Consider the following 56357-nt stretch of genomic DNA (forward strand, 5'->3'; position numbering starts at 1 on the left):
GCTCGCGCAGCAGCAGCACCCCGCCGTCGCTGCTCGCGTGCTCCGCGTCGAACCGGCCCACCACGGGCCGTCGTCCCAGCGGCGAAAACTCAAGCTGCGTCGCGCTACACTCTGTCTGCACAGGTCGGCCCTTTCTGTTGGCCCGTTTTGTCTTGCAACTCAACGGTTAACAGAAGTCAGCCGGCCTGTGCTCGTTTGAGTGGTGAGAAATCCAGGCTAGCGCCGCCAGCGCGAGCGAGATCGCCGCGCACGTCCACGGATCGAGCGCCCAGCGCGACGGCGCGTACGCGAGCGCGAGCGGGTGCAGCAGCGCGACCTCGAGCCCGAGCAGCAGGAAGTAGATCGGCGGCAGCGGGGCGAAGACCGCGAGCGCCAGCGGCACCACGCTCGGCAGAAGTCCGTACACGTCGACGTCGCTTGTCAGGTGCCAGGACGAGAAGAGGAGCGAGACGATCATCACCGACGAGCCGACCAGGAGCGGGATCTCGGGGCGGCGAAATCCCACGCGCGTCCGCGCCAGCAGGAAGGCCGCGAGCATTCCGATCTCGGTCAGCGCGCCGTGCGCCAGTCCCTCCGCAGGCCGGGAGGCGCCCCCGAGAATGGTCGCGACGATCACCGGGGGCGACAGGATCAGCACGAGCGCGCTGCTGCGCCGCGCAGCCTGGTGCAGGATCTCGGGCAGATCGGGCGAGGATTCCTGCACGACGGGCGAGAGGTTTCGCCAGAAGCGCTGGACCGTCTGTACGAGAGAACGGATGGGACGACCCTCCCGGCTGTCTATCGGCGGCCGGGCTGCCCGACTTCGCGATCCCCTTCTAGCTTCGCGGCGTGAACTTTCTCAGCTTGCGCTGCAGGCTCTGGCGGTGGAGTCCGAGCTGGCGCGCCGCGCGACTGATGTTGCCGTCGCAGGCCGCGAGCACCCACTCGACGTACTCGCGCTCGCGCCTCGCCAGCGTCTGCGAGTCCGCGCCCTTCTCCTCGCCGGTGGCGAGCCCCTTGCCGAGGAACGCCTGCAACAGATCCTCGACCTGCACCGGCTTGGTCAGATAGTCGAGTGCCCCGAGCTTCACCGCCTGCACCGCGGTCGCGATGCTCCCGTAGCCGGTGAGCACGACGATCCGGGTCTCCGGGCTGCGTTCGAGGATGATCGGAATCGCGTCGAGCCCGCTCTGCGCGCGGAGCCTGAGGTCCACGCTGGCGCAGGTGTACGCGAACGGCGGCAGCGCGCGCAGCGCGTCGAGATCGCCGACGCGATCCACGCTCCAGCCTCGCTCGCGGAACTCGAGCGAGAGCGTCTCCGCGAAGCGCTCGTCGTCGTCGACGATCAACAGGGAAGGCGACGTCGTCATGAAGCTCCTTGCAGGCGCAAATCACGCGCGACCGGCAGCACGAGGCGCGCGATCGCGCCGCCGCCCGGGGTGTCGTCGAGCTCGAGCCGACCGCCCACCGTCTCGGCCAGCGTGTAGGCGAAGTACAGCCCGAGCCCCACCCCGCTCGGCCGCGTGGTCACGAACGGCTCGCCGAGATGCGCGCGGACCAGCGCCGGCCAGCCCGGGCCGTGGTCGCGCACCTCGACCACGACACGGTCCTGTGTCATGGACACGTCGACCTCGAGCGGAGCTTCCGGCGAGCTCTCCTCGAGCGCGTTCTCGATCAGGTTCAGCACCGCCTGCGTGAACGCGACCGCCGGAAGCACCACGAGCGCCGGACCGCGTTCCCGCCGGAGGCGCAGCGGCACGGTCGGCTCCTCGGCGCGCAGGCCCGCGCAGACCTGCTCGACGAGATCCCCGACGTCGCCCGCCTCGAGTCGGAGGCCGTCGGGGCGAAGCTGCGAACCCGCCATCTGGCGCAGGATGTCGCCGCAGCGGAGCAGCGCCTCGCGAGCCTCGCCGAGCGACGGGTCCTCGCCGAGATCGAGCTTGCGGGCCAGCCGTTCGAGCCGCAGCATCGCCGTGTTCAGCGGCGTCGCGAACTCGTGCGAGAGTCCGGCCGCGAGTGCTCCCACCGCGCGGAGCCGATCGATGCGACCGCGCTCTTCGTCGCGCGCGCGGAGCTGGGCGCCGAGCGCGAGCAGCGTGTTCGAGAGCCAGGTGGTGAAGATCCAGAACACGCCGGCGACCAGGAACTGCGCGGGGAAGAGCACCGCCGGCGCGACCCGCGCGTTCTCGAGCCCGGGCGGCACGTGCCCGAACGCCTGCACGAGCGCGAGGCACCCGACCAGGCTCCAGAAGAACGCCAGCGAGACGCGCGCCTCGAGCAGGAGCGCGGCGAGCCCGGCATGGAAGAACAGCAGCGGGATCAGCGGATTCCACGCGCCGCCCGAGAGCGCGAGAAGCAGCGAGAGCGCCGCGATGTCCGCGAAGAGCTGCGCGCCGAGCTCGATCGGCGAGACGTTGCTGCCGCGGCGCAGACGACCCGCGGTCACCGCGTTCAGCAGCGCGAGCGCCACCACCACCGCGAGGAACGCGGGCACGCGCTCGGGCTCGAGGAGCTCGAAGCGCAGCGCGGGCAGGATCGACAGGAACTGCGCGCCGAGCGCGATCCAGCGCAGCCCGACCAGCCAGGCGAGCTTTGCGGCGTTGCCGTCGCCCAGCCGCGTGAGCGGCGGCTCGAGCAGGGCTAGCACCCTGTTCCTCATCGGGGACAGACTAGTGAACTAGGAGCAGGACAGTCCAAGGTCGGGGCATCGGTGGCCTCGGCGGCCGGGCCGGTCTCTCCTCGGGGGTCCCCTCGGGTGGGAACCCTCGACCCTCCTCGTCGAGGCCCGGCCCGGCCGCCGAGGCTGCGCACGCCGTGTTCTCAGCGCTGGCGTGGCTTGGTAGGCTGTGCGGATGCGGTCTTGGAAGTATGAGAAGGGGCTTCACGAACTCGGGAACGGCAGCTTCGCGTGGCTTCAGCCGGATGGGAGCTGGGGCTGGAGCAATGCGGGGCTGGTCTGCGACGGAGGGGAGTCGCTGCTGGTCGACACGCTCTTCGACCTGCGGCTGACGGCGGAGATGCTCGAGGCAATGCGCCGCGCAGCGCCGGCGGCGTCGCGAATCGGCACGCTCGTGAACACGCACGCGAACGGAGACCACTGCTACGGGAACTCGCTCGTCGCGGGCGCGCGGATCGTCGCCTCGCGCGCGAGCGCCGAGGAGATGGACGAGCTGCCGCCGGCGACGATGGCGGGCCTGATGAAGAGCGCCGCGGCTCTGGGTCCGGCCGGGGAGTTCCTCGCGCGCTGCTTCGGACCCTTCGAGTTCTCCGGCGTTCCCCACGCGCCGCCGACGCAGACCTTCAGCGGCGAGCTGCACCTGCAGGTCGGCGCCAAGCCGGTCGTGCTGCTCGAGGTCGGCCCGGCGCACACGCGCGGCGACACCCTCGTCTGGCTGCCGGCCGACGGCGTCGTCTTCACCGGCGACATCCTGTTCGTCGACGGCACGCCGATCATGTGGGCGGGCCCGGTGGGAAACTGGATCGCCGCGTGCGAGCGGATCGCCGCGCTCGGCGCGAGCGTGGTGGTCCCGGGGCACGGTCCGATCACCGACGCGGCCGGCGCTCTTCGCGTCCGCGACTACCTGGTCTACGTGCGCGACGAGACGCGGCGCCGCTTCGACGCCGGCCTCTCGCCCGCGGACGCCGCGCGCGACATCGCGCTCGGAAGCTACTCGGACTGGGGCGACTCCGAGCGGATCGCGGTCAACGTGCACACGCTCTACCGCGAGTGGAGCGACGGCGCGCTCGGCCGCGCGAACGCGATCGAGCTCTTCGGACTGATGGCGGAGCTCGACCGTCGGCGAGCGCGGAGGCGCGTCTAGGGAGCCGACCCGGGCGACTTCGCCGCTCCGCCCTTCTCGACGCTGATCAGCTCCACCTCGAAACGCAGCGCCGCGCCCGGCGCGATCATCTCGCCCGAACCCGGCGGCAGCCCCGTGTCCCCGTAGGCGAGATCGGCGGGGCACGTGATCACCGCCTTCCCGCCCGGCTTCATCAGCTGCAGCCCCTCGGTCCAGCACGGAATCATCCGCGCGAGCGGGAAGTCCGCGGGCTCGCCGCGCTCGACCGAGCTGTCGAAGACCGATCCGTCGCGTCGCTTCCCGGTGTAGTGCACGACGACGTCGTCCTGCTTCGTCGGGGCGGCGCCCGCCCCCGCCTTCGTCTCCTGGTAGACCAGCCCCGACGCGGTCTTCTGCGCGCCCTTCTGGCTCGCTGCCTCGGCCAGGAAGCGCGTCGACGCCTCTCGCTCTCCCGCCGCGCGAGCCGCTGAGCGCGAGCGCATGAGCTCGTTGATCTTGTCCTTGTAGGCGTCGGGATCGACGTCGGACTTCTCGTCCGCGAGCCCCGACGAGAGCCCCGCGATCAGGAGCTTCACCTCGTCGGGCGAGAGCGCGAACAATTTCAAATTCCTGGCCACCGCCCGCCCGAGCGCGTAGACGGTCTTCTGCTCCTCGGTCTCGGGCACCTGCGCCTCGGCCGCGAGGCTCGTGGCGAGAATGCAGAGGAAGGCGAGCTGGGCGGTCCGGGCTGCGATCCGCGACGGCATGCGGTCTCCAGATCCCGGCGCGATCTGACCGGGTGCGGGATCTTGGGCCGGGATTCCCGACCGCGCAAGCCGCGCGGATCGCGGGGCGCGGACGGCTAGCGAGCCACGACCACGAACGCGGGGGAGTCGGCCGAGACGGGGCTGCGGTCGAAGTCGCCGTGGATCTCGATCTCGCGAAAGCCCGCGCGCGCGAGCAGGTGCTCGAGCTCGTAGCGCCAGAACCAGCGCATGCGGAAGCTCGCGAGCTCGTTCCCGACCACCCGTCCGTCGCGCCAGCGCTCGTAGCGGAAGCGCACGTCGAGAAGCTGAAGCGCCGGATCCCGCGTCACCGCCGCGTGTCGGACGATTTCCTCGCCCTCGTGGCCGAAGCGCAGGTCGACGGTCTCCGGCTCCTCGAGCGCCGCCATCCGCGCGAGCCTCGGCGCGAACACGTCGAAAGCGAAGCGGCCGCCGGGCGCGAGGTGCCGCCGCACGCAGGCCAGGCAGGCGAGTTGGTCTGCGACCCCGTACAGGTGCTGGAACGCGCGGAAGGCGGAGAAGATCAGCCCGAAGCGCTCGCCGGCCAGGTCGAAGCTCTGCATCGGCGCGTGCACGAGCCGGAGGTTCGGGAAGGTCGACTTCTGCCGGGTGCGCGCGAGCATGTGCTGCGAGGCGTCGAGGCCGGTGCACGGAAAGCCGAGCGCGGCGATCTGGAGCAGAACGCGGCCCGTGCCGCAGCCGAGCTCGAGCACCGGGCCCGCACCCTCGCGGGCGAGCTCGCGGTAGAACTCGACGTCACGGCCGTCGAGCTGCGGCAGGGGCAGGCGCGCGTAAGCGGCGTCGTAGAAGCGCGCGGTCGCCTGACCGTACTCTTCGTCGAGCGCGAGCGATTCGTTCGAACTCCCGGGCCCGGCCATGCGAGAATCCTAACCGTCGTGCGAATCCTGCGCCCCGATCTCGCGACCGGATCCGGAGCGTGAGTCCGTTCCAGTGGTACGTGGCGGCCGTGGGCGGCTGGTTCCTGGCCTTCGGCCTGCAGAGCGTGGTGGTCTCGACGAAAATCGCGATGGAGCTCGACGGCAGCTCCACCGCGATGGCCGTGACCCAGATGGCGCAGCAGCTGCCGGGATTCGGGCTGGTGCTGCTCGGAGGAGCCGTCGCCGATCGGGTCGATCGCCGCGCGCTGCTGATCGGCCTGTACCTCGCTGCGGCGCTGCTCGCGGCCGCGCTCGGAGCCGGCGCTGCCGCCGAGAGACTCTCGCTGCCGGTGGTGATCGGCTACGTGCTCGCGATGGGCACGATCACGGCCTTCCTGATGCCCTCCCGCGACGCGATGGTCTCCGATCTCGTCGCCGGAAACCTGATGCGCGCGATCACGACGCTGACGATCAGCCAGTTCGTGATGCAGGCGGTGGGCTCCTCGTTCGGCGTCGCGGGACGTTTCGTCGGCCTGCTGCCGCTGATCGGCCTGCAGACGCTCGTGCTGCTCGCGAGCGTTCGCGCGCTCACCCGTCTGCCGCGGCCCGAGGTCGCCCGCGACGCCGCGCGCTCCGCCTCGGCGAGCTCGCCGACGGCGTGCGCGAGGTCGCGCGCTCGCGGATCCTCGCTCCGGTCGCGCTGCTTTCGGCGGCCCTGGGAACGCTCTTCATCGGGCCGTTCCAGGTCGTCTTCCCGCTACTGGTGCGTGACTACTACCACGGCGACGTGGCGGACCTGTCGCTCCTGTACACCACGTTCCCCGTCGGCACGATCGCCGGCTCCGCGCTGATCCTGCTTCGCGGCGGCGTGCGCCGGAAGGGAATGGCGCAGCTTCTCGCGCTGGCCTCGGGCGCGCTCTGTCTGGGCTCCCTCGGTCTGGGCCTGCCCTTCTGGGGCGCGCTGATCGCGACGACGATTTTCGGTGTCGGCGGCGCGTTCTTCATGAACGCGGGCCGCACCCTGTTCCAGGAGCACACCGAGGCCGAGAGCCGCGGCCGCGTGCTGTCGGTCTACACGCTCACGCTGATGGGCGCGTCCGGCATTCTCGGCGCTCCGCTCGCGGGCTGGCTGCAGGCGCAGCTCGGATCGCTTGCGACCTGCGCGGTCTGCGCGGGAGGGATGCTCGTGGTGGTCGCGATGATCGCCGTCGCCACCGACGTCAGGAAGCTGGTCTGAGCGAGCGCGTTTGTCCCGCGGCCGCGCAGAGTGGGAGAATTCGCGCATGAGCACCGACCATCCGCTCTCGAGCCGCGCGGCGATCACGGGTCTGGGCATGACCGAGCTCGGCCGCGTCTACGGGCGCAGCGCGACCGATCTCGCGGCCGACGCGGTGCTGCGCGCCCTCGCCGATGCGGGGCTCGCGAGGTCGGAGCTCGACGGCCTGCTGATCAACGCCGGCATCAGCCAGGGCGTCGACCTGTCGCTGGCGCAGGCGGTCGGACTTCGCGACCTCGCGCTGCAGACACAGATGAACGGCTACGGCTCGAGCGCCGGACAGATGATCGGCTACGCGACGCTCGCGGTCGCGGCGGGGCTCGCCCGGCACGTCGCCTGCGTCTTCGCCGACACACCGCTGGCGCCCGGCTCGCGTGCGGGACAGGCCTACGGGCGCGCGCGCGCAGGCCGGCGCGGAGTGGCGTCGATCGGCCCCGCGCTCGGCTTCGCCGGACCGATCCCGTACTACGCGCTCCACGCGCAGCGACACATGGATCTGTACGGCACGACGCAGGACCAGCTCGGCGCGGTCGCGGTCTCGTCGCGCGCCTGGGCGCGAAAGAACCCGCTCGCGACCATGCGCGAGCCGCTCGACCTCGCCGGCTACCACGCTTCACCTTGGATCGTCGAGCCGTTTCACATCCTCGACTGCTGCCTGGTCTCGAACGGCGCGATCTGCGTGATCGTGAGCGCCGCGGAGCAGGCTCGCGACCTGGCGCGGCCGCCGGTCTACGTGCGCGGCTTCGCGCAGGCGCACCAGCTCGAATGGGACGACACCGCTCCGAGCCTCGCGCAGCGCAGCAGCGCCGCGGCGTTCTCGATGGCGGGCTGCAAGGCGGGCGACATCCGGACGGCGCAGATCTACGACTGCTACACGTTCACGGTGATCGCCACGCTGGAGGACTACGGGTTCTGCAAGCGCGGTGAAGGGGGCGCGTTTGCGGCCAGCGGCGCGCTCGGACCCGGCGGCGCGCTGCCGACGAACACCGGCGGCGGGATGCTCTCCGCCTACTACATGTGGGGAATGACGCCGGTCTCCGAAGCGGTGATCCAGGCGCGCGGCGACGGCGGAGAGCGTCAGGTGGATCGCGCCGATCTCGTCGCGGTCTCCGGAAACGGCGGGATCTTCAACTACCACGCGACGCTGGTGCTCTCGCCCGCCGCGAGCTGAGGAGAGAAGAGATGGCCGAGAGCTCGAGCGCGGCGCCGGAGATCGAGGAGCGCTCCCTTCCCTTCTTCGAGGCCGCGGAGCGCGGCGTGCTCGCGCTCCAGCGCTGCCAGACGTGCGGCACTTTCCTTGCGCCGGTGCGAAGTCGCTGCAGCTCCTGCGGCGGAACGCGAATCGCGTGGGCGGAGGCGTCGGGGTCGGGCCGGGTCTGGAGCCACGGTCGGCTGCAGCGCTCCTTCCTTCCCGAGCACGAGGGCAAGCTCCCGCTCACCCTCGTGTGGGTCGAGCTCGACGAGCGGGTGAGATTCGCGTCTCGCCTGGCCGCCAGCGAACGCGCGCCCGTACGCACGGGCGACCGCGTCTCCGTGGTCTTCGAGCGGCTTGCCGACGGCACGCCGGTGCCGGTCTTCCGCCGCGCGGACTAGCCGGGCGCGAGATCGCGGGCCGAAGTCGCGGGCGGAGCGCAGCCGAACCAGGTGAACTGCACCCCGCCCCGCGCGATCGCGGCGGCAGCCGCGGCGCGCACGCGCGACTCGGGATCGCTGCGGTCGTCCCAATCCGTCGCCCGGAATGCGAGCTTCGCCTGGATCTCCGCGACCCGATGGCGATGCGGGCGGAGCGCCTCGTCGAGGGTCGCTCGGAGCTTCTCCTCGTGCTCGAGCTCGAGCGCGCACTCGAGCTCGTCGCTGCCGGGCTGCGGGACCTGCCGGCAGCCGGGCAGCGACTCGACGCGAATCCAGACCAGCCAGACCACCGCTCTCACTCGACGACGGCGACTCCGATCCGTCCGGTGCTGCGGTGGCTGTGCACGACCTTGTAGTCCTGCCAGAACCAGTTGCGCGCGAAGACCACCGTGATCGCGCCGGTGAGTCGCACGGCCGCTTCGTCGCCAACCGCGGTGAACTGGCACGGGGCCACCGCGATCACGACGTGCCGTCCCGCCTTCACCACATCGGCGGCGCCGATCTGCCAGCGGTAGCTGCCGCGCTCGACGAAGAGATCGTTCATGTTCGCTCGGACCTCGGCGAGCCCGCGCGTGATTCGCCCATCGCCGGCAATCACGAGGTTCTCGGAGCCGCTGGTCAGGGCGAAGAACGCATCGGCATCGCCCGCGTTCGCGGCGGTCGCGAGCTTCTGGATCTCGGCGGAGATCGTCTCGCGCAGCCCCTCGGACGCCCGCTCCTGCGCATGCGCGGGCGTGGACAGGAGCGCGATCGACAGGGCGGAAATCAGGAACGCGGCCTTCATGCGGAGCACTCCTCTCGCGGGGCTCAGGCCCGCTCGACGTACCTTCGCTCGCGGGTGTCGATGCGCAGCTTCTCTCCGCGCGCGATGAAGCTCGGGACCTGCACGACCGCGCCGGTCGAGAGCTTCGCGGGCTTGAGCTTGCCGCCGCTGGTCGCGGGGTCGGTCTCGACCACCTCGAGCTCGACGAAATTGGGGAGCGTGACGCCGATCGGCCGCGCGCCGTGGAGCAGGACCTCGACCGTGCAGTTCTCGGTCATGAGGTCGTGGTTCTCGACCTGCGTGCGCGGGATCTCGAGCTGCTCGAAGCTCTGCTGGTCCATGAACACCATGCGATCGCCGTCGTCGTACAGGTACTGCATCTCGCGCTTGGCGATCTCGGCCTCGGGGAGCACGTCGCCGGCCTTGATCGTCCGGTCGAGCACGCTGCCGCTGGTCAGGTTCTTGAAGCGCATCCGAACGAACGCGCCGCCCTTGCCCGGGTTCACGTGCTGATAGGAGATGACCACGTGGGGGTTCCCGTCGATCTCGACGTAGACGCCCGGCCGCATTCGAGTGGTGTCGATCAATCCCATCGGGCGCGGACCTTAGCCCGAAGGCACCGGAGCTGTAAACTGCGGCAGGTGAGACACATCCTTCTGCTCTGCCTGGGCCTCGCCGGCTGTGCCGCCTATCAGAACGTCTCGATCGAGAGCGATCCCCCGGGCGCGGAGATCTTTCTCGACGGAGTGCCGATCGGCACCACGCCACAGCTGCTGCGGGTGCCGCGCGACCGGGACCACAGCGTGTACCTGAAGAAGGAAGGCTACCGGCCGGAGCTCGTCGTGCTGGAGAAGCACGAGGCGAACGATGGGATCGATTTCCTGACGCCGGCCGACGTCGCGAAGCGCCTGGTGCCCGGGCCGAGCTCGGACCCGGACCTCGAGCGCCGGCTCCGGCTCGAGATCGAGGAGCCGAAATCGCCGTAGCGCCGACGGTGGGATTCGAGGCCTACGCGGAGCGGATCCATTTCTCGAGCCCGCGCGCGGCGTCCACGTCGCGCATCTGCCGCGGCGGGCTCTTCATCGCGAAGGCGGAGATCTCCTCGAGCGGGCCGCCGATCCCACGGTCGCGAGCGAGCTTCGCGCAGCGGATCGCGTCGATCGCCACCCCCGCGGAGTTCGGCGAGTCCTCGACCGAGAGGCGCAGCTCCAGATTCATCGGCACGTCGCCGAAGCCGCGGAACTCCATCCGGATGAAGCAGACCTTGTTGTCCCTCTGCCAGGCGACGTAGTCGGACGGGCCGATGTGGATCTGCTCGGGCGCGAGGCGGACGTCGAGCTGCGACTGGACCGATTCGGTCTTCGAGATCCGCTTGCTGATCAGCCGCTCCTGCTCGAGCATGTTGAGGAAGTCGGTATTGCCGCCGGTGTTCAGCTGGTAGGTCGCGTCGAGCGCGACGCCGCGATCGGCGAGCAGCCGCGCGAGCGTGCGGTGGACGATCGTCGCGCCGACCTGGCTCTTTATGTCGTCGCCCACGACGGGAAGCTTCGCCGCGCGGAAGCGTTCGGCGAGCGAGGGATCCGACGCGATGAAGACCGGCACGCAGTTCACGAGCGCCACGCCGGCCACGAGACACGCCTCGGCGTAGGCGCGCACGGCCCGCTCCGATCCGACCGGCAGGTAGCAGACGAGCACGTCGGCTCCGCTCTCGCGAAGCTTCGCGACCAGATCGACCGGCGCGGCCGACGCGACCCGGAACGCGCGCTCCGCCGGGTGGCGCGCCATGTGCTCGGCGACGCCGTCGAGCACCGGGCCCATCTGCACGACGACGTCGCTCGGCGGCAGCTTCTCGGCGAAGACGACCGTGCAGTTCGGAGGCGCGAAGGCCGCCTCCTCGAGCTTCCGGCCGACCTTGCGCTCGTCCACGTCGAAGGCGGCGACGACCTGCAGGTCCTCGATGCGATAGCCCCCGATCTCGGGATGGAGCAGCCCGGCGCTCTGCGACGGATCGTGATCCCGGTAGTACGCAAGACCCTGCAGCAGGGAGCTCGCGCAGTTTCCAACCCCGGCGATGGCCAGTCTGAGCTTGGGCATGCCGGTCGCAGGTTGACTCAGGTCGGCCGACGCGTCGAGAGCGGGCGACGCGGTCGCGCGCTTCCCATTTTGGGCAGCGCGCGGGCTTGGCGTCGGGCTCTCCGGCCACCGCGCGCGCCGCGCGGCCGGCACGAAACTTGATTCTGCTTCGCGGCAGGGACGCGAGCACGCGCCCGATTCCAAGGAGGGAAACCCGATGACCCGCATGCGACGCGGCGCCGCGCACTGCCGCAGCGCCGATTGCCCCGAGTACGAGAAGCTGGTCGCGCTCGTGCCCCTGACTCTCGAGCACAGCTGCGCGCGCTGCGGCCGACCCGCGGCGATCGAGGCGGAGTTCGGCACCGGCTTGGGGACCTCGCGGTACTACAACGAAGTGCGCGTCTACTTCGGGTTCGATGCGAAGACTCGCAGCTACACCGAGCTCGTGCGGCGCGAGGACGAGAGCCTGTTCGGCCAGCACAGCGCCTACGCCTTCTTCACCCCGCTCGTGCGCGACCTCGCGCAGGCGGAGCGGCTGGCGGAGATCCTTCTCGTGCGGCTGAACGGCGAGCGCAAGGCGCCGTCGCTGCGCGGGCATGCGACCAGCGAAGAGCTGCGGCGCGACGGCTGGCGGATCGCGGTCTAGGTCCGACCGGCGAGGGAGATCCAGGTCGCTCGAGCCAGGCCGACCGGACGGCCCGACGGGTCGAAGAGCGCCGCACCTGCGACGCCGCGACGGCCCTCGAGCGCGATCGGCCAGGCCAGAATCAGCGCGGGCTCGCGCGCGAGCAGGGATCCCTCGATCCGGACGCAGAGCCGGCCGAGCACGAGTGGCTCGAGCGCGCGCGCCCCTTCCGGCTCGAGCAGCGGAAACGACGACGGGCTGTCGAGCGCGGCCCAGAGGAACTCGTCCGCCACGCGGCCGTCGGCGCCGCAGAGCGACGGATCCGGCCGCCAGATCGCGGCGACGCGGTCGCTTCCGGGCACGACCCCGGGAAAGATCCGCAGCCCGTCGCCCGGCGCGCGCTCCGGCCCGCAGACGAAGTCGCGCGGGAACGGATGCGTGCGCATCGCCCGGCAGCCGCCCGCGCGGGCCTCGACCTGCGCCAGATCGGGAAGCGGCGGCAGCTCGAGCGAGAGGGAACTCCGCACCGCAGTGGCGAGCTCGCGGCCGTCGAGGCTCAAGGTGCGCGCGCCGTCCGAGGTCACGTCGACATCGAGCGGTGTTGCAAGCGGAGCCGCCGCGCGCAGCGTCACCTCGACCGCGCCCTCGAGTCCGCGCGCGAGCAGCCCCGAAAGATAGCCGCCGTTCGCCGTCCCTGGAGGGCCGCAGAAGCGCGGGGCGATTTCGATCTTCTCGCTCAACCTGCGGGCGATTCTCCGCGCATCGATGCGAGCGCGCAAACCCGGCCGTTGACGCGCGCGCTCGCGAGTCCATCATCAGACCCGCCGATCCTCGGAAGGGCGATGAGAACCACCTCGCAGAGCCAGAGAAGTCGCGACGGGATCGAGATCCACGTGCGCCGCTTCGTTCCGGACGGTCAGATCCGCGCGACGCTGCAGATCGTGCACGGAATGGGCGAGCACTCCGCGCGCTACGCGCGTCTTGCGGAGCGCCTCTGCGAAGCGGGCTTCGAGGTCTTCGCCGCCGACACGCGGGGCCACGGGCGTTCGCTCGCGGGCGCCACGCCGCTCGGGCACCTCGCGGACCACGACGGCTGGAGCAAGGCCGTCGACGACGTCGCCGAGCTCGCCGAGCGGATCGCCGCGGAGCGCCCCGACGTTCCCCACGCGATTCTCGGTCACAGCATGGGCTCGCTTCTCGTGCTCGATCTGCTCACGCAGGCCCGCGTCCGCCTCGCCGCGGCGATCCTCTCCGGGACCTCCGGCCCGCCCGGGCGCGGAATCGCGCTCGCGCTCGCGGTCGCGCGCTTCGAGCGGCTCCGCCTGGGCGCGAGCGGCCACAGCCGCTTGCTTCAGCGCATGCTCTTCGGCCGCTTCAACACCCCGTTCGAGCCCGCCGAGACGGAGTTCGACTGGCTGTCGCGGGACCGCGAGGAGGTCGCGCGCTACGTCGCCGACCCGCTCTGCGGATTCGTTCTCAGCGTCGGCGGGCTTTGCGATCTGGCGAGCGCGCTGCGCCGGATCTTCGCGCGAGAGTCGCTCTTGCGAATCCCCCGCGACCTGCCCGTTCAGATGATTTCGGGCGAGCGCGACCCGGTGCACGACTCGCTGCGCGGGTTCCATGCGCTCGCGCAGGCGCTGCGGGCGACCGGGCACGAGCGGCTCTCCGAGCGCGTGTTTCCCGGCGCGCGCCACGAGCTCTTGAACGAGACGAATCGCGACGAGGTGACTGCCGAGATTCTCGCCTGGCTGGTCGAGAATCTCGAAATTCCTCGACGCTGACTCGCAAGAGTGACGCGAATCCGTTGCGACGCCTCGGCGTCTGGATTAGCTTGGCGCCTTCCCTCCAAGAGAAGCAGCCAAAGGCCCTGGAATGGGCGCCTTCGGGCCTGATGCATCCCGGAGGATGCTTTCTCGGCACGGCAGCGAGTCATCGCTGCCGTGTCCCGTTTAAGGCGCACACGGCTGGCGGTGCGGAAGTCCGGTCTCTTGGCCGTGGTAGAATTCCATCATGGGATCGGCGCTGCTACTGCTGTCCTCGCTGTTTCTCGCGCCGGACGCGGCGGCGGTTCGACTGCATCGATCGGAAGCCGCGTGCATCTGCACCGAGTCTTCGAGCCGTGAGCCCTGTGGAGTCGAGCGCACGACCTGCCACTGTCTCGACGCGCCCGCCTGGACGCGGGTTCGCTACTGGGCCCCGGAATCGGAGCGCTGCGAGGAGCTGGTCTTCTTCCTGAACGACGCTGGGGTGAGCTCCGGCGCGGCGAATTGACGCTCGGGCGGAGCCCGCTCTTCCACCTCTGGGAACTCCGCTTCACACCGAACGTGCAGCGCGAGCGCAGTCCCTGCGCAATCGCCCGCGCAAAGCCGCGGTCGGCGGTTTCGCGCGCGGTCGGGATCCGGTCTTGCAGGGCATGGGTCGGATGAGATCCCTGTCCTTTCCCGCCCTCGTGCTTCTCGCGAGCGCCCTCTGCGCCTGCGGCATCGGCTATTCAAGCTCCAGTCGCGAGCAGCGTCCGGAAACCCTGACCGGGATGGGCGCGACCGTGATGTACCCGGGCGAGTCGGGTCCCGCGATGCCCGGCAGCGCGATCGGCCCGATCGGCTCGAGCGGACAGACCACCGGGTCGACCGCGCCGGGGACCACCTCCGGCTCCTACAGCGGCAGCGGGGAGCCGCCACGCGCGGGCGCAGCAGCGCCAGGGCAAGCTCCGGCCCCCGGCGCGACCGCGTCCGGCTCCGCTCCGCAGCCCGCCTCGAACATGACGATGGTGAGCGGCGGCAAGGAGGAGGTCTCCGAGAGCTTCGAGGACAAGCGCTTCCTGCCGATCGGCCCGATCTTCGGCTACCCGTTTTGGTTCCTCGGCAAGTCGCTCGGCGACAAGGCGGACGACGAGGCGAAGGAGCAGTTCGACAAGGCGACCCAGGGGACCGATCCCGCGACCGGGCGCGCCAATACACCGGACGATGTCGAGCGCAATCGTCTCGCGGAAGAGAACCAGGCGCTCCGCGATCAGCTGCAGCAGCGAGCCGGCGCGCCGGCGCCCGCCGCTCCGCCGCAAGCCGCCCCGGGAACGCGCGTCGCTCAGGGAGCGCGAATCTCCGACGAGCTCGCCGCGCTCGAGCGCAGCCTGGGCCGGCGGTCGGGCAATTCCGCGCCCGGCGCGAGCGCTGCGCCGCAGGCCTCGCGACCGATCCCGCCCGGCGCGCCCGGGCTCGGCGCGCCAGAGGCGACCGATCGCAACGGCGATGGGCGCCCCGATCTGTGGACCTACACCCGCAACGGCCGGCCCTCGCTCGAAGCGCTCGACGAGGATCACGACGGCCGCGTGGATCGGAATCTCCACTACGACGAGAGCGGCCGGCTCGTCTCGAGCGACGACGACCTGAACGGCGACGGCGTGATGGAGACGTCGAGCCTGTTCGAGGACGGCCGCATGGCGCGTCGCCGCAGCGATTCGAACGGCGACGGACAGGCCGACACCTGGACCTTCTACCGGGGCGACGAGATCCTGCGCACCGAGATCGACCGCGACGGCGACGGCTTCCGCGACGAGGTCGCGATCTACGCCAAGGGGCAGATCGAGCGCGAAGAGGTCGACAGGAACGGCGACGGCCGGCCCGACGCGGTCTCGCTCTACGTGAACGGCCAGATCTCGGAGAAGCGCGAGGACATCGACTTCGACGGAAAGCCGGACGTCGTCTCGCGCTACAAGAACGGCAAGCTCGCCAGCCGCGAGGCGGACTCGAGCGAGGTCTTCGAGCTTTGGAACAAGGACGGGGCGAATTGAATCCGACCGCGAGCGCGCTGCGCGCCGCGCTCTCCTTCGGCATCGGCTTCGCGGCGGTCATCTGGCTCGCCACCGCGCCGCTCGAGGCGCTCGCGGGTCCCGAGGCCGAGCTGCTCGAGCTGGTGAACCAGGTGCGCGCGGAGCGCAAGCTGATCGCGCTCGCGCCCTCTCAGGAGCTCGCGCGCGTCGCCCGCGGTCACGCGGAGGACATGGCGCGCCGCGGCTATCTCGCGCACGTGAATCCAGAGGGCGAGAACCCGCTCCAGCGCGCGCAGGCGGCCGGCGTCTCGGGCTTCCGCCTGTTCGCGGAGAACATCGGCGCGACCAGCGTCGGCGGCGACCGCATGCGGATCATCGTCGACGAGTGGATGCGCTCGCACGACCACCGCGAAAACCTGCTGAACCCGGCATTCAACGCGAGCGGCGTGGCCGTCGTCGAAGCCTCGACGGGCCAGACGATCGTCGTCGAACTGTACGCGAGCTACCCGCGCTAGCTTCGCGCCCCGGCCCTATTCCGCTTCCTCGGGCCTGCCGTTCACGCTGATCGTGAGCGAGGAGGTCCGCCCGGCTTCGTTCGCGTCGATCCGCACGCCGCACGGGTTGTTCCGGAACGCGGCCACAGGGTGTCGATCTGGCCCTGGGTATCGACCGCGCTCTGGAAGAGATTCGTCGCGCTGCACTTGAGGTCGATCTTCGCGCTGTTGCCGGCGACGTTCATCATGCCGGAGATGGAGCACTTCTCGGGGAAGACTTCGCCGCCCGAGCAGCCGTCGTAGGAGCGCCCGTTCGCCGACACGATCACCACGCAGAACCCGGAGTAGCTCTTCTGGCTGATTCGGACCGTGCGGTCGCTGGCCGATCCCGAGTCGGGCAGGTCCGCGAAGTACTGGATCTCGACGGCGTCGCCGTCCGTCCCGATGCCCCTCGCGTAGCCGGCCAGGCCGAAGTGGGTTCCCTCGACGTCGAACAAGGCGCGGGCCTCCCGACCCTCCTGGTTGGCGTTGGCGCACTCGATGTCGTCCACCGCGAACTCGCCGTCGATGCGGCCGTTGAAGCCTCCGGCCGCCGCCGTCCCCGCGCCGAGCGCCGCGGCCGCGAACAGCGAGAGCGCCGCGAGAGTCCTGATCTTGTGCATCTTCGATCTCCTGAACGAGCACGTCCGCGTGGAGCACCCGCGTGAGCCCACCGGCGCTGCGCCAGCGACGAAAAAAATACTGCGGGGGCGCGCCGGACCTGTCAATCAGGGCCGCGCGGCGTCGGCTCGGCCTCGAACAGAAACAGCGGCGGGCTCTCGTAGCGGCTCACGGCGAGCGGCGTCGCGATCGGGATCTCGCGGACACGGCGAGCGTCCCGCTGCAGGCGGTGCGCGACCTCGCGCGACCAGAGCTGCTGATAGGCGCTCTCGCTCCAGCCGAGCGGCGAGTCTGGCGCCACCGGCGCCGCGCGCGGCGGCGGATTTCCGTCGAGAAGCGGCAGCGACCCGACGAGCCAGACCCTCGCACCGCTCGCAAGCGTCTGCGAGACGCGATCCGCGATCGGCCGCACGGCGTCGGGGCGCAGCATCTGCGCCTTCACCAGGTCGTAGCGCGTGAGACTTCGATCCGAGACGTCCGGCACGGACAGCCACGGAGTCGCGCCCGAGTCGTAGTGGTCGAAAGCGATTCCGAGATACCAGGGCGCGACCAGGATCAGGTCGTCCGCTCGCGCCTGCTCCTCGAGCGTCCGCGCGATCAGGTCGACGTTCGTCATGCGCAGGTTCGATTGCTGCCAGATTCCGGCTGCCGCCAGCGCGAAGCCTGCGACGACGATGCCGAGCCGGAGCGCGCGCACGCCGATCCGATCGCGAAGCTCCAGTGCAAGGCCGCCCTCGATCCCCACGGCCGCGAGCCCGAGGAACGACAGGTAGTACCAGGGCTGGGTCGGGTAGCTCACGACCACCAGGAAGGCCGCGTAGGCCGCCGTTCCCAGCAGAAGCGCGACCGCGAAGAAGGCCGCGCGCGCGCGCTGGTCGACGGGTGGCTCGTCGCTGTCTGCGGGCCGGACCAGGCGGAGCGCGCAGAGCGCGAGCGCCGAGACCGCGAGGCCGATCCAGAGCGCCGAGAGCCAGGGGCCTCCGACCTCGACGGTCGCTCGAATCCTCTGGATCAGCCAGGCGAGGTCGATCGGCACGCGAAACACGACGTTCCACTCACGCGCTCGAAGCAGCGCCCCCGCGTACGGGAGCAGTGTGAGCGCCGTGACCGCGCCAATCGCGAGCGGTACTGCCGCCTGGCGCGGCTGACGCCGGATCGCCCACGCGGCTGCGCAGGCGCTGCAGAGCGCGAGCACCACCACGGCGTCGTGGTACAGGCACTGCACCGCGAGGATCGAGACGAGCGAAGCGGCCGCGATTCGCGCGCGATCGACGCGCTGCGCCAGTCGCCAGAATGCCGCGACGAGCAGGATCGCGAGCACCAGGCCCAACCCGTAGGCGCGGAGCGTGTCGCCGAAGCGGATCACGGTGGGATTCGCCGCCACCAGCAGAAGCCCGAGCAGCGGCAGCGTGCGCGCAATTCGCCAGGCCGCGAAGAGCAGGCTTGCGATCACGCCCAGCCCGACGATGAACGCGAGCGCGCGAAGCGACTCCGCGTCGGCGCCGAAGCCGAGCCCGATCCAGCCGCGAACCACGAGCAGCCACAGCAGCGGCAGCGACTCCCACTCGACGAGCGACCAGAGCTCGCCGAGCGACGGCTGCGCCGCCACGTGCAGAGTGGTGATCTCGTCGCGCCAGAGCTCGGGCGCGTAGATCAGATTGCGAAAAAGGATCCAGACCAGAAATGCCGCGAGCGCAGCCGAGCAGGCCCACTCGCAGCAGACGAGGATCCGAAGTCGCCCGCTCCGAAGCCCGCCACCGGCCGGGTGCGCGGGAAGCGGACGGCCTGGCGGGGGCGGAACGGCCACGGGGCCAGACGCTATGGTGCGGAGTCGCTCGCTTCAAGGGGTCGGAGCGCGGAGCGTTACACTCCCGAGTCGCCTTCGGAGTCTCATCAGGATGCCCGGACGAATCTCGATCATCTCGCCCTGCCGGAACGAGCGGGACTACATCCGCGGCTTCGTCGAGTCGCTTCTGGCGCAGGAGGTGCCGCCGGGCTGGGAGCTCGAGGTGCTGATCGCGGACGGAATGAGCGACGACGGAACGCGCGCGATTCTCGACGAGTTCGCCGGAGGGAACCCGGGCCTTCGGGTGGTCTCGAATCCGGGCCGCATCGTCTCTTGCGGCCTGAATGCGGCCATCCGCGAGGCGAGCGGAGACGTGATCGTCCGCATGGACGCGCACACCACGTACGCCTCCGACTACGTCCGGTCGTGCCTCGAGACCCTGGAGCGGACCGGCGCGGACAACGTGGGCGGGCCCTGGCGCGCCTCGGGCGAGAGCCGGCTGCAGAGCGCGATCGCCCTCGTCTCGCATTCTCCTTTCGCGACCGGCGGGGCGCGCTCTCACCGGCTCGAGCACGAGGGCGAGGTCGACACGGTGTACCTCGGCTGCTGGCGCAAGGAGGTCTTCGAGCGCGTGGGCCTGTTCGACGAAGAGCTGGTCCGGAACCAGGACGACGAGCTGAACCTGCGCATCACGCGCTCGGGCGGGCGGATCTGGCAGTCCCCGACCATCCGCTCCTGCTACTACCCGCGCAGCTCGCTCGCGAGCCTGTTCGCGCAGTACAAACAGTACGGCTACTGGAAGGTGCGAGTGATCCAGAAGCACAAGCTGCCGGCGTCGATTCGCCACCTCGTTCCCGGCGGATTCGTCCTCACGCTGCTCGGCCTGGCCGTGCTGGGCCTCTTCTGGTCGCCTGCGCTCGTGTTGCTGGCGCTCGCGATCGGGGCCTATGCGGTCGCCGACCTGGCGGCGAGCGTACACACTTGCTGGATGGCGGGGTCTTTCAGGTATCTGGCGGTCCTGCCGATCGTCTTTGCGGCGTACCATTTCGGCTACGGGTACGGCTTTCTCCGCGGGGTGATCGACTTCCTGCTCTTGCGGCGAGGCAGCGCCGCCTCGTTCTCGGCGATCACGCGCGGCTCGAGCCGAGGCGCGACTTGAGCAAGACTCGGCAGCCCAGCAACGGAGCCTCTAGCGAGCTCTCGGCCGTCGCCGAGCGCTACGACCGTCGCAAGTCTCGCGAGATCGCCGATCGATACGATCCGCTGGACGCCTCGGTCTGGTTGGCGCGCCAGGAGCGTGAGCGGGCCTTGATCGGCTGGATCCACGCGAGCGGCCTGGCGCCGGTCCGCGAACGGACGCTGCTCGAGATCGGCTGCGGAACGGGCGGGAATCTGCTCGCGCTGCTTCAGCTCGGCTTTCGGCCGGACCATCTCGTCGGCAACGAGCTGCTCGAGGAGCGCGTCGCCCTCGCGCGTGAGCGGCTGCCGGCCGCGACGCGCGTTCTGGTCGGAGACGCCGCGAGTCTCGAGCTCGGCGCCGAGCGATTCGACGTCGTCTTCCAGTCCACGGTGTTCAGCTCGATCCTCGACGACGAATTTCAAGCCCGCCTGGCGCGTCGCATGTGGACGTTGGCCAAGCCCGGGGGTCAGGTGCTCTGGTACGACTTCACCTGGGACAACCCGCGCAACCCCGACGTCCGCGGTGTCTCCATCGCTCGGATCCGCGAGCTCTTTCCGGATGGGGAGCTCGCGGTCCGGCGCGTCACGCTGGCGCCGCCGATCTCGCGACTCCTCGCGCGCGGCCACCCGAGCCTGTACACGCTCGCCAATCTTCTGCCGTTCCTCCGAACCCACGTCCTGGCGTGGATCCGCAAACCGAATCACTGAGAGGCATCGATGAGCATCTGGAAGGTGCAGCTTTTCGAGACGAACTTCGGCGAGGAGGAGTGTGCCGCAGCCGAGGCCGTGGTCCGGTCGGGCTGGGTCACGATGGGCGAGCGGGTCGCCGAGTTCGAACGGAATTTCGGCAAGCTCCTCGGAGCCGAGGGAACCTGCGTGGCGACCGCGAACTGCACGGCCTCGCTGCACATGGCGATGCTCGCGCTCGGCGTCGACCGCGGCGACGAAGTCGTGATTCCCGCGCTCACCTTCGTCGCGGATGCGAACGTGGTGCGCATGGTGGGAGCGCAGCCGGTGCTGGCCGACTGCGCGTCGCTCGACGATTGGAACGTCTGCGCCGAGTCGATCGAGCGGCGTCTGTCGCCGCGCACCAAGGCCGTGATGGTGCTCCACTTCGCGGGCTTCCCGTGCGACATGGACCCGATCGTCGCGCTGTGCCGGAAGCGCGGCCTCGCGCTCGTCGAGGACGTCGCGCATGCACCGGGCGCCTCGGTCGGGGGGCGCGCCTGCGGCACCTTCGGTGACGTCTCCTGCTTCTCGTTCTTCAGCAACAAGAACCTCTCCGTCGGTGAAGGCGGAATGGTCGTCGCGCGCGATCGCGCGCTCTACGAGCGGCTTCGCGGCCTGCGCTCGCACGGAATGACCACCCTCACGCTCGATCGCCACCAGGGGCGCGCGGTCACCTATGACGTGCTCGCGCCGGGCCTGAACTACCGGATGGACGAGATCCGCGCCGCGATCGGGCTGGTCCAGCTCGCCAAGCTCGAGAGCGGCAACGAGCGCCGCGGCGACCTCACGGCGCGCTATCGCGCGCGGCTCGCCGGGTCGCCGGTCCGGATGCCCTTTGCGGCACAGCCTTCGGGCGCGGTGTCCGCCTACCACATCCTGCCCGTGCTCCTGCCCGAGGGCTGCGACCGCCTCGCCGTGATCGAGGCGCTGAAGACGCGCGGCGTGCAGGCGAGCATCCACTACCCGCCGTTCTGGAGCTTCAGCGGGTATCGGGGCTCGTTCCGCGCCGAGGACACTCCCGTGGCGGCTCGGATCAGCGAGCGCGAGCTCACGCTTCCTCTGTATCCGACCATGAGCGACGAGCAGGTCGACTACGTGACCGACGCGCTCCTCGAAGCGCTGGCCTAGCCGACGATGTCGTCCGTTCTAAAGCTGATCGGGCGCGATCACTCTCTCTTCGCCGAGGAGCTGCGCCGGCACTCCGGGTCGCTCGACGCGGCGGTCGCCGAGCGCTCGTTCCTGGTGATCGGCGGCGCGGGGTCGATCGGCCAGGCCGTCGTGAAGGAGATCTTCGCTCGCGATCCCGCCTCGCTCCACGTCGTGGACGTGAGCGAGAACAACCTGGTGGAGCTGGTTCGCGACCTGCGCAGCTCGCTCGGATACACCCGCGGCGACTTCCGCACCTTCCCGCTCGATGTCGGCGGCGTCGAGTTCCGCGCGCTGATCGAAGCGCCGGCGCGCTACGACTACGTGCTGAACCTCTCGGCGCTGAAGCACGTTCGCAGCGAGAAGGATCCTTACTCGCTGATGCGCATGATCGAGGTCAACGTCCTGAACACGGTGCGAACGCTCGAGGACGCGCACAGGATGGGCGCCCGGAAGTACTTCTGCGTCTCGACCGACAAGGCGACCAATCCGGTGAACATGATGGGCGCCTCCAAGCGGATCATGGAGCTGTTCCTGCTGAACGCGAGCCTGCGGGTGCCCGTGTCCACCGCTCGCTTCGCGAACGTCGCGTTCTCGGACGGAAGCCTGCTGCACGGGTTCGCGCAGCGGATCGCCAAGGGCCAGCCGCTCTCCGCGCCGCGCGACGTGCGCAGGTACTTCATCACGCAGGAGGAGTCGGGAGTCCTCTGTGTGATGTCGTGCCTGCTCGGAGAGAACCGCGACATCTTCTTCCCCAAGCTCGATCCCGCGGAGAGCCTGCTCACGTTCTCCGAGATCGCCGTGCGCTATCTGGCGAGCCTGGGCTACGAGGCGGATCCCTGCGCGAGCGAGGACGAGGCGCGCGCGAAATCGCGCGACCGAACCGGGCGGAAGTGGCCCTGCTACTTCTTCGACAGCGACACCACCGGCGAGAAGGCCTTCGAGGAGTTTTTCGTGTCTGGCCAGGATCTCGATCTCGAGCGCTTTCCGAACATCGGCGTGATCCGGAATGCCGCGTACCGGGACCGAACCCGACTCGACGACTTCCTGGCGGAGATCGAGGCGATGCGCGCTCGTTGCGCGTGGACCAAAGAGGCGCTCGTCGCGCTCTTCGAGCGACTTGCACCGGAGTTCGCGCACCACGAGACCGGAAAATACCTCGACGATCGGATGTAGAGATGTCGACCCGGGCGCTCGACGCATTGCTCTCCGGGGTCGCCCTGCTCTGCCTGCTGCCCGTGCTGGTGGGGATCGCGCTGGTGCTGCGCTGCTCCGGCGAGGGTGAGATCTTCTACCGACAGGAGCGTGTGGGGCGCGGCGGGAAGCCGTTCGGCCTGCTGAAGTTCGCCACCATGCTGAAGGACAGCCCGAACCTGGGCTCCGGCCTGCTCACGCTGAAGGACGACCCGCGCGTCCTCCCGTTCGGGCGTTTCCTGCGCCGGACCAAGCTCAACGAGCTGCCACAGCTCCTGAACGTGCTTCTCGGCGACATGAGCCTGATCGGGCCGCGTCCGCAGGCCCTGGGACACTTCGAGGTCTTTCCCGCGCACGTGAAGGCGGAACTCGTCAAGGTGCGCCCCGGTCTCTCCGGCATCGGCTCGATCGTGTTCCGCGACGAGGAGAGCCTGCTCTCGGTGCCCGGGCGAGACCCCGAGCGCTACTACCGCGAGGTGATCGCGCCGTACAAGGGCGAGCTCGAGCTCTGGTTCATCCGCAGGCGCGGGCTCGCGCTGTACCTGATCCTGGTCGCGCTGACGATCTGGGCCGTGGTGTGGCCTGGCGGCGTGCCCTACCGGTCGATCTTTCCCGATCTGCCGGAGCCCGCGCCGGAGTAGAAGCGCGCGTCGAGATCGAACTCCTCGCAGAGCTCCGTCATGCCGATCAGACCCGGCTCCTGACCGTTGCCGCGCTCGCTCCGCGTCTGGAAGTAGGGGTTCCAGTCGTGCGCGCAGAGCGTCTTCTCGCTCGGGCTGATGGTGATGACGGTGTATACGCCGCCCTGTCCGTCCGAGGGCGTGACACCTTCCGGGCGGCTCGGCGCGCCGCCGTTGTGGCGGTTCAGCTCCTGCCAGTTGGAGAAGAGCTTCCAGATCCGCTCGCCCGTCGCGGGGTTGATCTCGGAGGCTTTCACGGAGCTCCGCACGGGGTTCGTCCAGTGGCCGCCCGCGACGATGAAGACCTCGTCGTTCTCGCTCTTTCTCACACAGCCGTCGCGCAGCGTGCCGAGTCCCGGATCGCCGGAGTCGTCGATCTCGCCGCTCGGGAGCACCGCGCCGTGCGCGGTGAGGATCGTCGGGAAGCCGCCGCCGCAGCCGATCGCCGCGTTGCAGAACGCGACGTCGGTCATCGCGGGGCCGGGCCATGCTTCGTTGGCGACGGCGTCCTGAACCCCCACCGCGCAGAAGGTACGCCCGGCGATCTCCGTCTTGATCGCATGGGACTGCCCCGTGAGCAGCGCGCCGTCGCTCTTGCCGGCGGCGCTTCCAGGAGACTGGCCGCTCGAGGACTTCGCGTAGTAGAAGGGAAGTGACTCGAACTCGAGCGCCTCCATCAGCTTGGTGTAACAGGCCTCGGGATCGTGATTCCCGCGCAGCGGCAGGAACGGAATTCCCGAGTCGCGGATGATCGTCCAGAAGCCGAGCACCGCCTCGTACTGGTGGTAGTTGTCGCTCGGGCTCGCGTGGTCGAGCACCTCGGGCGTGCAGGCCTTCGCGGGCGGGTAGCTGATGTCCATCATGTCGCCGAGGCCCAGGATCAGGTCGCAGGGGGGGTGATCGAGCGAGTGGTCGAGCTTGGACCGCACCCGATCGCGGCCGTGGATCTCCGAGTAGTCGATCTTCTGCCACTGCCCGGTCATGCTGTACGCGACGTTGGCGAGCAGGATCTCGCCGGTCCGGTGCCACGACCCGATGCAGTACGGCGACTTCTCGCAGTGCGCGCCGATGCAGGCGCCGCGGATCGGATCCACCTGACAGGTCGTCTTCGGCGACACGACGGCGTTGTCCTCCTGGTTGGCGAGGTTCTGCGTGTCGGGAACCAGGCAGATGTGGATGTCGCGCGCCGCCGCCGTCGCCGCGCCGAACAGGGCCAGGAGCACGCCCGCTGCAACGCGCACCGCGCGTCTCACCTCAGCTCTCCTTCGTCGCGACCACCCCGGACGCGTGGAGCGCGCGAAGATCGGAGTCGGACAGGCCGAGATCCTCGCGCAGCACCTCGTCGGTGTGCCGGCCGAGCACGGGCGCCGCGCGAAGCTCGACCTCGCTCTGCGAGAGGCGGAACGGCGAGCCCAGGATCGGCACCTCGCCGAGCACCTCGTGCTTCACCCGCTTCACGAAGCCGCGCGCCGCGAGCTGCGGATCCTGGAACAGATCGCGGGTGTCGAGCACCGCGCTGCACGGCACGCCTGCCTCGGCCAGGATCCGCATCGCCTCGTGCTTGGTGTGCTCCCGCGTCCAGCTCGCGATCTCCTCGTAGAGCGCCGCGCCGTTCTCGTGCCGCAGCAGCCAGCCCTTGAAGCGGGGATCGCTGGCGAGATCGGGACGGTCGAGCGCGCTGCAGAGCTGGTCCCACATCCGCGGCGTCGCGACGACCAGGTACACGTAGTCGTTCGGCCCGCCGGGCTTGCACGGGTACAGGTTCAGCATCGGCCCCTCGCCGTTGCCCGTGCGGGGGACCGCGCGAGAGCCCCACTCCGATCCGTTCGCGATTCGCGTGCGCATGTAGAAGGTCATCGCCTCCTGCATCGCGATCTCGATCTGCTGCCCCTCGCCGGTGCGCAATCGCTGCACGTAGGCCGCGGTGATCGCGAGCGCCGCCTGCACGCCCGTGCCCGAGTCGGCCAGCGTCGGGCCCGGACACATCGGCGGCCCGTCGGGCTCGCCGGTCACCGAGAACGCGCCCGACGCCGCCTGCGCGACCATGTCGAAGCACTTGTAGCTCGCGTACGGCCCGCCGCCGCCGAAGCCCTTGATGCGCGCGTGGATGATCGCGGGGTGCACCGCGCGCATCGCCTCGTACTCGAGCCCCAGCTTCTCGAGCACGCCGGGCCCGAAGTTCTCGACGAAGACGTCGTAGCGCGGAAGCATGCGCAGGAGCAGCTCGCGTCCCTCGGGCTTCTCGAGGGCGACAGCGACGCTGCGCTTGTTCGCGTTCCAGCTGAGAAAGTACGCCGAGTGATCGCCTCCGACGAGCAAGCCCCGTCCGGGATCGCCGGACCCCGGGCGCTCGATCTTCACCACGTCCGCGTCGAGCCAGGCCAGCGCCTGCGTGCACGCGGTGCCGGCCTCGTACTGCGTCATGTCGAGCACGCGCATTCCGTCCAGCGCTGGCATCGAGACCTCCTTCGCGGCAGCGGTGGCGCCGAGACGCCATCGTAGCCCTCGCGAGGGGCGCGCGGGAGCCGAGCCTCAGCGCGAGGGCGCGGCGCCGCCGGTCGCAGGCGCGAGCACGGTCTCGACGCTGCGATCGTTCCAGAACAGCTCGATCGCCGCGTGCGGCTCGAAGCTCGCGGGAACGACCAGGTAGCCGACGGCGAGCTCGCCGGCGGGAAGTGCGCCGGACTCGCCGAGCAGGAAGCCGATCTCGCTCGGCCGCGTCGGATCGGGTCGGTAGGTGCGGCCGCCCTGCACGACGAAGAAATTCGGCTGGAACTCGGTGTCCGACTCGGCGAGCGTCGCGAAGACGAACACGTGGCTCGCCGACGGGTCGAGTCCGAGGCTCGCGAGCGCCCATGACTCGAACGAGGCCGAGTAGGCGAGCTGGATGCGCATTCGCGCGTCGCCGCGCGCGTCGGAGATCTCGAGCTGCGCGGGGGAATCCGCCTGGCGCAGCCCGATCAGGCGCACCAGGTCGCGGAGCTCGTCGTCGGCCAGCCGAAGCTCCGCAGCCGCCGGTGGTGGAGGGGTCGGCGGCGCAGGCCGAGCGACCGCGCCGATCGCTGGCGCGGGCTGCGATGGCGCTGCTTGCGCGCTCTCTGCGCCCGGCGTCGTGCCCAGCCGCGCCGCGCGGATCTTCTCGGCCGCCTCGACGAGGTTGTACGGATTGTTCGGGTTGCGCGTCTCTTGATCGACGTACCACGTGTACGGCCGCGGCAGCAGGTGCGGGCGCAGCGGCGGGAGGTCCGCCGCGTCGACGAAGCGCGGGTTCGCACAGGGCACGGAGCTGCGGCTCTGGACCACGAACACGCTGCCGTCCGGACAGACACCGGACAGTGTCGAGTCCGCGGCCGCGGGTTGCGGGCAGAGCGCGAGCAGGCAGACGGCGAGCCGCGATCGGAGGGGCGTTCTCACGCTGCGATTGTACTCGAACTGGACCTGACAAGTCCCTGATTTTATTCAGGAAATCAGAGTCTTTCGAGGTCCTGCGCAGCGCCGCGGAGTTGCCTCGGGAAATGCGCCGCGCCTGCGCTCAATGGAACCGTATTTCATTCTCGTCGGGCGCCGCTTCGACCGGCTCCGCAAGCGGCTCGAGCGCGCTCGCGTCGACCTCGCCCTCGAGCGCGGGCGCTCGGATCAGCGACTCGACCTCGCGCAGCGGCGGCAGGTCGGAGAGCGCGCGCAGGCCGAAGGTCTGCAGGAACGCGCTCGTGGTTCCGAGCAGCGCGGGGCGCCCGGGTGCATCGCGCCGCCCGACGATCCGGACGAAGTCGCGCTCGAGCAGCGTCTTCATGACCGCGCCACAATCGACGCCGCGCAGATCCTCGATCTCGGCGCGCGAGAGCGGCTGTCGGTACGCGACCAACGCCAGCGTCTCGAGCGCCGCGCGCGACAGTCTCACCTTCCGCTCGGGCTTGGCCGCGAGAATCACCTCGGCGTACTCGGGCCGGGTCCGGAACTGCCAGCCGCCGGCGACCTCGGCGATCTCGTAGGGCCGACCGCTCTCGGCGAGCCGCGCGTTGATCTGCGCCACCGCCGGGCTGATCGAGCCCGGCGCCAGATCCGCGAAGGCGCGCCGGATCGATGCCGCCGTCGCAGGCCCCTCGGACGCGAAGATCAGCGCCTCGAGCGCAGCAAGATCGATCTCTTCACCAGGCATCGCCACCCTCATCCGTCTCCGGCTCGTCCGTCGCGGCGGTCTCGGGGACCTCCTCGAGGTCGACGCGCGTGCTGAACTCCGCCTCGGCCTCGGCGGCCGCGGCCTCGATCTCCGCCTCGTCGGGCGCGTCCCCCACTGCCAGACGCACACGGATCGGCCCGTCGGGTCGCCCGTCGCCCGTGGCGTTCTGGAAGATCAGCAGCGCCTGGATCTTGGCGAGCTCGAGGATCGAGAGAAAGGCCAGCACGATCCGCTCGCGGCTGGCCTCGAGTCCGCTCGGGAACAGCTCCTCGAAGCGAAGCGTCGCGCCCGCGGAGACCCGCAGCCGGTCCATCACCTCGATCATCGACTGCTGCAGCGTGATGCGCTCGCGCGAGACGATGTGGTGCTGCGCCGCGGGCGACACACGGCCGAGCACGCCTTGCATGGCCTCGATCAGCGCGAACAGGCTGACCGCGAGCACGCCCTCTTTCTCGGGCAGCGTCGAGGCGTCCGGCTCGGCCGCGAAGACGTCGCGGTTCAGGAGCTGCCTTCGCGCCAGCGCATCGGCGGCGTCCTTGAAGACGGCGTACTCGGCGAGCCGCCGGGCGAGCTCGGCTCGCGGATCCTCGCCCTCGTCCTCGCCGAGGATGTCGGGGTCGGGCGGAAGCAGCATCCGCGACTTGATGTGCGCGAGCGTCGCGGCCATCAGCAGGTAGTCCGCAGCGACGTCGATGTCGAGCGAGCGCATCAGCTCGAGGTAGGCCAGGTACTGCTCGGAGATCGCCGCGATCGGGATGTCGGCGATGTCGACTTCGTTCGCGCGGATCAGGTGCAGGAGCAGATCGAGCGGGCCCTCGAAGGCGTGCAGCTTGATCGCGCACGAGTGGCGACCGAGGCTGGTCTCTTCGCGGCTCGGGCTCGAGTCCATCGCTTCGATCGTCGCACCCCCTACGACGAGGGCGAGACTATCCCATCCGGTCCGGCCGAGCCAGGATCGCCCCGTGGATGCCGGGCGTTCACCAGCTCGTGAAGCCGGGTCCGACTCACATGCGTGTAGATCTCCGTGGTGCCGATGTCGGAGTGGCCGAGCATCTCCTGGACGATGCGCAGATCCGCCCCGCCCTCGAGCAGGTGGGTCGCGAAGGAGTGACGCAGGACGTGGGGGGTGAGCTTGTGCGCGATTCCCGCCTGCAGTCCGTAGGCACGCATCCGGTACCAGATCGCCTGTCGGGTCATCGCGGCGCCGCGCGCGGTGACGAAGACGAAGGCGACCTCGGCGTCGCGAACCCAGCGCGGGCGCACCTGCGCCAGGTAGCGTTCGAGCGCTTCCACGGCGGGCTCCCCCACGAGCGCCACACGCTCGCGCCGTCCCTTGCCGAGCACGGTCAGGCTGCGCGAGGCGAGCTGGAGATTGGCCAGACGCAGCCCGGTCGCCTCGGAGACGCGCAGACCCGCGGCGTAGAGCAGCTCGAGGATCGCGCGATCTCGGATTCCGACGGGGCTCTCGTCGGGCGCCGACAGCAGCGCGACCACCTCGTCGGTGGAGAGCACGTGCGGGATCTTTCGCCGCTGCTTGGGGCGCTCCAGATCGGCCAGCGGATCGCACTCGAGCAGGCGCTCCGCACGCAGCCAGGCGAGCAGGCGCGCGATTGCCGAGAGTGCGCGGGCGCGCGTGGATCCCGCGAGTCCCCGCGTGGCGAGGCGGTCGACGTGCCGGCGAAGCGACGCGGCGTCGAGCGCGCCGACATCGAGATCGCCCAGCGTCTCAGAGAGCGCGGCCAGGTCGCGCTCGTAGGCCTCGATCGTCGCCGCCGACAGCCCGCGCTCGACCGCGAGGTGCGCGAGAAACGCGTCGATCCCCGCGTCGAGCCTCACGTCGCCTCCGCGCCGATCGCGGCCAGGATCTCCGCCTCCACCGCGCGCCGGCGCTCCGGGTCGGTGAGCTTCAGACCGTCCGCGCCGGTGACGTAGAACGCGTCGGTCGCGCGGTTCGCGCGCGTGGAGGCCCGCACGGCCACGATCGAGAGCTCGTGGTGGGAGAGCGCCTGAGCGATGTCGTGCAGAAGCCCGGGCCGGTCGAGCGCCTCGACGTCGATGATCGTGTAGAAATCCGACTCGTCGTTCTCCACGCGCGCGCTCGGCGGCTGCTCGCGAACCACGCGCGGGAGCGGCGTTCGAGGCGGCTGGGGCGCGGGGATCGGGCCGGTTCCGTCGAGCACGGCGACGAGACGGCGCTCGATCCGCTCGCGCGCGAGATCCTGCTCTCTCGGCCCGCCCGCGATCGGGTCGACGTGGAACATGTCGAGCGCGATCCCCTCGCGCGTGGTGTAGGCCGACGCGGCCAGGATGTTGTGCCCGCAGCTCGAGAGCACTCCAGCCATCGTCGCGAACAGCCCGGGGCGGTCGCGCGCGAGCACGACGATCCCCCACGACGGGGCGCTGGGCGCGGCGGCGCGGAACGCCTCGACGCGTGCGGTCGCGCCCGATTCGAGGAAGCGCAGCGCCGCGTGCAGGTGCGCGGCGATCTCCTCGGCCTCGTTCTCGAGCAGGTAGCGGCGCGGCATCTGCTCCAGCAGAAGCTCCGCCTCCGACTTCGCCACGCCGCGCTGAGTCAGCATCTCCACCGCCCGTGCGGAGGTCGCGGCGGCCTGGCTCGAAGCGCGGTCGAGGAAGAACTGCGGCGCGGCCTCGGCCGCCTCGCCGGCTTCGAGCCACTCCGCGGCGTTGCGGTACAGCTGCTCGAGCAGCCCCGCCTTCCAGTTCGTCCACGCGACGGGCGAGACGCTGCGGATGTCCGCGACCGTGATCAGATAGAGCAGACGCAGGTACAGCCGTGAGCCACAGAGCTTCGCCAGGCGCAGGATCAGCCGGGGATCGTGCACGTCGCGCTGCTCGGCCATCCCGCTCATCGTCAGGTGGTGCAGGACCAGGAACTCCACGATCCCAGCGGCCTCCGCGCCGAGGCCGAGGCGCTCCGCGATCGCCGGAACCAGCGCCGCGCCCTTGCCCGAGTGCCCGCCGCCACGTCCCTTGCCGATGTCGTGCAGGATGCACGCCAGGTAGAGCCACACAGGATTGCGTACCTCGCGCATCAGCTCGGTCGCGAGCGGCAGCTGCGTGCGGTAGCGCCCGCGCAGGATCCGGCGGAGCTGCTCGACGAGGAAGAGCGAGTGAATGTCGACGGTGTAGGTGTGGTACATGTCCTGCTGCCACATCCCGACCACGTGCGCGAACTCCGGAAGGTAGGCACCGAGCAGTCCCACCTCGTCCATCATCTGCAGCGTGCGGTAGACGCGCGTCGGCGCGGAGAGGATCTGCAGGAACAGCGCGCTCGCCTCGGGGTCGACGCGGAAGGCGTCGTCGACCAGAGAGAGCTTCTGGCGCAGCAGCCGCTGCGCCCGCGTCGAGAGCTCGACGTCGTGGTGCTGCGCGACCGCGAACGCGGCGAGCAGGCGCACCGGACGCTCGTCGATCAGCGAGGCGGCCGGGATCTCGAGCCGTCCGGAGCTGATCGCGAAACCCTCGGCGACCGCGTCGGGAATGTAGCGTCCGGACGGCTGCCGAGCCGCGCGAAGCTGTCGCGCGTGCGCGATCACCCGGCGCGAGATCAGCTGGATCGAGCGCGCGTGCATGTAGTAGGTGCGCATCAGGCGCTCGACGCCCCGCACCGCCTTGCTCTCGCGGAAGCCCATGTACTCGGCCAGCCGCTCCTGCGCCTCGAAGTGCAGACGGTCGTCCTTGCGACCCTTGCGGTGCAGCTGATTGCGCACCCGCCACATGAAGTCGAGCGCTTCTTGCAGCTGCTGCTGCTCGTGCTCGTCGATGAATCCCTGCACGCGCAGCTGCTCCGCACGGCGAACCTCCCAGATCGTCGCGCGCGCGATCCACAGCGCGGTGTGGTAGTCGCGCAGGCCTCCGACGCTCTCCTTCAGGTTCGGCTGCAGCAGGTAGAGCGACTCGCCCCCGCTCTCGTGCCGACGCGCCTGCTCGGCGAGCTTGGCCTCGACGAACGCCTCCCCGTGCTCGCGCATGTGAGCACGGATCTCGCGGTCGAGCTCGGCGAACAGGGCCGGGTCGCCGATCAAGAAGCGGCCGTCGAGATAGGAGGTCAGCGTCGACAAGTCCTCGCGGCCCACCCGCAGCGAGTCGCCGATCGTGCGCGTGGCGGCGCCGACCGTGAGCTTCGCGTCCCAGAGCCGGGTCGCGATCGTCTCGGTGATCGTCTCGACGTACGGGTTCTCCTTGCCGCGGAACAGGAAGACCAGATCGATGTCGGAGCCGAGCGAGAGCTCGCGGCGCCCGTAGCCGCCGACTGCCACGACCGCGAGCCGGAAGTTGAGCCGCGGAAACGCCTCGAAGTAGCGATCCTCGGCGAGTCGGAACAGCTTGCGGATCAGCCGATCCACCAGCTCCGCGTGCTCCTCGTTCACGCTTCGCGAAGGCGCGCCCGCGTCGTGCTGCTCGAGAAGGTGCGCGCGCACCGCATCGAGATAGGCGCGAACCGACGGGTTCAGGTGCTGCGACGAGGATCCGGTCACGTGCGCGGGCTGCGTGCCGAGGAAGTCGTCGCAGAGCGGCTGCACGGCTAGCGCCTGGCGACGAGACGCCGCGCGTGCTGGTCCCTGTACGTGCTCACGCCCTCGGCAATGCCCTGCGCAGCCTTGCGCGCGAAGACGTCGCTGCTCAGTCGCTTCGCCTCGGCCGGATTCGAGACGAAGCCGACCTCGACCAGAATGGCCGGCATGTCGGCTTGGAACAGCACCAGGAAGGGCCCGCGCTTCACGCCGAGATCGACCGTCCCGGGGTAGCTCTTGCGCAGCCGCGAGACGAGCGAGCGCTGCACGAGCTCCGCGTAGCGGGCGGCGTAGCGCTCGTTGTTCCCGAGCTTCAGCGAGGCCAGGATCCGGTGCAGCTCCGAGAGCCCGGCCACGGTCGTGCCGTTCTCGCGCGCGGCGACGCGCGCGGTCTGGCGGTCGTAGCGCGTGTCGAGCAGATAGGTCTCGACCCCCGCGAGCTTGCTGTTGCGCGCGGCGTTCGCATGCACCGAGATGAACAGATCGGCGTTCTCGCGGTTGGCGATGTCGGTGCGCGCCTCGAGCGGCAGGAAGACGTCCGAGCTGCGGGTCATCACGACCTCGAAGCCGCGCCGCTCGAGCTCCCGCCGGAGCTCACGCGAGATCGAGAGCACCAGCGCGGCCTCGCGGAGCTTGCGAGCTCCGATCGCGCCGGGATCCTTGCCGCCATGACCGGCGTCGATCGCGATCCTCCGCACGACGCGCTGGTCCCAGTCCTCGGAGTCGAGGGTCTCTGCGGCGGCCGGCGCGCCCTTGGGGATCTCCACGACGATCCGGAACGGCGACTCGAGCGCGAAGATCGTCGGGCGCGGCGAGGTCTCTGCGAGCTCGAAGACGACGCGCGAGCGCTGCAGGGTGTTCTGCGCCCCACGCACCAGTCGCAGGTTCGAGCTCGCCTCTGGCGCCTGCGCCGCTCCGACCGGCGGCTCGATCCAGGTCCCGTCGACGTCGACGTAGAGCCGGCGCGGACCCGAGAGCTCGTTGACCGAGTACGGCGACTTCCGCGACAGCTCGATCTCGACACGCGTCCGTGTCGGCGAAGTCTCGACCGAGATCGCGCGCACGTCGCCGAGCCCGTCGGGGCGCACGCCGGCGCCGAGGCCCGAGATCGCCAGCAGAGCGAGAAGCAGCGAACGCAGGCGCCGGATCAAGAGGGATCTCCGGCCAGGCGCTTCAGCCGGTCGATCGCGACGAGCGCCTCGATCGGCGTCATCTGGTCCGGCTCGAGCGCGCGCAGCGCGGCGTGGAGCGGATCGGGCTCAGGCGCGAACAGGCCGAGCTGGGCGGGCTCACCGGCTGCGCCGGGCGCGCGCGCCAGGCGCGGAACACCGCGTTCATCGAATTCCCCCCCTTCGAGGTTGCGCAAGACTTCCCGCGCACGTCGGATGACCTTGGGGGGGAGTCCGGCCGTACGCGCCACATCGATTCCGTAGCTGCGACTGGCGGCTCCGGGCTCCATTCGCCGCAGGAAGAGGATCTCTCCGTCCTGCTCGGCACAGGTGAAGTGGTAGTTCCTCACCGCCGACTTCGTCCGGGCCAGATCCGCCAGCTCGTGGTAGTGAGTCGCGAACAAGACCCGCGCGCGCAACCCCGGTGCGTCGTGCAGGTGCTCCGCAACCGCCCAGGCGATCGAAAGTCCATCGAAAGTCGAGGTTCCGCGGCCGATCTCGTCCAGCAGAACCAGGCTCCGGCCGGTCCCCTCGCGCAGGATCGCCGCCGTCTCGCGCATCTCGACCATGAAGGTGCTCTCGCCGGTCGCGAGCGAGTCGGAGGCCCCCACCCGGGTGAAGATCCGGTCGGCGATCCCGATCCGCGCGCGTCGCGCGGGAACGAACGAGCCCATCTGCGCGAGCAAGGCGATCAGCGCCACCTGCCGCAGCAACGTCGACTTCCCGGCCATGTTCGGCCCGGTGAGGATGAGGAAGCGCACGTCCTCGCCGTCCAGCCGGACGTCGTTCGCGACGAAGTCGCGCGTGCCGAGCTCCACCACGGGGTGTCGTCCGGCCTCGATCTCGATCGCGAGCGTCGAGTCGAGCTCGGGTCGCACCCAGCCGCGCTCGCGCGCGACGGTCGCCAGCGACTGTGCGACGTCGAGCTCGCCGATCGCGAACGCCGAGCGGCGCACGCGCTCTGCCTGCGTGCGCAGTCGCGCCTTCAGCGAGTCGACCACGCGCAGCTCCGCCGCTGCAGCGCGCTCGCGCGCGCGGAGCGTCACGTTCTCCCAGCGCTCGAGCTCGTCGGTGGTGTAGCGCTCGCCCGAAACCGTCGTCTGTTTGCGCCGGTATTCGGGCGGCACGAGCCCGAGGCGCGCCTTGGTCACCTCGATCGACCAACCGAAGATGCGGTTGTAGCGGACCTTCAGCGTGGGAATGCCGGTGCGCGCGCGCTCGCGCGCCTCGAGCTCGGCGAAGAACGCCTCGCCTTCGATCGACTCGCGGCGGATCTGGTCGAGCTCGGCGTCGACGCCGTCTCGGACGTAGCCGACGTGCGGCTCGCCACGGGGTGCCGGCGGCGGCTCGTCGACGAGAACGCGCTCGAGCTCGACGCGCACGTCGTCGAGCGGATCCGAGATCGGCGCGGCACCGGCCACGCGAGCCACCCCGCAGAGGCAGGCGCGAAGCTGGGCCAGCTCGCGCGGACCGCCGGTCGGAAGCGTCGCGCGGGAGAGCGCGCGCTCCAGGTCGCCCACGCTGCGCAGAGCCTCGCGAAGTGTCTCGCGGGCGGAGTCCGGCTCGAGCCAGGCCGCGACCCGCTCCTGCCGCGCCCCGATCGCGACCGGGTCGAGAAGCGGTTCGCCGAGCCAGGTCGCGAGGCGGCGCCGGCCGAGCGGAGAGCGCGTCTCGTCGAGCGCGGCGAAGAGCGTGCCTTCGCGCCCTCCGTCGTGGCTGTTCTCGAACAGCTCCAGGTGGCGGCGCGTCGCGCGATCGAGCGTCAGGAACTCGGCGACTCTGTAGCGGCGCAGCTCGCCCAGCTGCGCGAGAGAGGCGGGCTGCAGCCGCGCGACGGTGGCGAAGAGGGCCGCGGCCGCGCGAGCCGCCGCGCAGGTCTCGTTCGCATCGAGGCCGTGCGGGAGCCGACCGATCCGATCCGCGACCGCGCGCGGCTCGAAGTCGGCATCCGCGACGCGGCGCACGGCCACTCCGCGCGGCAGATCCTTCTCGACGTCGCGGGCGATCAGCTCGCGCGGCCCGATCCGATCGAGCTCGGCCTCGACGATCTCGCGCCGGTCGCTCTCGGTCGCCGCGAACTCTCCCGTCGACAGATCGAGGTACGCAAGCCCGTGCAGGTCCGACTCCCGGATCAGCGCCGCCAGGTAGTTCGCGCCCGCGCCCTCGAGCCGGTCGGCGTTCGCCACCAGCCCCGGAGTCACGACCTCGACGATCTCGCGCCGCACCAGCCCCTTTGCCGCGCGCGGATCCTCCACCTGCTCGGCGATCGCGACCGAGAGCCCCGCCGCGAGACAGCGCCGGAGGTATCCCTCGAGCGCGTGAAAGGGCACGCCGCACATCGGCACGGGCTGCGGCGAGTCCTTCTCGCGCGAGGTCAGGACCAGGTCGAGGAGCGGAGCGGCGGTCTCTGCGTCGGTCTCGAAGAGCTCATAGAAATCGCCCATCCGGAAGAAGAGCAGCGCATCGCCTGCCTGCCGCTTGAGCTCGCGGTGCTGGCGCATCATCGGCGTCTCGCTGCGGCGCGGCTCCACGCGCGCAGTCTAACGCGTTGACGGCGGGCCGCGGCCTGCGGTACAAAGCCCTCCGTGAGCCACGCGCGCTTCTTTCACGCGTTCTACTTTGGCTGGCAGGCCGACCGGGCCGCGGCAGGAGACGCGAGCGCGTAGGGCGCAGTCCAAACCAGTCGCCGCAGCCCCGGGAGGCCTCTCTCGGGGTTTTTTTTTGCGCGCGAACGACCGACCGGAGATCCCATGCAAGCCAGGAACGAGAGCTCTCCAAACGACCTGCCCACACCCGCCGCGCTTCGCGCGAAGCTCGAGAGGAGCCCCGGCGTCGAGCGCACCGTGGAGCGCGGACGCTCCGCGATCCGCAACGCCCTGCACGGCCGCGACGCTCGGCTCGTGGCGATCGTCGGGCCCTGCTCGATCCACGAGCGCGACTCCGCGCTCGACTACGCGCGCCGCCTGGCGCGGCTCGGTGCCGAGCTCGACGACGCGCTGATCCTGGTCATGCGCACCTACTTCGAGAAGCCGCGCACGTCCCTCGGCTGGAAGGGGATGATCAACGACCCGCGGCTCGACGGCTCCTGCGAGATCGGGCTCGGCCTGGAGCGCGCAAGAGAGATCCTGCTCGCGATCGGCGAGCTCGGCCTCGCCTGCGGCAGCGAGCTTCTCGATCCGATCACCCGGCACTACATCGGCGATCTCCTCGCTTGGGTCGGAATCGGCGCGCGCACCTCGGAGAGCCAGATCCACCGCGAGATGGCCAGCGGCCTGCCCATGCCGGTCGGCTTCAAGAATCCCACCTCGGGCGAGCTCGCTCCCGCACGCGACGCGATCCTGGCTGCGCGCAGCCCCCATCGACACCTCGGCATCGCCGCCGACGGCGGCTTCCGGCGCATCGAGACGCGCGGAAATCCCGACGTCCACCTGGTGCTTCGCGGCGGCGAGCGCGGGCCCAACTACGGAGCGCGCGACGTCGCGCGCGCGGCCGAGCTGACCTCGATGCTCGGGCTGGCCCGGCCGATCCTGATCGACTGCTCGCACGCGAACGCCGAGAAGGACCACCGCCGCCAGCCGCACGTGCTGCGCGAGGTGCTGCGCCAGCTCGAAGCGAAGGCGAGCCCGATCCTGGGACTGATGCTCGAGAGCCACCTCGAGCCCGGACGCCAGGCGCTGCGAGCCGGCGAGCCGATCGCCTACGGCGTCTCGCTCACGGATCCTTGCCTGGGCTGGGACGAGACCGAGGCTCTGCTCCGCGAAGCCGCCGCGTGCGCTCGCGCCTCGAAACGGCTCGAGCCAGCCGCTAGCATGGCGCCCGCCTGATCGAGAGGAGCGCCCGCGTGCCCGATCCCCGCCCCTTCCGCGTGCTCGGACTGCAGCAGATCGCCGTCGGCTCGACCGACAAGGCCGCGCTGCGCCGCCTCTGGGTCGACCTGCTCGGACTCACGCCCACCGGCACCTACACGAGCGAGTCCGAGAACGTCGACGAGGACATCGTGCGCGCCGGCGCGGGCGCCTCCGCCGTCGAGGTCGACTTGATGGCGCCGCTCGACGCCGAGAAGCGCCCGCGCGTGCACGATCCCGCGCTGAACCACGTCGGCCTCTGGGTCGACGATCTGCGCGCCGCCGTCGACTGGCTCGGCGCGCAAGGCATGCGCTTCACACCCGGCGGCATCCGCAAAGGCGCGGCCGGCTTCGACGTCTGCTTCATCCACCCCAAGGGAAACGCAGAATCACCCGCCTCGGGCGAGGGCGTCCTGATCGAGCTCGTCCAAGCTCCCGCCGAAGTGATTCGCGCCTTCGACGCGGCACAGCGAAACACTTAGGCAGGAGCTCGTGGGCCGGGGCGCCGCGAGGCGCTCCTGCGACCAGCTACTTCGCGTGAGCTAGAAGATCGCGTAGCCGCCGTCGACGCGGAGCACGTCGCCGTTGTGGAAGCGGGATTCTCTGGCGGCGAGGTAGGCGGCGACGGCCTCGAATTCTTCGGGCTTTCCCCAGCGGCCGGCGGGCGTGCGATGCAGGATCGTGTCGTAGAGCTTCTTCCAGGACATCGCGGGAGCGGTCATCTCGGTCTCGATCCAGCCGGGGAGCACTGCGTTCGCCTGGATGTCGTGCCGCCCGAGCTCGACGGCGAGCGATCGGATCAGCGCGATCACGCCGGCCTTGCTCGCGGCGTAGTTCGCCTGCCGCGGCATGCCGTGCAGCGAGCCGATCGAGGACGTGACCACGAGCTTGCCGCCGCCGCCGCGCGCGATCATGTGCCTGGCCGACTCGCGAAAGCAGAGGAAGACGCCGGTCAGGTTCACGTCGAGCACGGCGTTCCAATCCGCCACGCTCATCTCGACGAACGGCCGCGCCAGACCCATTCCCGCGTTCGCGAAGCACGAGTCCACACGGCCGAAGCGCGCCAGCGTCTGGTCCATCGCGCGCACGATCTCGCTCTCGCGCCCTACGTCGCAGACGAACGCCTCCGCGTCCGCGCCGAGCGCGCGCAGCTCGGCGACCGCCTCCGCGTTCTTCTCCGCATTGCGCCCCCAGAGCGCGAGCCGCCCGCCGCACTTCGCGATGCCGCGCGCCATTCCCAAACCAATCCCGCCATTTCCGCCCGTGACCAGCGCCACGTGACCCGTCAGATCAAACATCCTCACCCCTCTCTTCTCGCGAGACTATACGGCGACGCCCAGGTGTGGATCGCGGGTCGGCCGGCCGCGTCCGCCCGACCCGCGCTCCGCGAACAGCGCTCACCGGCGGCCGGAGCTAGCGGACCGGAAGCTCGAGTCCGCCCCCTCCGACTCTCACCCTCTTGATCCGGAAGATGCGTGCGCGCGAGCGGGGCTCGGGTTGCGCCTTGCCGAGCAGGGTCGAGCGGCCTCCGCGAGGGGACCCGCTCGGCAAGCGCAATCCCGAGCCCCGCTCGCACTTCTCGGCCCCCGACTCACACCTTGCTGGCCCGACCCGCCCAGAACGGCTCCCGCAGCACCTTCTTCAGAATCTTCCCCGACGCGTTGCGCGGGATCTCCTCCGCGAACGAGACCGAGCGCGGGATCTTGTAGCCGGCCAGATGCTCGCGGCCGTGCGCGAGGATGTCGGCTTCACTGAGCTTCCGGCCGGGGAGCGGCACGACCACCGCGTGCACGCTCTCGCCCCACTCCTCGCTCGGCACGCCGATCACCGCGACGTCGAGCACGTCGGGGTGAGCGTCGAGCACGGCCTCGATCTCGGCGGGATAGATGTTCACGCCGCCCGAGATGATCATGTCCTTCTTGCGGTCGCAGATGTAGTAGAAGCCCTCTTCGTCGAAGTAGGCCACGTCGCCGACGGTGTGGTAGTCGCCGCGGCGGTCCTCCTCGAACTTCTCCTGCGCCTTGTGGTAGGTGGCGAAGACGCTCGGGCTGCGGACCGAGAGCTCGCCGGGAACACGCGGCTGTGTCACGCGCTTTCCGTCGTCGTCGAAGAGCGCGATCTCGACCATCGGCGCGGGCTTGCCGCAGGAGCCGGGCTTTCGCAGCTGGTCCTCGGGCCGCAGCACCGTGTTCACGCCGAGCTCGGTCGACCCGTAGACCTCGAAGAGCGAGTCGCCGGGGAAATCGGACAGGTACATCTGCTTCAGCGCGAACGACCAGGGCGCCGCGTTGGCGATGAAGCGGCGCATCGAGCTTCGGTCGTACTTCGCCTTCACCTCCTTCGGCAGGTTGCAGACCAGACGCACCGGGGTCGGCGCGGAGAACGTGGTCGTCACCTCGTGGGTCTCGACCAGGCGCAGCCAGTCCTCGGCGTCGAACTTCTTCTGGACCACCACCGTGTTGCCGAGCGCGTGCGCGATCGCCATGAAGCCGCCCGGGCCCGAGTGGTAGAGCGGTCCCGTCGTCAGGTACACGTCGTCCGGCACGTAGCCGATCAGCTGCAGCAGCGCGGCGGACTGCTCGGCGTTTCCTGCGCTGCGCACCGCGCCCTTGGGCTTGCCGGTGGTGCCGGAGGTGTAGATCATCGTCTGCGCGTCCGCGGCGGGGGCCTCGCGCCTCGGCTGGCCCGGGCTCGCGGCGGCGATCAGCGCGTCGACGTCGCGCTGACCCGCGCCGGCCGCGCCGTCGTAGACCAGCACCTCGCGGATCTTCGGGATCTGCGCGCGGATCTGCGCGAACAGCGGCGCGTACTCGGCGTCGACGTAGGCCATCACCGAGTCGGAATTGTCGACGACGTACTGCGCTTCTTCGGGCGCGAGTCGGTAGTTGAGCGGCACCGCCACCGCGCCCGCCTTGCGGGCGGCGTGCACCGCGCGCACGACTCCGGGCGAGTTCTGCCCGCACCAGACCAGCTTCTCGCCCGGTCGAAGACCGAGCGCGATCAACGCGTTCGCGAGCCGGTTGGCCTGCTCCTCGAGCTCCGCAAAGCTCCAACGCAGGATCGTCCCGTCCGGTCGATCGTGGATCACCGCGGACTTGTTCGGCGCGAGCTGCGCGTGGATCGTGAGGATGTCGGGCGGTCGGGACTCGGCCATGCGTGCGGACCTCCGGGCTGGCGTTCGGGTGCGCCGATTGTCCCCGTGGCGTCCGCTGGGGGTCAAACGCGAAGACGCGCGCGGCTCGATGACCTCGGCTTCCAGTTCCGAGGCGGACGTGCTATCGACGCGCCGTGCAGAACGGGGGGACCGAACGGCCCGGACCGGACGGCTCGGCCGGCGACCGGCCGGGCTCCGTCAACGTTCGCCGCCTCACGCTGGCCGCGATCGGCGTGGTCTACGGCGACATCGGAACGTCTCCGCTCTACGCGATCCGGGAGTGCTTCCACGGCACGTACGGGACCACCCCGTCGCCGGAGAACATCCTCGGCGTCTGTTCGCTCGTCTTCTGGGCGCTCCTGCTGGTGATCGTGGTGAAGTACTTGAGCTTCGTGATGCGCGCCGACAACAACGGCGAGGGCGGCGTGCTCGCGCTGCTCGCGCTCGGCGAACGCGGCGCGGAGAAGCGCAATCCGCGCGTCCGAGTGATCGCGTTCATGCTCGCGCTATTCGGCACCGCGCTCCTGTACGGCGATGGGATGATCACGCCGGCGATCTCCGTGCTCTCCGCGGTCGAGGGGCTCGAAATCGCGGTTCCGGGACTCGAGCCCCTGGTCGTCTACATCGCGCTCGCGCTCCTGGTCGGCCTGTTCTGGGTGCAGAGGCGCGGCACGGAGCGGATCGGCGCGTGGTTCGGGCCGATCTCGCTGGTCTGGTTCCTCGCCATCGCCTGCGCCGGAATCCCCTGGATCGTGCGCGAGCCGGGGGTGCTCGCCGCCGTGAATCCGCTCTACGCCGTGCGGCTGTTGATCGACGCGACGGGTCCCGGCTTCTTCATCCTCGGTGCGGTAGTGCTCTGCGTGACCGGCTGCGAGCAGCTCTTCGCCGACATCGGCCACTTCGGACGACTTCCGATCACGCTCGCCTGGTATGCGGTGGTGTTCCCTTGTCTGCTGCTCTCGTACTTCGGGCAAGGGGCCTACCTGCTCAGCGCGGGCGCGGCGGGAATCGAGAACCCGTTCTTCGGACTCCTGCCCGAAATCCTCTTGCTGCCCATGGTCGGCCTCGCGACGCTCGCGACGATCGTGGCCTCGCAGGCGGTGATCTCCGGCTCGTTCTCGCTCACCGCGCAGGCGATCCAGCTCGGCTATCTGCCCCGCATGCAGATCATCCACACGTCCGTCCACAAGGAGGGGCAGATCTACATTCCCGCGGTGAACTGGTTCCTGATGCTCGCCTGCATCGGTCTGGTTCTGGAATTCCGGGCCTCCACGGGCCTGGCAGCCGCGTACGGGATCGCGGTCACGGGCGCGATGACGACGACGAGCATCTTGTTCCTGCCGATCGCACGGCGAAGGCTCGGCCTGGTTGCGACGATCGGGCTCGGAGCTCTCTTCCTCGTGGTCGACGTCTCGCTCTTCGCTTCGAACCTGCCGAAGATCCCGCACGGAGCCGCGTTCCCGCTCCTGATCGGGGTCGTGCTCTTCACGGTGATGACCACCTGGCGGCGCGGCTCGGAACTGTTGAACAAACACCTGAACGACGTGACGCTCCCGCTCACCTCGTTCATCGCCGACGTCGGGCGCGAGAAGCCGCTGCGCGTGCTGGGGACCGCGGTGTTCATGTCGGGTTATCCGGACGGGCTTCCGCTCGCGCTCGGTCACCACTTCAAGCACTCGAAGTCGCTGCACGAGAGGATCGTCCTGCTCTCGATCGTGACCGAGCACTACCCGGCCGTGCCGCGCCGGGATCGCGTCCGCGTCGAATTCCTCGGCGAGGGCTTCGTCCGCGTCACGGCGCGCTACGGCTTCATGCAGACGCCGTCGATCGCGGACATCCTGCGTCAGATCGCGGCGACGGGTGTTCCGGTCACGGTCGATCAGGCGAGCTTCTTCCTCGGCCGCGTGACGGTCCTCTCGGGCCCGAAGCCCGACATGGCGCGCTGGCGCAAGAAGCTCTTCGCGGCGCTGCACTACACCGCCCAGCCCGCCGCCGGCTACTTCGGCATTCCGCCAGGTCGCGCGGTCGAGCTCGGCATGCAGATCACGATCTGAGATGGGCGCGCCCTTCTACCGGCTCTACGGCGCCGAGATCAGCTACTTCACCGCGAAGGTGCGGCCGGCGCTTCGCGCGAAGGCGGTGCACTTCGTCGAGCTGCTGGCCACGCCCGCCGTGTACCGCGAGGTGATCGTCCCGCGAACGGGGCTCGCGTTCATCCCGATCGTCGTCACGCCCGAGGGTGAGACCTGGCAGGACACGAGCGAGATCCTCGACCGGCTCGAGGCGCGCTTTCCCGAGCCGGCGCTCCTGCCGCCCTCGCCGCTGCTGCGCACGGTCGCGTCCCTGCTCGAGGTCTACGCCGACGAGTTCATGCTGCTTCCGGCGATGCACTACCGCTGGAGCTTTCCCGAGAGCGAGGCGAAGGCCCGCGCGGACTTCGCCGCGACCAATGGCGACCCGGCAGCCGCCAGCCGCTTCGCGGACCGGATGAAGGGAAGCCTGCCCGCGCTCGGAGTGACGCCGGCCTCGGGTCCCGCGATCGAGGCACACCTGCGCGACCTGCTGTCCCGGCTCGAGGCGCTGCTCGAGCAGACGCCCTTCCTGCTCGGCGGGCGGATTTCGCAGGCCGATTGCTCGCTGATCGGCCCGCTCTACGCGCACCTCTACTGCGACGCCGTCCCCGGGCGGCTGCTGCGAGCGACCGCGCCGCGCGTCTGTCATTGGATCGAGCGCTGCAATCACCCCGACCCCGAGCCGCGCGGCGACTGGCTCGAGGACTCGCGAGCGGCGGAGCTTCTGCGACCGCTGCTCTCGCTCGTCGGCGCCGACGCGGTTCCGGTCGTGCTCGACGGCGTGCGCGCGGTCGAGACCTGGGCCGACGGCTGCGCCGATCCGCACGCCGCGATCCCGCGCGGCGTCGGCGTGCACGCGACGTCGCTGCGCGGAACTCCGCTCTCGCGCCACACCAGCCCGTACACGCTCTGGATGCTGCAGCGACCGCTCGACACGCTCGCCGCGCTTTCCCGCGACTCGATCGCGCAGGTCGGCCGCGCGCTCGCCGGCACCGGCCTGGAGGACTGGCTCGGATACCGGCCGAGGCATCGGCTCGGCAAGCGCGGCACGAAGCTCGCGTTCGAGGTCGAGGCTCCGCGCCGCTAGCGCAGCAGAGAGATGCAGAGACCCGCGAGCGCGCTTCCCGCGAGCGTCGCGGTCAGGCCGATCCGGAACCGGAGCAGCGCGACGCACGCGCCGAGCGAGAGTGCGAGCGCCCACGGATCCAGGCTCTCCCATGCTGGAACCGTGAGGTACAGTCCCGCCGCCTCGGTGATTTCGACGCGCGCGAAGACCACGTGCAGCGCGAACCAGAGCGCGAGGTTCGCGATCACGCCCACGACGGCGGCCATGATGCACTGCAGCGCGGCGGCCAGCCTCGGCTCGCCGCGCAGCCGCTCGACGTAAGGTGCGCCCAGGAAGATCCAGAGGAAGCTCGGCACGAACGTGACCCAGCTCGCGAGCAGCGATCCAGCGATTCCTGCCGCGATCGGGAACGACACCCCCGCGTGTCGGTAGGCGGCGAGGAAGCCCACGAACTGCACGACCATGATCAGCGGTCCGGGAGTGGTCTCGGCCAGACCCAGCCCGTCGAGCATCTCGGGCGCCGAGAGCCAGCCATAGCTCTCGACCGCGCGCTGCGCGACGTAGGCGAGCACCGCGTAGGCGCCGCCGAACGTGACGACCGCGGTCTGGCTGAAGAACACGCCGAGCCGCGTGAAGACGTCGCTCGGCCCGAGCCACCACGCGCAGGCGAGAGTCGGCCCGAACCAGAGCGGAAGGAAGATCGCAAGCACGCGAAGCGCGCGGGTGGTGCCGGATCCGTGATCCCTGCCCGGGCCGGGCTCCGGGGCCGACGCCGTCGAGACGATCCAGCCGACCCGACTCGCGACGACTCCGATCGCGCCCGAGGCGAGCACGACCAGCGGGAACGGAACGGCGAACAGGAACAGCGCGGCGAACGCCAGGACCGCGACCCAGCGCTGCAGCCGCGCGGCGAGCACGCGCCGGCCGATTCGCAGCGCCGCCTCTAGCACGAGCGCGAGCACCGCGGCTTTGATGCCCGAGAAGAGCGCTGCCACCGCCGGGAGCGCCCCGAACTGCACGTAGACGATCGAGAGCGCGAGGATCGCCGCGAAGCCCGGCAGCACGAAGAGCGCGCCCGCCGCGAGGCCGCCGCGAGTGCCGTGCAGGCTCCAGCCGAGGTAGGTCGCGAGCTGCTGCGCCTCGGGCCCGGGCAGCAGCGTGCAGAACGAGAGCGCGTGCAGGAAGCGCGCCTCGTCGAACCAGCGCTTCTCGTCGACGAGGATCCGGTGCATGACGGCGATCTGGCCCGCCGGACCGCCGAAGCTCTGGGCCGCGACGCGCGCCCAGACGCCCAAGGCCTCGGAGAACGGGATCGGCGCGGGCGACGGGCTCAGGAAAAGCTGTCCCACTCGCCGCACTGAGGACAGCGGAAGTGCAGCGTCGAGTCCTGCGCGCCGCAGCCGCGGCAGGCCATGCGCCGCGGCTCGGGCGAGAGCCGGGTGAGCAGCTCCTCGAAGGCCTTGCGCGCCTCGTCGTCGCGGTGCTCGGCCAGCAGGATCCGTCCGATCTCCGCGTGCGCATCGAGACAGTCGGAATCCTGGTCGAGGAGCCGGCGCAGGATCGCGAGCGCCTCGTCGACGCGCTTGCGCGCCGAGAGCGTGCGCGCGAGCCAGAGGCTCGCCTCGCGATCGTCCGGCTCCGCGTCCAGACGCTCCCGCAGGATGGCCTCGAAGCCCGAGAGGTCGCCGGACTTCGCGTGCGCGTCCGAAAGGCGCCGGTACAGAAGCGCTCCGATCGCGGGATGCAGGCCGAACGCGCGCCGGAACAGCGCGGATGCCTTCCTGTAGCTGGCCTCGCGCACACGCTGGTCGCCGAGCGCGACGTATGCTTCGGCGCAGGACGCGTCCTGCGCGAGCGCGCGCTTGAACGCCCTGCGGGCCTCCGCATCGCGGCCACGAGCCGCGGCGACACGCCCCAGGCCCGTCCAGAGGTGCGCCGAGATCCGTGCGGACTCCGGGTCGCGAACGCCGATCCGCTTGCGCACCTCGAGCGCGCCTTGCCAGTCGCCCGCGTCGATGCGAATCCGCTCCAGCGCGCGCAGAGCCTGCAGATTGTCGGGCTCGAGCTCGAGCAGGTTCTGGAACGCTTCGGCGGAGCGCTTGAGAAAGCCGCCGGCGCGGAAGTCGAGCGCCAGGCCGAGCAGCGCCTCGCGCCTGAGCTCGCGCGAGATGTCGGTGCGCAGCAGAAGGTTCTGGTGGATCTGGATCGCGCGTCCGATGTCCCCGCGCAGGCGGTACAGGTTCGCCAGCGCCAGGTAGACGTCCGAGGACGACGAGTCCACGCGCGCGGCCTCGGCGAGCGCCTTCTCGGCCGCGGGAAGGTCGCCGGCCAGCACGAAATGGAGCGCGCTGCGCAGCTGCGCCGCGGCCGTGCGCTCCGGCGCGGCGGGCGCTCTCCTGCGCAGCCAGTCGCGCACGCTAGACCCTCTGCGCGCTCGTCGGGCTCGCGGTGTCGGCGGCGATCGGCAGGGTGCGGAGCCCGTGGACCTCCTGCTCCAGCTCCCCGACCCGCTTCTGCTGCCGTCGCACCTGCAGCTTGAGGCGCAGGATCGCCAGGCCGCACGCGCCGAGCGCGATCGCGGCTCCGGCGAGCACCGCGGCGAGCAGCAGCATCCAGAGCGGCTCCTCCAGCGTCACGCCGAGCATGCGCACCGGAACGGGCTGCTGGTTGGCCGCCACGAAGTACGCGACTGCCAGCGCGAGGAGCAGCGCGAGCACGAGCGAGATCCAGGTCCTCATCGCGCGACTCGCTCCTGGAAGACCGGCAGCAGCCTCGCGTAGGTGCGCTCGAGATGTGTCGGAATCACGCGAATCTCCCCGATCGAGGTCATGAAATTCACGTCGCCGTTCCAGCGCGGGACGACGTGGAAGTGCAGATGATCGGCAAATCCCGCTCCCGCCGCGGCTCCGAAGTTCGCGCCCACGTTCAATCCGTCACAAGCATAGACCTCTTCGAGGATCTCGGCGCACGCAGAGACGCGATCGAAGAGCTCCGCACGCGCCTCGGGATCCAGATCGTGGAGTCTCGCGACGTGCGCGTTCGGCGCGACCATCAGGTGGCCGGCCGCGTACGGGTAGCGGTTCAGCAACACGAAGACGTGTCGGCCGCGGAACAGGATCAGGCGCTCGCGGTCGGCGACCGGAGTCGCGGGCTCGCAGAAAATGCAGCCGCGGGGCCCGCGCGCGCCCTCGATGTACTCCATGCGCCAGGGCGCCCAGAGCGGCTGCCCCGGCACGCGCGAATCCCCGCTCAAGGCGGATCGCCCGTCAGCGGTGACCGCCCGGACCCGCACCGGGCCGGAGCGGCGGCGCAGCGCCGGCCTCGAGCTTGCGCTTGGCCTCGATGCGCTCCTTCAGCTCCTTGCCGACCTTGAAGAACGGCGTGCGCTTGGCGGGGATCTTGACCTCTTCGCCGGTCTTGGGATTGCGACCCTCGCGCGCCTCGCGAACCTTCACCTGGAAGCTCCCGAAGCCGCGAATCTCGATCCGATCGCCTTTTCGCAGCGCGTCGGTCATGCAGTCGAAGATCGTGTTCACGACCGTCTCGGTGTCTTTCTTCGAGACGTGCGGAACCTTGATCGACACGCGCTCGATCAAGTCGCTCTTGGTCATTCCCGAGAGGTCCCCCACCCGCCTATCTCCGTATTTTGGTTATTCGTCCGAGCCACTCGAGCCGCCCCCGCCGCGCAGCCGCGAGAGCGCGTCCTGCGAGAAGAGGTCGCCGAGCGTGGCCTTCTGCGTGCCCGTCTGCGCCGCGACGCGCTTGATCGCCGCGCGCTCCTCGCGCTCCAGGATCGCCCGCATCGACAACGCGATCTTCTGCTCCGACGCGTCGACGCGCACGACCAGCGCCTCGACCTCGTCACCGATCTTGCAGACGTCGTTCAGGTTCTGGACGTCGCGCCCGACCTCGGAGGCGTAGACCAGCCCCTCGATGCCCTCGTCGACCTCCACGAACACGCCGAAGTCCGCGATGCTCGTGACCTTGCCCTTGATCCGGCTGCCGACCGGGAACTTCCGCGGCACCTCGTCCCAGGGGTTCGGCTGCAGCTGCTTCAGGCCGAGCGAGAACTTCTCGCTCTCGGTGTCGACCTTCAGCACCACCGCGTCGAGCTCGTCTCCCTTCTTGAACAGCTCCTTGGGGTCGCGGATCTTCTGCGTCCAGGAGATGTCGGAGACGTGGATCAGACCGTCGATCCCCTCCTCGATGCCGACGAAGACACCGAAGTTGGTCACGTTGCGGACCACGCCGTGCACCTTGGTGCCGGCCGGGTAGCGCTCCTCGAGCAGCGACCACGGATTCGGCTCGGTCTGCTTCATGCCGAGCGAGATCTTCCGGTTCTGCGAATCGACCTCGAGCACGAGCACGTCGACCTCGTCGCCGATCGCCACCACCTTCGACGGGTGCTTCACGCGCTTGGTCCAGCTCATCTCGGAGATGTGGATCAGGCCCTCGATGCCCGGCTCGAGCTCCACGAACGCGCCGTAGTCCGCCAGCGACACCACCTTCCCGTGCAGGCGCAGGCCGATCGGGTAGCGGTCGCCGATCGAGATCCACGGATCGGGCTGGGTCTGTTTCAGGCCCAGTGACACGCGCTCGGTCTCGGGATCGAACTTCAGCACGCGCACGCGCACTTGGTCGCCGACCTGGAAGACCTCCGACGGATGCGAGATGCGGCCCCACGACATGTCCGTGATGTGCAGCAACCCGTCGATGCCGCCGAGATCGATGAACGCGCCGTAGTCGGTGATGTTCTTGACGATGCCCTCGACGACCAGACCCTCCTTCAGGATCTCGAGCGTCTTCTGGCGCAGCGACTGTCGCTCGGTCTCGAGCAGCGCGCGGCGCGAGAGCACGATGTTTCCGCGCCGCTTGTTGAACTTGATGATCTTGAACTTCTGGTTCTCGCCGATCATGCGGTCCAGGTTGCGCACCGGGCGCAGATCGACCTGGCTGCCGGGCAGGAACGCCTTCACGCCCTTCAGGCTGACCGACAGGCCGCCCTTCACGCGCCCGTTGATCACGCCCTCGACGACTTCCTGATCGTCGTAGGCTTTCTGCAGGTGATCCCAGACGCGCAGGCGATCGGCCTTCTCCTTGGAGAGCACGATCACGCCGTCGTCGTTCTCGGACTGCTCGACGAGGACTTCGACCTTCTGTCCGACCTCGATCCGTGCAACGCCGTCGTCGTCGGCGAACTCCCAGGTGGCGATCATCCCCTCCGATTTGCATCCGACGTCCACGAGGACGAACTCCGGATCCACGGAAAGAACGGTGCCAGTGACGACCTGGCCCTCCTTCGCGAGCGTCTGGCTGCTTTCGAAGAGGTCCGCGAACGACTCGTCCGCGGGAGCGGTGGGGGTTTGTACTTGGTCTGACATTAGCTGCGTCGAACTCCTATTCGTTCCGTTCCAATCGCTCGCTGATCACCTGGCCGTCTCGCAGCGCTTCCTCGAGTCCCTCTCGATCTCCGCGACTCAATGCGTCCAGCAACCTTCCCAGGTTCTTCGAAAATCGCGCTGCCTCTTCGGCGACGCGGCGGCGATTCATGAGCAAAATCTCGCACCAGAGCTTGGGGTTGGCTCGCGCGATGCGGATGAAATCACGCAGGCCCGGTCCTGCCAACCCCAGTCGATGATCCCGCGGCAGCCCGGCTGCGTAAGCAAATGCGATCAGATGCGGCGCATGCGAGAGAGTGGCCGCGATCGTGTCGTGCTCCTCGGGCGACATCCGAACTGTCGTGGAGCCGAGACACTGCCAGAATTCCTCAATCCGGTCCACTACTTCAGGGGTCTCCCCGCCGGAGAGCGCCAGAATGCAGGGCGCGCCCGCGAAAAGCGAGGCGTCGGCGGCCGCAAAGCCGGTGCGATCGCCGCCCGCCATCGGATGCGCGCCGACGCAGTTCTCGGGCCAGGGAAGGTGCCTTCGCGCCAGCTCCGCCACCGGCCCCTTCACGCTCGCGAGGTCCGTGAGCAGCGTCGTGGGCCGCAGGTGCCGCGCCGCCGCGCGGAGCGTTTCGCCCATGACTTCGAGCGGGACGGCCAGAACCAGCAGATCGGCCCAGGCGGCCGCCTCGGGGAGCGTCACCAGAGGTATGGCGCCCGCGTCGGCCAGCGCCGGATCGACGCCGCGAACCTGCCCCGCCGCCCCTAGCTCGAGCGCCGCGAGCGCAGCGGAGCCGCCCATCAGGCCAAGGCCCACCACGGCCACGCGCTCGAACACGGGCCGGGTCAATTGCGGAGCTCCCGCGCCAGGGTCGCGAGGAAGCGCTCGTTCTCGCGCTCGGTTCCGACCGAGACGCGAAGATGGGTGGTGAGGCCGAAGCCGCCGAGCGGCCGGGTGATCACCCCGCTGCGCAGCAGGCGGTCGTTCAGGGCGTCCGCTCCGGGTCCGACCTCGACGCAGATGAAGTTCGCGTCGCTCGCGGCGAAGCGGAGCCCGAGCGCGCGCAGGCCGGCCTCGAGCTGGGCGAGCCCCGCGTGCGTGACGGCTCGGATCCGATCGAGGTGCTCGCCGTCGGCCAGCGCCGCGCAGGCGGCGACCTGCGCCAGGCTGCTCACGATGAACGGGTGACGCGCGCGCTCCAGGTACGCGATCAGCTCGGGATGCCCCACCGCGTAGCCGACGCGCAGGCCCGCCAGCGCGTAGGCCTTCGAGAAGGTGCGCAGCACCACCAGCGTCGGCCGCTCGCGAAGCGCGGCAATGGCGTCGGGAAAGTCGGAGCGGCGCACGAACTCGACGTACGCCTCGTCGGCGACGAGCACGACCCGCTCCGGCAGCTCCTTCACCAGGCGCGCGAAATCAGCCGCGCCGAGCGACGTGCCAGTCGGGTTGTTGGGATTGGCGAGGAAGACCAGCCGGGTGCGCGGGCCGACGGCCGCGAGCGTGGCGCCGACGTCCGCGCGCAGCTCCGCGTCGAGCGGCACGCGGACGGCGCTCGCGCCCGCGCCCTGCGTCGCGATCGGGTACATCGCGAAGCTCGGCCACGGGAAGACGCACTGGTCGCCCGGCCCCAGGAAGCACTTCGCGAGCAGCTCCAGGATTCCGTCGGAGCCGGCCGCGAGGCAGAGCGAATCTCCGCCGACACCGAGCTTTGTCGCCAGCGCCGCGCGCAGCCGGAAGCAGGAATCGTCGGGGTAGCGGTTCAGCTCCTCGGCGGCCGCGAAGATCGCCTCGATCACGCGGCGCGACGGTCCGAGCGGGCTCTCGTTCGACGCCAGCTTGATCGAGCCCTCGATGCCGAGCTCCCGCTCCAGCTCCTCGACCGGCTTTCCCGGCACGTACGGCGCCAGGTCGCGGACGTGGGGGTTCACGAGATCGCGGATCTTCACGACGTGGCCTCGGCCTGCGGGTAGCTGCCGAGCACCTTCACGAAGTCGCAGCGCGGCCTCAGCGCGGCGATCGCGGAGGCGACCTTCGGGTCCTCGACGTGCCCTTCGAAATCGCAGAAGAACACGTACTCCCAGGCGCGGCCGCGGGTCGGGCGCGATTCGATCCGCGTCAGGTTCACGCCGCTCTGGTAGAAGGGCTCGAGCGCCTTGTACAGCGCGCCGACGACGTCGCGCTTGATCGAGAACAGGATCGAGGTGATGTCGCGCGAGCTCCGCGTCGGCGCGGTCTTGCTGATCACCAGGAAGCGCGTGGTGTTGTCGGCGTGGTCCTCGATGCCGACGCTCACCACGCGCAGGCCGTAGAGCTCGGCGGCGACGGGGCTCGCGATCGCGCCGATCTCGTCGCTGCGCGCCGCGAGCTCCGCGGCCTGCGCGGTCGAGTGCGTGCCCTGCTGCGGCACGTCGGGCAGGTTCAGGTCGAGCCAGGCGCGGCACTGTGCGAGTGCCTGCGGGTGCGAGTACACCGCGCGGATCGCGCGGAGCTCGCCCTGCTTCGAGAGCAGGTCGTGGTGGATCGGCACGTGGATCTCGGCCGCGATCGTGAGCGGCGACTCGACGAAGAGGTCGAGCGTGTGGCTCACCACCCCCTCGTTCGAGTTCTCGATCGGAACGACGCCGAACTCGGCCTGCCCGGACTCGACCATCGCGAAGATCGCGTCCGTGGTCGGGGCGGGACGCAAGTCGGCCATCCGGCCGAACTGCTGGATCGCGGCCTGGTGCGTGTAGGTGGCCGGCGGCCCCAGGTACGCGACGGTGACACCGCGCTGCAGGGCGATCGAGGCCGAGATGATCTCGCGGAAGACCTTCCGGATGGCCGCGGTCGGGAACGGCCCGGGATTCGAGCGCTCGAGCCGCTCGAAGATCTCGAGCTCGCGCGCCGGCACGAACGGAGTCGTGCCCCCCGCCGACTTCAGGCGGCCGACCTCCGAGTTGAGCCGCGCGCGATCGTTCAGCAGCGCGAGGATCCGCGAATCGATCGCGTCGATCGCGTCGCGCAGCGCGGCCAGCGCCTTCTCGTTGGGACTCGGGTCGCTCATCGCAAACCTTCGAGGCAGGGCCCGGTTCGGGCGCGCGCGACTATACCCCACGGCCGCCGCCCGGGGCACGCCCTCGCCTATACTCCGCCGATGGCGGAATCGGGCTCCATCCTGATCGGTCTCACAGGGGGCATCGGCACGGGCAAGTCGCGCGTCGCGGAGCTCCTGCGCGAGCTCGGCGCCGCGGTCGAGTGCTCCGACGCGATCGTGCGCGAGCTGCAGGCGCCGGGGGGCGCGGGTCTGGAAGCGATCGTCGCGACCTTCGGGCGCGAGTATCTGATCGCGGAAGGCCAGCTCGACCGGCCCAAGCTCGGCAAGCTCGTCTTCAACGACCCGGGCGCGCGAATGAAGCTCAATCTTCTGATCCACCCGCTCGTGACCCGCGAGACCCAGGCGCGGATCGAGCTGCACCGCGCGCGCGGCGTGGCGGTCATCGTCGCCGACATCCCCCTGCTTCTCGAGGGCAGGAAGTCCGGCATCGGAAGCGGCGCGGTGCTGCCGTTCGACCGGATCGCGCTCGTCTACGCGACCGAGGAGCAGCAGCTCGCCCGGGTGATGGCGCGAGACGGCCTCTCGCGCGAGGACGCGCTCTCGCGGATCCGCTCGCAGCTCCCGATCGAGGAGAAGCGCGCGCTCGCCGACGTGGTGATCGACAACTCGGGCGCCTGGGAGGCGACGGAGCGGCAGGTCCGCAGCTGCTACGCGGACTGGCTCAAGGCCGCGCGGAGCGGACCGCGCGGCTGAGCTCCGCCACGAACGACCGCGCCGATCGGACCGCCGAATCCCGGTCGGGCGCGGCATCGATCCGAGAGACGAGCGCGCTGCCCACGATCACGCCGTCGGCGAGCCGCGCGACCTGCGCGGCCTGCTCGGGCGTCGAGACGCCGAAGCCGACGCAGACGGGCGTCGTCGTGACGCGGCGGATCCGGGCCACGAGCTGCTCGAGATCCGCCGGCAGCTCGCGCCTGGCTCCGGTCACGCCGGTGACCGAGACGCAGTAGACGAAGCCGCGGCTGGCCGCCGCGATCCGCACCGTTCGTTCGGGCGTGCTCGTCGGCGCGACGAGAAGCACGCGCTGCACGCCGTGCTCGGCGCAGGCGCGCGACAGGGCCGCCGTCTCTTCGAACGGAACATCGGCGACGATCAGGCCGTCCGCGCCCGAAGCGGACGCATCGCGGGCGAGCCGCTCCTCGCCGTAGGCGAGCACGTTGTTCAGATAGCCCATCAGCACCAGCGGCACGTCGCTCACCGTGCGCACGCGTCGAACCAGATCGAGGATCTGCGACAGGCTGGTGCGCCTGGCGAGCGCGCGCTGGGAGGAGACCTGGATCGTCGGCCCCTCGCCGATCGGATCGCTGTGGGGAATGCCGAGCTCGATCACATCGGCGCCCGCGGCCGCGAGCTCCGGGATCAGCTCGGCGGTGGTCGAAAGATCCGGATCGCCGGCCGTCACGAAGACGATCAGCGCCGCGCGCTTCTCGCTCCGCGCCCGCGCCAGCGCCTGGTCGATCCGGTTCATCTCGCGAGCCTCTCACCGAGCAACCGCTTCGCCTCCATCGCGTCACGTCCCGGGGTCCCGGCGCGGCGCAGCCGCGCCACCCCCTTCGCTCGGCTTCGCCTCGCTGCGCGCTTCGCTTGCCGCCTCGTCCGGCTCATCGCGCGAGCCTCTCGCCGAGCAACCGCTTCGCCTCCATCGCATCCTTGTCCCCGCGGCCGGAGAGGTTCAGGACGACGATCGCGCCGCGTTCGAGCCGGGCTGCGCGGCGGCGCAGCTCGGCGATCGCGTGCGCGCTCTCGAAGGCGGGAATGATTCCCTCCATTCGCGAGAGCCAGACGAACGCGTCGAGCGCCTCGGCGTCCGTCACCGGAACGTACTCCGCGCGGCCCGAGTCCTTGAAGAACGAGTGCTCCGGTCCGACTCCCGGATAGTCCAGGCCGGCCGAGATCGAGTGCGCCTCGAAGATCTGACCCTCGTCGTCCTGCAGCACGTACGAGTAGCTGCCGTGCAGCGCGCCGGGAGTTCCGACCGTGAGCGAGGCCCCGTGACGACCCGAGCCGACGCCCTCGCCGCCCGCCTCGACGCCGATCATACGCACCGAAGTGTCGCCGTGGAACGGCGCGAACAGGCCCATCGCGTTGCTGCCGCCACCCACGCAGGCGATCAGGACGTCGGGCAGGCGTCCCTCTTCGGCCAGGATCTGCGCGCGCGCCTCCTCGCCGATCACGGCCTGCAGGTCGCGCACCAGCATCGGGTACGGGTGTGGACCGGCGACCGAGCCGATCAGGTAGTAGGTGCTGCGCACGTTCGTCGCCCAGTCGCGCAGCGCCTCGTTCATCGCGTCCTTGAGCGTGCGGCTTCCCGAGGTCACCGCGTGCACCTTCGCGCCGAGCAGCTCCATGCGGAAGACGTTCAGCGCCTGGCGGCGCGTGTCCTCCTCGCCCATGAAGACCTCGCAGTCGAGGCCGTAGCGGGCGCACGCGGTCGCGGCCGCGACGCCGTGCTGGCCCGCGCCCGTTTCCGCGATCACGCGCCGCTTGCCCATCCGCTTCGCGATCAGCGCCTGGCCGACCGCGTTGTTGATCTTGTGCGCTCCGGTGTGGGCGAGGTCCTCGCGCTTGAGCCAGACGCGCACGCCGAGCTCCTGGCTCGCGCGCGCGGCGAAGTACAGCGGCGTCGGCCGGCCGATGTAGGCGCGTCGCTCCTCCGCGAGCTCGTTCCAGAACGCGGGGTCGCGCCGCAACGCCTCCCAGGTCGCGGCCAGCTCCTCGACCGCGGGCACCAGCGTCTCCGGCACGTAGCGGCCGCCGAAGCGTCCGAAGTAGCCGCGCAGATCCGGGCGCTCGCGCGCGGGCGTCGCAGCGCGCACGGCCGCGACGAACGCGCGCATTCGCGCGGGATCCTTGCGGCCCGGGGCCGACTCGAGCGCCGACGATGCGTCGACACCGTACGGTGACGCGAGCTTCACCGCATCGGCCACGTTCTCCGGGCCCAGCCCTCCGGCGATCCAGACCCGCCGGCCGGCTTCGACCAGCGGGAGCGCGAGCGCGAAGTTCCAGCCGCTCCCCGAGCCGCCGCCCGACGGCGAGTCGAGCAGGATGTCGGCCTCGGGGTAGCGCGCGGCCGTGTCGAGTGCGCGCGAATCCGCCGGGATCACCTTCAGGACCGGGAACGGCAGCGACGCCGCGTACTCCGGCGATTCGCTGCCGTGCAGCTGCACGACGTCGACACCCGCTTCGCGCGCGATCCGCTCCACCTCGTCCCGCGGCGCGTCGCGGAAGACCGCGATCCGGACCGCGCGTCCGGCGAGCGCGGCCGAGATCGCGCGGCCGTTCGCCACGTCGATCGCGCGCGGCGTGCCGGGCACGAAGTTGAGACCGACCGCATCCGCTCCGGCCGCCAGGGCAAGCTCGGCGTCGTCGAGACTCGTCAGCCCGCAGATCTTCACCAGCGTCACGTCACACCCCGCAGCCGGCGCAGGGCCGCGCCGGGATCCGGATCGCGCATCAGCGCCTCTCCGACCAGAAACGCCTGCACGCCCTCGGCGTCGAGCGCACGGATCACCTCGCGCGAGTCGAGGCCGCTCTCGCTGATCACGGTGCGGCCGTGCGCGCGCGGCAGCAGCTCGCGCGTCCGCGCGACGTCGGTCTTGAACGTCGCGAGATCGCGGTTGTTGATGCCGATCAGCGCCGCGTCGAGCAGGAGCGCGCGTTCGAGCTCGGCCTCGCTGTGCACCTCGACCAGCGCGTCCAGGCCCACCTCGCGCGCGCACGCCAGCAGCTCGCCGAGCTCGCGATCCGAGAGCGCGGCCACGATCAGCAGCACCGCGTCCGCGCCCGCGGCCCTCGCCTCGAGGATCTGGATCGCGTCGATCGTGAAGTCCTTGCGCAGCACCGGAAGCGCACAGACGGCGCGCGCCCGGCGCAGATCGTCGAGGCAGCCGCGGAAGAACTCGCGATCGGTGAGCACGGAGAGCGCCGCCGCGCCCGCGGCCGCGTAGGCCCGCGCGATCTCGGCGGCGTCGGCGCCCGCGCGGATCTCGCCCTTCGACGGCGAGGCGCGCTTGAACTCTGCGATCACCCGCGGCCGCGCGCCGACGCTCAGCGCACGCGCGAAGCCCCGCGCGGGCCCGGCATCGCGCGCCCGCGCGAGGAGGGCGCTCTCTCCGGTCGACCGCCGCAGCTCGGCGACCTCGCTGCGTTTGCGCGCGAGGATGGTCTCGAGCACGCTCATCGCGAAGCACCGCGCGTGAACGCCACGAAGCGCTCCAGAAGCTCGCTCGCCCGGCCGCTGTCGAGCGCCTGCTCCGAGATCGCGATGCCCGCGCGCAGGTCGGGCGCCCGCCCCGCGACGCAGAGGGCCGCCGCGGAGTTCAGCAGAACCGCATCGCGCCTCGGGCCCTTTTCGCCGCCGAGAACCGCCCGCGCGATGCGCGCGTTCTCGGCGGCGTCGCCACCGACGATCTGCTCGCGCGGCGATGCCG

Annotated in this window: 55 protein-coding genes (1 of these 55 running past the window's edge); 19 read left to right on the forward strand and 36 right to left on the reverse strand. The window is 70.4% G+C overall.

The genetic code is table 11. The annotated features are described in order from the left end of the window. Positions 1-166 precede the first annotated feature (166 nt). The 3 genes from FJ108_01240 to FJ108_01250 all read right to left on the reverse strand — a co-directional run bounded on the left by FJ108_01240 (position 167) and on the right by FJ108_01250 (position 2638). A complete protein-coding gene (locus FJ108_01240; protein MBM4334524.1) occupies positions 167-703 on the reverse strand; it encodes a hypothetical protein in 537 nt (178 codons plus the stop codon). Positions 704-815: 112 nt separating this feature from the next. Next, on the reverse strand, positions 816-1349 hold the full coding sequence (locus FJ108_01245) for a response regulator (protein MBM4334525.1): 534 nt from the start codon (positions 1347-1349) through the stop codon (positions 816-818). Beyond that, the gene (locus tag FJ108_01250) at positions 1346-2638 is read right to left on the reverse strand and encodes a HAMP domain-containing histidine kinase (protein MBM4334526.1); all 1293 of its coding nucleotides are present in this window, start codon (positions 2636-2638) and stop codon (positions 1346-1348) included. Before FJ108_01250 ends, FJ108_01245 begins: the two co-directional genes overlap by 4 nt. A gap of 193 nt (positions 2639-2831) precedes the next feature. On the opposite strand from FJ108_01250, the gene FJ108_01255 reads away from it, so the two are divergent. Beyond that, entirely contained in the window at positions 2832-3800 is a 969-nt protein-coding gene (locus FJ108_01255) for an MBL fold metallo-hydrolase (GenBank protein ID MBM4334527.1), read from the forward strand. Here FJ108_01255 and FJ108_01260 read toward each other — a convergent pair. Both FJ108_01260 and FJ108_01265 read right to left on the reverse strand, forming a co-directional pair. Further along, positions 3797-4525 (reverse strand): FKBP-type peptidyl-prolyl cis-trans isomerase, encoded by a 729-nt coding sequence (locus FJ108_01260; protein MBM4334528.1) that lies wholly within the window; start codon positions 4523-4525, stop codon positions 3797-3799. The two genes, FJ108_01255 and FJ108_01260, sit on opposite strands and share 4 nt — an antisense overlap. Before the next feature lie 95 nt (positions 4526-4620). Next, positions 4621-5421 (reverse strand): class I SAM-dependent methyltransferase, encoded by an 801-nt coding sequence (locus FJ108_01265; GenBank protein ID MBM4334529.1) that lies wholly within the window; start codon positions 5419-5421, stop codon positions 4621-4623. A gap of 37 nt (positions 5422-5458) precedes the next feature. Here FJ108_01265 and FJ108_01270 point away from each other — a divergent pair, with 37 nt between their 5' ends. From FJ108_01270 to FJ108_01280, 3 genes are read left to right on the forward strand one after another with little or no spacing between them, the layout of a single operon-like run. Then, a complete protein-coding gene (locus FJ108_01270; GenBank protein ID MBM4334530.1) occupies positions 5459-6658 on the forward strand; it encodes an MFS transporter in 1200 nt (399 codons plus the stop codon). A gap of 46 nt (positions 6659-6704) precedes the next feature. Next, complete coding sequence (locus FJ108_01275) at positions 6705-7868, forward strand: thiolase family protein (GenBank protein ID MBM4334531.1); 1164 nt, start codon at positions 6705-6707, stop codon at positions 7866-7868. Between the two features lie 11 nt (positions 7869-7879). After that, positions 7880-8290, forward strand: a complete 411-nt coding sequence (locus tag FJ108_01280; protein MBM4334532.1) for a hypothetical protein — start codon at positions 7880-7882, stop codon at positions 8288-8290. Here the strand turns inward: FJ108_01280 and FJ108_01285 are convergent. From FJ108_01285 to efp, 3 genes are read right to left on the reverse strand one after another with little or no spacing between them, the layout of a single operon-like run. Continuing rightward, the gene (locus tag FJ108_01285; GenBank protein ID MBM4334533.1) at positions 8287-8628 is read right to left on the reverse strand and encodes a hypothetical protein; all 342 of its coding nucleotides are present in this window, start codon (positions 8626-8628) and stop codon (positions 8287-8289) included. The two genes, FJ108_01280 and FJ108_01285, sit on opposite strands and share 4 nt — an antisense overlap. Beyond that, complete coding sequence (locus FJ108_01290; protein ID MBM4334534.1) at positions 8625-9113, reverse strand: hypothetical protein; 489 nt, start codon at positions 9111-9113, stop codon at positions 8625-8627. The genes FJ108_01285 and FJ108_01290 overlap by 4 nt, the downstream gene beginning before the upstream one ends. 23 nt (positions 9114-9136) lie before the next feature. Further along, positions 9137-9685 carry an elongation factor P gene (gene efp / locus FJ108_01295; protein ID MBM4334535.1) on the reverse strand — a complete coding sequence of 183 codons (549 nt, stop codon included), beginning with the start codon at positions 9683-9685 and terminating at the stop codon, positions 9137-9139. On the opposite strand from efp, the gene FJ108_01300 reads away from it, so the two are divergent. After that, complete coding sequence (locus tag FJ108_01300) at positions 9599-10078, forward strand: PEGA domain-containing protein (GenBank protein ID MBM4334536.1); 480 nt, start codon at positions 9599-9601, stop codon at positions 10076-10078. The two genes, efp and FJ108_01300, sit on opposite strands and share 87 nt — an antisense overlap. A gap of 22 nt (positions 10079-10100) precedes the next feature. On the opposite strand, the gene FJ108_01305 is transcribed toward FJ108_01300, so the two are convergent. After that, positions 10101-11186, reverse strand: a complete 1086-nt coding sequence (locus FJ108_01305) for an inositol-3-phosphate synthase (GenBank protein ID MBM4334537.1) — start codon at positions 11184-11186, stop codon at positions 10101-10103. A 196-nt stretch (positions 11187-11382) separates the two neighbouring features. Here FJ108_01305 and FJ108_01310 point away from each other — a divergent pair, with 196 nt between their 5' ends. Then, positions 11383-11811 (forward strand): hypothetical protein, encoded by a 429-nt coding sequence (locus FJ108_01310; GenBank protein ID MBM4334538.1) that lies wholly within the window; start codon positions 11383-11385, stop codon positions 11809-11811. On the opposite strand, the gene FJ108_01315 is transcribed toward FJ108_01310, so the two are convergent. Then, positions 11808-12236: a hypothetical protein gene (locus tag FJ108_01315; GenBank protein MBM4334539.1), complete on the reverse strand. Its 429-nt coding sequence runs from the start codon at positions 12234-12236 to the stop codon at positions 11808-11810. The genes FJ108_01310 and FJ108_01315 overlap by 4 nt on opposite strands. Between FJ108_01315 and FJ108_01320 the strand changes: the two genes are divergently transcribed. The 3 genes from FJ108_01320 (at position 12225) to FJ108_01330 (ending at position 16074) form a co-directional block, all read left to right on the forward strand. Then, on the forward strand, positions 12225-13571 hold the full coding sequence (locus FJ108_01320) for an alpha/beta fold hydrolase (GenBank protein MBM4334540.1): 1347 nt from the start codon (positions 12225-12227) through the stop codon (positions 13569-13571). The genes FJ108_01315 and FJ108_01320 overlap by 12 nt on opposite strands. Before the next feature lie 229 nt (positions 13572-13800). Further along, entirely contained in the window at positions 13801-14061 is a 261-nt protein-coding gene (locus tag FJ108_01325; protein ID MBM4334541.1) for a hypothetical protein, read from the forward strand. A gap of 582 nt (positions 14062-14643) precedes the next feature. Beyond that, positions 14644-16074 (forward strand): CAP domain-containing protein, encoded by a 1431-nt coding sequence (locus FJ108_01330; GenBank protein ID MBM4334542.1) that lies wholly within the window; start codon positions 14644-14646, stop codon positions 16072-16074. Between the two features lie 41 nt (positions 16075-16115). Here FJ108_01330 and FJ108_01335 read toward each other — a convergent pair whose 3' ends face one another. Further along, complete coding sequence (locus FJ108_01335; protein ID MBM4334543.1) at positions 16116-16715, reverse strand: hypothetical protein; 600 nt, start codon at positions 16713-16715, stop codon at positions 16116-16118. A 101-nt stretch (positions 16716-16816) separates the two neighbouring features. Further along, positions 16817-18520 (reverse strand): hypothetical protein, encoded by a 1704-nt coding sequence (locus FJ108_01340; protein ID MBM4334544.1) that lies wholly within the window; start codon positions 18518-18520, stop codon positions 16817-16819. A gap of 91 nt (positions 18521-18611) precedes the next feature. On the opposite strand from FJ108_01340, the gene FJ108_01345 reads away from it, so the two are divergent. From FJ108_01345 to FJ108_01365, 5 genes are read left to right on the forward strand one after another with little or no spacing between them, the layout of a single operon-like run. Further along, the gene (locus tag FJ108_01345; protein ID MBM4334545.1) at positions 18612-19658 is read left to right on the forward strand and encodes a glycosyltransferase family 2 protein; all 1047 of its coding nucleotides are present in this window, start codon (positions 18612-18614) and stop codon (positions 19656-19658) included. After that, positions 19655-20386 carry a class I SAM-dependent methyltransferase gene (locus FJ108_01350; GenBank protein ID MBM4334546.1) on the forward strand — a complete coding sequence of 244 codons (732 nt, stop codon included), beginning with the start codon at positions 19655-19657 and terminating at the stop codon, positions 20384-20386. Before FJ108_01345 ends, FJ108_01350 begins: the two co-directional genes overlap by 4 nt. Before the next feature lie 9 nt (positions 20387-20395). After that, positions 20396-21535 carry a DegT/DnrJ/EryC1/StrS family aminotransferase gene (locus tag FJ108_01355; GenBank protein MBM4334547.1) on the forward strand — a complete coding sequence of 380 codons (1140 nt, stop codon included), beginning with the start codon at positions 20396-20398 and terminating at the stop codon, positions 21533-21535. Between the two features lie 6 nt (positions 21536-21541). Further along, positions 21542-22729: a UDP-N-acetylglucosamine 4,6-dehydratase gene (locus FJ108_01360; protein MBM4334548.1), complete on the forward strand. Its 1188-nt coding sequence runs from the start codon at positions 21542-21544 to the stop codon at positions 22727-22729. A gap of 2 nt (positions 22730-22731) precedes the next feature. Further along, entirely contained in the window at positions 22732-23388 is a 657-nt protein-coding gene (locus FJ108_01365; protein ID MBM4334549.1) for a sugar transferase, read from the forward strand. Here FJ108_01365 and FJ108_01370 read toward each other — a convergent pair. The 9 genes from FJ108_01370 to mutS form a co-directional block, all read right to left on the reverse strand. Beyond that, positions 23343-24680 (reverse strand): hypothetical protein, encoded by a 1338-nt coding sequence (locus tag FJ108_01370; protein MBM4334550.1) that lies wholly within the window; start codon positions 24678-24680, stop codon positions 23343-23345. The two genes, FJ108_01365 and FJ108_01370, sit on opposite strands and share 46 nt — an antisense overlap. Position 24681: 1 nt before the next feature. After that, the gene (locus FJ108_01375) at positions 24682-25884 is read right to left on the reverse strand and encodes a formyl-CoA transferase (protein MBM4334551.1); all 1203 of its coding nucleotides are present in this window, start codon (positions 25882-25884) and stop codon (positions 24682-24684) included. Between the two features lie 75 nt (positions 25885-25959). After that, positions 25960-26841: a hypothetical protein gene (locus FJ108_01380; GenBank protein MBM4334552.1), complete on the reverse strand. Its 882-nt coding sequence runs from the start codon at positions 26839-26841 to the stop codon at positions 25960-25962. A 118-nt stretch (positions 26842-26959) separates the two neighbouring features. Beyond that, on the reverse strand, positions 26960-27598 hold the full coding sequence (gene scpB / locus FJ108_01385) for an SMC-Scp complex subunit ScpB (GenBank protein MBM4334553.1): 639 nt from the start codon (positions 27596-27598) through the stop codon (positions 26960-26962). Then, entirely contained in the window at positions 27576-28442 is an 867-nt protein-coding gene (locus tag FJ108_01390) for a segregation/condensation protein A (GenBank protein ID MBM4334554.1), read from the reverse strand. The genes scpB and FJ108_01390 overlap by 23 nt, the downstream gene beginning before the upstream one ends. A 74-nt stretch (positions 28443-28516) precedes the next feature. Beyond that, positions 28517-29443: a tyrosine recombinase XerD gene (locus tag FJ108_01395; protein ID MBM4334555.1), complete on the reverse strand. Its 927-nt coding sequence runs from the start codon at positions 29441-29443 to the stop codon at positions 28517-28519. Beyond that, positions 29440-32151: a [protein-PII] uridylyltransferase gene (gene glnD / locus FJ108_01400; GenBank protein MBM4334556.1), complete on the reverse strand. Its 2712-nt coding sequence runs from the start codon at positions 32149-32151 to the stop codon at positions 29440-29442. The genes FJ108_01395 and glnD overlap by 4 nt, the downstream gene beginning before the upstream one ends. Before the next feature lie 2 nt (positions 32152-32153). Continuing rightward, the gene (locus tag FJ108_01405; GenBank protein ID MBM4334557.1) at positions 32154-33293 is read right to left on the reverse strand and encodes an N-acetylmuramoyl-L-alanine amidase; all 1140 of its coding nucleotides are present in this window, start codon (positions 33291-33293) and stop codon (positions 32154-32156) included. Continuing rightward, positions 33290-35842, reverse strand: coding sequence for a DNA mismatch repair protein MutS (gene mutS, locus FJ108_01410; GenBank protein ID MBM4334558.1), 2553 nt, complete (start codon positions 35840-35842; stop codon positions 33290-33292). The genes FJ108_01405 and mutS overlap by 4 nt, the downstream gene beginning before the upstream one ends. A 219-nt stretch (positions 35843-36061) precedes the next feature. On the opposite strand from mutS, the gene FJ108_01415 reads away from it, so the two are divergent. Together FJ108_01415 and FJ108_01420 are read left to right on the forward strand one after the other, a co-directional pair. Continuing rightward, positions 36062-37135 carry a 3-deoxy-7-phosphoheptulonate synthase gene (locus tag FJ108_01415; GenBank protein MBM4334559.1) on the forward strand — a complete coding sequence of 358 codons (1074 nt, stop codon included), beginning with the start codon at positions 36062-36064 and terminating at the stop codon, positions 37133-37135. 17 nt (positions 37136-37152) lie between these two features. Then, positions 37153-37638 (forward strand): VOC family protein, encoded by a 486-nt coding sequence (locus FJ108_01420; GenBank protein MBM4334560.1) that lies wholly within the window; start codon positions 37153-37155, stop codon positions 37636-37638. Between the two features lie 60 nt (positions 37639-37698). Here FJ108_01420 and FJ108_01425 read toward each other — a convergent pair whose 3' ends face one another. Together FJ108_01425 and FJ108_01430 are read right to left on the reverse strand one after the other, a co-directional pair. Continuing rightward, positions 37699-38454 carry an SDR family oxidoreductase gene (locus tag FJ108_01425; protein ID MBM4334561.1) on the reverse strand — a complete coding sequence of 252 codons (756 nt, stop codon included), beginning with the start codon at positions 38452-38454 and terminating at the stop codon, positions 37699-37701. Positions 38455-38747: 293 nt separating this feature from the next. Further along, entirely contained in the window at positions 38748-40310 is a 1563-nt protein-coding gene (locus tag FJ108_01430) for an AMP-binding protein (GenBank protein ID MBM4334562.1), read from the reverse strand. Positions 40311-40444: 134 nt separating this feature from the next. Between FJ108_01430 and FJ108_01435 the strand changes: the two genes are divergently transcribed. Then, positions 40445-42364, forward strand: coding sequence for a potassium transporter Kup (locus tag FJ108_01435; GenBank protein MBM4334563.1), 1920 nt, complete (start codon positions 40445-40447; stop codon positions 42362-42364). A 1-nt stretch (position 42365) separates the two neighbouring features. Beyond that, positions 42366-43469 carry a glutathione S-transferase gene (locus FJ108_01440; GenBank protein MBM4334564.1) on the forward strand — a complete coding sequence of 368 codons (1104 nt, stop codon included), beginning with the start codon at positions 42366-42368 and terminating at the stop codon, positions 43467-43469. Here FJ108_01440 and chrA read toward each other — a convergent pair. From chrA to pheA, 9 genes are all read right to left on the reverse strand, one after another. Next, on the reverse strand, positions 43466-44815 hold the full coding sequence (chrA, locus tag FJ108_01445; GenBank protein MBM4334565.1) for a chromate efflux transporter: 1350 nt from the start codon (positions 44813-44815) through the stop codon (positions 43466-43468). The genes FJ108_01440 and chrA overlap by 4 nt on opposite strands. Continuing rightward, positions 44779-45864, reverse strand: coding sequence for a tetratricopeptide repeat protein (locus FJ108_01450; GenBank protein MBM4334566.1), 1086 nt, complete (start codon positions 45862-45864; stop codon positions 44779-44781). The genes chrA and FJ108_01450 overlap by 37 nt, the downstream gene beginning before the upstream one ends. Before the next feature lies 1 nt (position 45865). Then, the gene (locus tag FJ108_01455) at positions 45866-46186 is read right to left on the reverse strand and encodes a DUF1049 domain-containing protein (GenBank protein MBM4334567.1); all 321 of its coding nucleotides are present in this window, start codon (positions 46184-46186) and stop codon (positions 45866-45868) included. Next, the gene (locus FJ108_01460) at positions 46183-46650 is read right to left on the reverse strand and encodes an HIT domain-containing protein (GenBank protein ID MBM4334568.1); all 468 of its coding nucleotides are present in this window, start codon (positions 46648-46650) and stop codon (positions 46183-46185) included. Before FJ108_01460 ends, FJ108_01455 begins: the two co-directional genes overlap by 4 nt. Before the next feature lie 64 nt (positions 46651-46714). Further along, complete coding sequence (locus FJ108_01465) at positions 46715-47059, reverse strand: integration host factor subunit beta (GenBank protein MBM4334569.1); 345 nt, start codon at positions 47057-47059, stop codon at positions 46715-46717. Positions 47060-47098: 39 nt separating this feature from the next. After that, a complete protein-coding gene (locus FJ108_01470; GenBank protein ID MBM4334570.1) occupies positions 47099-48829 on the reverse strand; it encodes a 30S ribosomal protein S1 in 1731 nt (576 codons plus the stop codon). A 16-nt stretch (positions 48830-48845) separates the two neighbouring features. After that, the gene (locus FJ108_01475) at positions 48846-49682 is read right to left on the reverse strand and encodes a prephenate dehydrogenase (GenBank protein ID MBM4334571.1); all 837 of its coding nucleotides are present in this window, start codon (positions 49680-49682) and stop codon (positions 48846-48848) included. Beyond that, on the reverse strand, positions 49679-50779 hold the full coding sequence (locus tag FJ108_01480) for a histidinol-phosphate transaminase (protein ID MBM4334572.1): 1101 nt from the start codon (positions 50777-50779) through the stop codon (positions 49679-49681). The genes FJ108_01475 and FJ108_01480 overlap by 4 nt, the downstream gene beginning before the upstream one ends. Next, on the reverse strand, positions 50776-51876 hold the full coding sequence (gene pheA / locus FJ108_01485) for a prephenate dehydratase (protein ID MBM4334573.1): 1101 nt from the start codon (positions 51874-51876) through the stop codon (positions 50776-50778). The genes FJ108_01480 and pheA overlap by 4 nt, the downstream gene beginning before the upstream one ends. A 90-nt stretch (positions 51877-51966) precedes the next feature. Between pheA and FJ108_01490 the strand changes: the two genes are divergently transcribed. After that, positions 51967-52620, forward strand: coding sequence for a dephospho-CoA kinase (locus FJ108_01490; protein MBM4334574.1), 654 nt, complete (start codon positions 51967-51969; stop codon positions 52618-52620). Here FJ108_01490 and FJ108_01495 read toward each other — a convergent pair. The 4 genes from FJ108_01495 to trpD form a co-directional block, all read right to left on the reverse strand. Continuing rightward, a complete protein-coding gene (locus FJ108_01495) occupies positions 52589-53395 on the reverse strand; it encodes a tryptophan synthase subunit alpha (GenBank protein ID MBM4334575.1) in 807 nt (268 codons plus the stop codon). The two genes, FJ108_01490 and FJ108_01495, sit on opposite strands and share 32 nt — an antisense overlap. 133 nt (positions 53396-53528) lie before the next feature. Then, positions 53529-55331 (reverse strand): tryptophan synthase subunit beta, encoded by a 1803-nt coding sequence (gene trpB, locus FJ108_01500; GenBank protein MBM4334576.1) that lies wholly within the window; start codon positions 55329-55331, stop codon positions 53529-53531. Next, positions 55328-56107 (reverse strand): indole-3-glycerol phosphate synthase TrpC, encoded by a 780-nt coding sequence (trpC, locus tag FJ108_01505; GenBank protein ID MBM4334577.1) that lies wholly within the window; start codon positions 56105-56107, stop codon positions 55328-55330. The genes trpB and trpC overlap by 4 nt, the downstream gene beginning before the upstream one ends. Next, positions 56104-56357 carry the end of an anthranilate phosphoribosyltransferase gene (trpD, locus tag FJ108_01510; protein ID MBM4334578.1) on the reverse strand. It continues 760 nt past the right edge of the window, so only the last 254 of its 1014 coding nucleotides appear in the window; its start codon lies off the right edge, out of view — the gene reads right to left on this strand; it ends in the stop codon at positions 56104-56106. Before trpD ends, trpC begins: the two co-directional genes overlap by 4 nt.

The organism is Deltaproteobacteria bacterium (assembly GCA_016875225.1).
In the GTDB taxonomy this organism is placed as follows: Bacteria; Myxococcota_A; UBA9160; order SZUA-336; family SZUA-336; genus VGRW01.

Excerpts from the sequence above, each read along its gene's own strand:
- FJ108_01245 (MBM4334525.1), bottom strand. The coding sequence starts at position 1,349 with ATGACGACGTCGCCTTCCCTGTTGATCGTCGACGACGACGAGCGCTTC.
- FJ108_01250 (MBM4334526.1), bottom strand. The coding sequence starts at position 2,638 with ATGAGGAACAGGGTGCTAGCCCTGCTCGAGCCGCCGCTCACGCGGCTG.
- FJ108_01255 (MBM4334527.1), top strand. The coding sequence starts at position 2,832 with ATGCGGTCTTGGAAGTATGAGAAGGGGCTTCACGAACTCGGGAACGGC.
- FJ108_01260 (MBM4334528.1), bottom strand. The coding sequence starts at position 4,525 with ATGCCGTCGCGGATCGCAGCCCGGACCGCCCAGCTCGCCTTCCTCTGC.
- FJ108_01265 (MBM4334529.1), bottom strand. The coding sequence starts at position 5,421 with ATGGCCGGGCCCGGGAGTTCGAACGAATCGCTCGCGCTCGACGAAGAG.
- FJ108_01275 (MBM4334531.1), top strand. The coding sequence starts at position 6,705 with ATGAGCACCGACCATCCGCTCTCGAGCCGCGCGGCGATCACGGGTCTG.
- FJ108_01280 (MBM4334532.1), top strand. The coding sequence starts at position 7,880 with ATGGCCGAGAGCTCGAGCGCGGCGCCGGAGATCGAGGAGCGCTCCCTT.
- FJ108_01290 (MBM4334534.1), bottom strand. The coding sequence starts at position 9,113 with ATGAAGGCCGCGTTCCTGATTTCCGCCCTGTCGATCGCGCTCCTGTCC.
- efp (MBM4334535.1), bottom strand. The coding sequence starts at position 9,685 with ATGGGATTGATCGACACCACTCGAATGCGGCCGGGCGTCTACGTCGAG.
- FJ108_01305 (MBM4334537.1), bottom strand. The coding sequence starts at position 11,186 with ATGCCCAAGCTCAGACTGGCCATCGCCGGGGTTGGAAACTGCGCGAGC.
- FJ108_01310 (MBM4334538.1), top strand. The coding sequence starts at position 11,383 with ATGACCCGCATGCGACGCGGCGCCGCGCACTGCCGCAGCGCCGATTGC.
- FJ108_01320 (MBM4334540.1), top strand. The coding sequence starts at position 12,225 with ATGCGTGCGCATCGCCCGGCAGCCGCCCGCGCGGGCCTCGACCTGCGC.
- FJ108_01315 (MBM4334539.1), bottom strand. The coding sequence starts at position 12,236 with ATGCGCACGCATCCGTTCCCGCGCGACTTCGTCTGCGGGCCGGAGCGC.
- FJ108_01325 (MBM4334541.1), top strand. The coding sequence starts at position 13,801 with ATGGGATCGGCGCTGCTACTGCTGTCCTCGCTGTTTCTCGCGCCGGAC.
- FJ108_01335 (MBM4334543.1), bottom strand. The coding sequence starts at position 16,715 with ATGCACAAGATCAGGACTCTCGCGGCGCTCTCGCTGTTCGCGGCCGCG.
- FJ108_01345 (MBM4334545.1), top strand. The coding sequence starts at position 18,612 with ATGCCCGGACGAATCTCGATCATCTCGCCCTGCCGGAACGAGCGGGAC.
- FJ108_01355 (MBM4334547.1), top strand. The coding sequence starts at position 20,396 with ATGAGCATCTGGAAGGTGCAGCTTTTCGAGACGAACTTCGGCGAGGAG.
- FJ108_01360 (MBM4334548.1), top strand. The coding sequence starts at position 21,542 with ATGTCGTCCGTTCTAAAGCTGATCGGGCGCGATCACTCTCTCTTCGCC.
- FJ108_01365 (MBM4334549.1), top strand. The coding sequence starts at position 22,732 with ATGTCGACCCGGGCGCTCGACGCATTGCTCTCCGGGGTCGCCCTGCTC.
- FJ108_01375 (MBM4334551.1), bottom strand. The coding sequence starts at position 25,884 with ATGCCAGCGCTGGACGGAATGCGCGTGCTCGACATGACGCAGTACGAG.
- scpB (MBM4334553.1), bottom strand. The coding sequence starts at position 27,598 with ATGAGGGTGGCGATGCCTGGTGAAGAGATCGATCTTGCTGCGCTCGAG.
- FJ108_01415 (MBM4334559.1), top strand. The coding sequence starts at position 36,062 with ATGCAAGCCAGGAACGAGAGCTCTCCAAACGACCTGCCCACACCCGCC.
- FJ108_01425 (MBM4334561.1), bottom strand. The coding sequence starts at position 38,454 with ATGTTTGATCTGACGGGTCACGTGGCGCTGGTCACGGGCGGAAATGGC.
- FJ108_01430 (MBM4334562.1), bottom strand. The coding sequence starts at position 40,310 with ATGGCCGAGTCCCGACCGCCCGACATCCTCACGATCCACGCGCAGCTC.
- FJ108_01440 (MBM4334564.1), top strand. The coding sequence starts at position 42,366 with ATGGGCGCGCCCTTCTACCGGCTCTACGGCGCCGAGATCAGCTACTTC.
- FJ108_01455 (MBM4334567.1), bottom strand. The coding sequence starts at position 46,186 with ATGAGGACCTGGATCTCGCTCGTGCTCGCGCTGCTCCTCGCGCTGGCA.
- FJ108_01460 (MBM4334568.1), bottom strand. The coding sequence starts at position 46,650 with ATGGAGTACATCGAGGGCGCGCGCGGGCCCCGCGGCTGCATTTTCTGC.
- FJ108_01465 (MBM4334569.1), bottom strand. The coding sequence starts at position 47,059 with ATGACCAAGAGCGACTTGATCGAGCGCGTGTCGATCAAGGTTCCGCAC.
- FJ108_01470 (MBM4334570.1), bottom strand. The coding sequence starts at position 48,829 with ATGTCAGACCAAGTACAAACCCCCACCGCTCCCGCGGACGAGTCGTTC.
- pheA (MBM4334573.1), bottom strand. The coding sequence starts at position 51,876 with ATGAGCGACCCGAGTCCCAACGAGAAGGCGCTGGCCGCGCTGCGCGAC.
- FJ108_01490 (MBM4334574.1), top strand. The coding sequence starts at position 51,967 with ATGGCGGAATCGGGCTCCATCCTGATCGGTCTCACAGGGGGCATCGGC.
- FJ108_01495 (MBM4334575.1), bottom strand. The coding sequence starts at position 53,395 with ATGAACCGGATCGACCAGGCGCTGGCGCGGGCGCGGAGCGAGAAGCGC.
- trpC (MBM4334577.1), bottom strand. The coding sequence starts at position 56,107 with ATGAGCGTGCTCGAGACCATCCTCGCGCGCAAACGCAGCGAGGTCGCC.